Raw genomic sequence first — 57671 nt, 5'->3', positions numbered from 1 at the left:
AAAGTTCTACCGCGACAGACTTGCGTTGTGGGCGGGGCTTGGGTGTAGTATTGCTGGCACCTGGACATGGTCCAGGCGCGTTCAGCCCGACCCCCCGGGGCTGAACCCGACGGCCCCAGCCTCCTCCCCCCCCGGCTGGGGCCGTCCTCTATTTCGGGGACGGTTCGCGCCCCGGTTCACCGCACTCGGATACCGATTCGCAGCACTCAAAAGTTCTGCACACCCCCGAGTTATCCACAATCGGCACATCGCCCCTTCTGCCGTCGCACGATTTCGGCAACGCTCAGCCGCATGAATCTTGAAGTGGCGCCGGACAACAGCAGCCCGCCACCGGCACTCGTGCTCCTCGACGACCCCCGGCTGCGCGACGAAGTACGGCGCGTCGCCGCCGCGGCCGAACGCGGCCTCGACGAACGCGCACTGCCCATCGGCAGACACGCGTGGACCGGTACGCCATTGGTGATCCTGGACACAGCCACGGCGCGAGCAGCCGCCGAAGCCGGGTATCTGCGCCGGGTCGGCGTCGTTCTGGTCACCGAAGGCGAACCAGGATTGCTCGACTGGCAAGCCGCTGCGGCCATCGGCGCCGAGCGCGTTATCGCGCTGCCCGGCGCCGCCGAAGGACTTATCGAGATGTTTGCTGAGTACGGCGAACACCGCACAGGAGACGGGGTTGTCGTCGCGGTAGCCGGCGCGGCCGGGGGCGCGGGAGCGTCGACGCTCGCCGCCGCGCTCGCGCTGCGATCCGCCGCCGAAGGGTTCCGCCGCGACACCGTCCTTGTCGACGGCGCACCACTCGGCGGCGGTCTCGACCTGCTGCTCGGCATCGAAACAACCGCCGGACTGCGCTGGCCGGACCTGGTCGTCGAGGACGGCAGAGTCTCTGCGGCGGCACTGCATTCGGCGCTGCCGACCGCGGCGCCCGGCTTGGCGGTGCTTGCCTGCGGGCGCTGTGGTGCGGGCCGGTTGCCACGCGAAATCGGACCGGCCGCCGTTCGCGCCGTGATCGAAGCGGGCCGTGCCGCAGGCGATTTGGTGGTTTGCGACATCTCCGGTGAACGCGGCCCGCACGCCGATCAAATGCTCGACTCCGCCGACCTCGTCGTGCTGGTCGTCCCGGCCCGATTGCGCGCGGTCGCCGCCGCCGAGGTGGTCTCCGCGCACATCGGACGCCGAAATCCCAACCAGGGCTTGATAGTCCGTGGCCCAGCCCCCGGCGGCCTGCGCGGCCCCGAGGTCGCCGAGGTCCTCGACCTCCCGCTGCTCGCCGCCGTCCGCGCCCAATCCGGCCTGGCCGCCCGCCTCGAACGCGGCGGGCTGACCGTGCACCGTCGCGGACCACTGCGCGACGCGGCCGACGCGGTACTCGGCGTGCTGAGCGCACCCGCTGGACAGCGGCGATGAGTGCCGCATGGATGGGTCAGCACGGTGACCGGTGCGATAGTGCGACTGACCGCCGATCGGTAATGGTGCGGCGCGGTTGCCGAGTGTGGCTGGGGGACAGGGCTTCGCACCTTGTCAGCCGGACTCCGGCTGATCGGCGGCGGCGATGAGTGCGCTGGTCACGTCGGAGCTACTGGATCGGGTGCGGGAGCGGTTGTCCGGCGGGTCAGGGGATCCGGACCCGGCACAGGTTGCCGCCGCTATCCGGGCAGAGGCGGGCGGGGTGCTCGGGGATACGGATCTGCTGCGGGCGCTGCGGTTGCTACAGACCGAGATGACCGGGGCCGGGGTGCTCGAGCCGCTGTTGCACGATCCCCGGGTCGCCGATGTGCTGGTGACCGGACCGGACGCGGTGTGGATAGATCGTGGGCACGGTTTGGAGAAGACGTCGATCACCTTCCCGGACGAGGCGGCGGTGCGCAGGCTCGCGCAACGCCTCGCCCTCTCGGCCGGTCGGCGGCTCGACGACGCGCAGCCGTGGGTGGACGGCAGACTGTCCGGAACCGGAGCGGCGCTTGGTGATTCGTTCGGCGTGCGACTGCACGCCGTGCTCGCGCCGGTCGCGCACGGCGGCACCTGCCTATCCCTGCGCGTGCTGCGGCCCGCCACCCAGGGACTGGACGCATTGGCGGCCGCCGGTGCGGTACCCGCCGACGCGAAGCGGCTGCTGGAGCGGATCATTCAGGCGCGCCTGGCGTTCCTGGTGGTCGGCGGCACCGGCGCGGGCAAAACGACACTGCTCTCCGGTCTGCTCGCCAAGGTCGGGCCGAGCGAGCGGATCGTGTGCGTCGAGGACGCCGCCGAACTCGCGCCGCCACACCCGCATGTGGTGCGACTCGTCGCGCGGACCGCGAACGTCGAGGGTGTCGGTGCGGTGACCGTCCGTGACCTGGTGCGGCAGGCATTGCGGATGCGGCCGGACCGCATTGTTGTCGGCGAGGTCAGAGGAGCCGAGGTCGTCGACCTGCTGACCGCGCTGAACACCGGCCACGATGGCGGTGCCGGCACGGTCCACGCGAACTCCCCGCAGGAGGTACCCGCCCGCCTGGAAGCGCTTGCGGCCCTTGGCGGCATGGACCGCGCCGCCCTGCACAGCCAGCTCGCGGCCGCCGTCCAGGTCATCCTGCACGTCCACCGCCGAACGGACGGCACCCGAGGCCTGCGCGAAATCGGCCTCGTCCACCGAAACGACAACGGCCGCGTCCATATCGCACCCGCCTGGCACGCCTGCGCCCCGGCTCCCGCCGCCAGCGACCTGACCCGACTCCTCGACGAAAGGCTCGACCGATGATCGCCGCACGGACGGCCGTGGCGCCGACGTCGACACCGTTGGGCGATGTAGTCGAACCGCACGATTTCGGTCGGCTGGTCGCACCAGTGCGCCACGGGCCAGCGCGGATACCGGGGCGTCCGGCTTCGGAGAACTGTGCGCTGCCCGGCGGATGGGGCAGCCGATGAGCGTGGCGTTGGCGTGTCTCGCGCTCGCGTTGCTCGCGGCGCCGGTGTCCATTTCGCGTCGTCGATTCGAGGGACTGTTCGCCGATCCGGTGGTTGCTCGAAAGGTGCGGCACGACACGGTGATCCGGCTCGCTGCCGGTGGCGGGGTTGTTGCCGCGCTGGTGTTCGGGCTCGGTCCGTTTCTTGCGGCGGCGATGGTGGTCGCGACGGTGGGGTTTCGGGTTCGTCGAGCGGGACGGGATCGGCGCAGAAACGCCGAATGTGCCTATCTGCTCGACGCGTTGGAGGCGGTGATCGGGGAGTTGCGGGTCGGCGCGCATCCGAGTGCGGCGGCCGAGGTCGCGGCGGGTGAGGCGCGGGGCGAATCCGCCAAAGCCTTCGCGGTGAGTGCTGGGCGCAGCAGGCTGGGCGGTTCCGCGGCCGAGGGGCTGCGGCATCCGGATTCCATCGTGGCCGGGGAGCTGTCGCGCATCGCCGACGCGTGGCAGGTGGCGGAGCGGCACGGCCTAGCACTCGCCGAGCTGTTGGCCGCGGCACGCACGGACCTGGTGGGGCGCATCCGTTTTCACGGCCGCACCGCCGCCGCCCTTGCGGGTGCTCGCGCGTCCGCCGCCGTGCTGGCCGGGCTACCACTGCTCGGCATCGGCCTCGGCCAACTGATGGGTGCCGCCCCATTGCACGTTCTCTTCGCCTCGTCGGCGGGCACGGTCCTGCTTCCACTAGGCGCCGCCTTCGCCTGCTCGGGCCTGCTGTGGACCGACGCCATCACCCGAAAGGTGCTCGTATGAAACAACTTCGCCGCCTAACGTACGACGGTTTCATCGCGAGGCAAGCGGATTCGGTGCGCAACTCATACCCGGCCGACACGAACTGCCCTGTGCGCGCGGCCTATTCGTGCACCGAGATGTGTGAGGAGACTCAGCGTGGAACTGGCCGTGGGATATCCGGCATTGCCGACCGTGTTGCTGGCGGCCGCGCTGATCCTGTTGCCCGGCCGCGTCGCGGTGAACCGTCGGCTGCGGGCCCTTCGACAGCCGGAGCAGACGCACGCCGTCGTGCCCGCGTCGAAGCAGAAGCTCGACCCGTTGGCCTCGGCGTCGGTGTTCGACCTGTTGGCCGCGTGCCTGCGGGCCGGACTGCCGATGGCGGGCGCGGCGCGGGCCGTGGCGCCCGGTGCACCGGAACTGTTGGGAGAGGCACTGCGGCGGGCCGCGGATCTGCTCGCGCTCGGTGCCGATGCCGCGACAGCATGGGAGCGGGTGGTGGCGGACGGGGCAGGACGGGCGGGTGCCGAAGAAGTCGAGTCGTTGGCGCGGCTGGCCCGGCGATCCGCGCGGTCGGGCGCCTCGCTGGCGGTCGCGGTAGGGGAGCTGGCCGAACAACGCCGGGGTGCGGTCGAGGATGCCGCTGCGGCGCGGGCCGAGCGGGCCGGGGTGTTGATCGGCGGTCCACTCGGCCTCTGCTTCCTGCCCGCCTTCGTCTGCCTCGGCATCGTGCCGGTGGTGATCGGCCTGGCAGGCCGGGTGCTCGGCGGTGGACTGGTGTGAACACACGGACTACTCGGCCCATCGGAACATGCCTGCGCGGATCGGCCGCGCTGGATGAAGTGAGAGGGGAATCAGGTGCGAATCGAGCGAGTGACAAGCCACGCGATCCACGGGTTGGGGGCTGTATATATGGAGCTGCGTTCGCGAATCCTGCACGCGGCGGTCGCCGACGACGGGATGAGCACGGCGGAGTACGCGATCGGCACCATCGCCGCTGCGGCGTTCGGTGCGGTTCTGTACGGGGTGGTGACCGGCGACAGCATTGTGAACGCGCTGACGAAGATCATCGATCGGGCCCTCAACACCGCCGTGTAGCAGGCCGGTTTCGCCGGATAAACCGTTGTGGCACAGCAACTCTCGGTGATGATCGAGGTTCGGTGACGGTGGAGGCGGCGATCGCGCTCGGCACCCTCGTCGTCGCGGTCGTGCTGTGCATCGGAGCATTGCTCGCGGCGTCGGCGCAGGTGCGCTGTGTCGACGCCGCCCGCGAGGCGGCCCGCCTGTCCGCCCGCGGCGACGAAGCGAACGCGATCTCGGCGGCCCGCGGAGTAGCACCTCCTGCCGCGGACATCTCGGTGCACAACGAGGGCAACCGCGTGATCGCACGGGTCACCGCCCGAGCGCCACTCCTGCCCTTGCTGACCCTGCACGCGGATGCCCTCGCGTCTCGCGAGCCGGGGGCGGCACCGTGAGTGCGGTGAGCGGGTGGAACCGCCAGCCGCCCGCACGCGCGGACACGCTGAGGTCGCTGCCAAGGAGTGAACCGCATCGCCGGTGGCAGGGCATGCGCAGGGTGATCGACCTTCGAGCCGATGACGGAACGGCGACGGTGTTCGCGTGTCTCGCACTGGCCGGACTCATCGCGGCGACGCTGATGATCGGACAGGTTGGTGTGGTGGTCGTCACTCGGCATCGGGCGCAGGCGGCCGCGGATTTAGCGGCACTCGCGGCGGCCGGCGCATTGGCCGAAGGAGCCGATGCGGGATGTGCCGAAGCCGAGGAGGTTGCGCGACGGATGGGGACTCGGATGCAAGGGTGCGAAGTCGCGGAGTGGGACGCCATTGTGATTGTTAACAGGAATGTACCAATGGGTCTGTTAGGTGTCCGCATGGTGCGTGCGGTCGCACGGGCTGGACCCGTAGAAGACTGAGAGAAACCTAAGCGCGAACGCGCACTCTCTTGGTTGTCGCGAGTAGCGGAAATCGGTAAATGCCCTGGCCAAATAATTTCGGACGGCATAATTTCCGCAGGGGCGCGGATAAAGAATCGAATGAATGCGCATGTACGCAGGCGGCGATGTGGCAATAGCGCAGTTAACCTGAATACATTCCTCTTTATTCGGCCGCGTGCCCGGACCACGGTCCGCAAGGGCGGCACCGGGCTGTCACGACGATCGAGCAGGTCAGGTGGACATTCGATCACGCCCGAGGCTCGGCGCCGTTACGAACCGAGCTCGGCATCGTCACCGGACCGACAACTCGGCCAACACCGCGGTGAGTAGGCGTGCGGCGCAGGCCTTGTCGAGCGGATGGTTGCCGTTTCCGCACTTGGGCGACTGCACACAGGACGGGCAGCCCGCGGCGCAGGCACAGGACTCGATGACGGCGAGGGTCGCCGAGAGCCAGCGTCGCAGCTGGGCGAACCCGCGCTCGGCGAAGCCTGCCCCGCCCGGTTGACCGTCATAGACGAATACCGTCGGCAGCCCGGTATCCGGATGCTCGGCGGTGGAGACCCCGCCGATATCCCACCGGTCGCAGGTCGCCACCAGCGGCAACAGCCCGATCGCCGCGTGCTCGGCGGCATGCAGCGCACCGGGCACGTCCGCCGTGTCGATGCCTGCCAGCGCCAACAACTCCGGACTGACCGTGTACAGCACCGCCCTGGTGGGCAGCGTGTGTTCGGGCATGTCGAGTTCGACCATGTCGAGCACCTCGCCGGTGACCAGGGTGCGCAGATACCCGACCACCTGACTGGTCACCCTGACCTGCGCCAACGCCGCCATCACGTGGCCGTGCCGACGCTCGTCGGTCATCGCGTCGATGGCGATCGAGGTGACCGAACGGGCGCTGGTCGTCCACCCCGGTTCGGCGGCGTGCACGAACGCGACACCGTCCTCGAGATCCAGCTCGTCGACCACATAGGTATCGCCTTGATGCAGGTGAACGGCGCCCTGATGCAGCGTCGCTGGCGCCCGCCCGGCATCGGCCGTGCCGAGCAATCTGCCGGTCTCCCCGTCGACGATGGCCACCGGCGCGCCGATCCCGCCGCGCACATCGACGGCGTCGTGCGGCTGTGTCTCCGCGGTGACGTACCAGCGCCCGCGATCCTCGGCACCCGCGCGCCGCCTGATCAGCCCCTTCTCGGCCAGATCGGTGAGCACCTCGCTGGCACCGAACTCGTCCACCTCGGCATCGGTGAGCGGCAGTTCCAATGCGGCACAGAGCAACTGCGGACCAAGTACATAAGGGTTGCGCGGGTCGGTGATGGTGGCCTCGACCGGCTTGTCCAGCAGCGCTTCCGGATGGTGCACGAGATAGGTATCCAGCGGATCGTCCCTGGCCACGAGCAGTACCAACGACCCCTGGGTGCGTCGACCCGCCCGCCCGGCCTGCTGCCAGAACGACGCGACGGTCCCGGGAAAACCACAGATGACCACGGCATCGAGCCCCGCGATGTCGACCCCGAGTTCGAGCGCGTTGGTGGTCGCCACGCCGAGCAGCGAACCGTCCGACAATGCCGTCTCCAGGTCGCGCCGATCCTCCGCGAGATACCCGGCCCGATAGGCGGCGACGCGCTCGGCCAGGCTCGGATCGACCTCGCTCAGCAGCCGTCGCGTGTCCATCGCGGTGAGCTCGGCGGCTCGGCGCGAGCGCACGAAGGTCAGCGTCCGCGCGCCCTCGACGACCAGGTCGGCCATGATCCGCGCGGCCTCCGTGGTGGCCGCCCGGCGCACCGGTGCGCCGTTTTCCCCGGTCACCGCGGTAAGCAGGGGCGGCTCCCACAGCGCGACGGTGCGCGCCCCCTGCGGCGACCCGTCCTCGGTGACCGCGACGCACGGCGCCCCGATCAGTCGGGAGGCGGCGGCCGCTGGCTCGGCCGTGGTCGCCGAGCACAGCACGAATACCGGGTCGGCGCCGTAGCGCGCGGCGATCCGCCGCAGCCTGCGCAGCACCAACGCCACGTGCGAGCCGAAAACACCACGGTAGGCATGGCATTCGTCGACCACCACGTACCGCAGTCTGCGCAGCACCCTGGCCCAGCGCTGATGCGAGCGCAGGATGCCGAGATGCAGCATGTCGGGGTTGGTGAAAACCCAGCGTGCGTTCGCGCGCACCCACTGCCTGATCTCGGCCGGAGTATCGCCGTCATAGGTCGCCGGATGAATATCGCGCAGCGGCCCCTCATGGGTCAGCGCGCCGACGGCACGCAGCTGATCGGCGCCGAGTGCTTTGGTCGGTGCCAGATAAATAGCGGTGGCCCGTGCGTCTTCGCGCAACGCGGTCAATACCGGCAGCTGATATCCCATCGACTTGCCGGATGCCGTGCCGGTGCTGACCACCACGTTGGCGCCGCCGAAGGCGAGGTCCGCGGTACGGGTCTGATGGCTCCACGGCGCGGCGACCCCGGTGTCCTGTAATGCCGAGATCACTTCCGGCGATGTCCAATCAGGCCAGGTGGTGACCTCGGCGGCGCGTGCAGGTAGCTCGACGACATGGGTTAACCGAGGGTCGTCGGAGGGTGTTCTGGCCAGGACACGATTCAGCAACGATGTCCCGTAGCTGAGGTCGTCTTGGAGCGCCGCACGGGCGGTCGAGTTCGTCGGATTCATGCGGCGCGCGCCGCGACACGCTGAGAAAGTGTGAAACGTGCGCGGTTAGGAAGCCCTACCTGCCAATTCGATACCAAATAGCGACCTGGGTCACAGGCTGTTTGCCATACGCTCACTCGGTTATCGGGAGGCAAACGAACCTCAAGTCTGGATTCTGGCATTGTGTCCCTCACCTGCGCATTCGCAAGATCAACTTTTTTGCAAATTGTCGGTAACTCGACTGTTGAATTGCTCGAAGACATGGTTCACTGGTTCCTGGTCGCAAGCTTCTGTGTTCGAGGGTCGGATCCAAAGTCCAAACCGTCAGCAGGATCGATGTTGCGAACGGTGTGCTTGGTGCTTTCCTGCAGGGGGAACCAACAGTACAGCGGTCGGAACGGGCCCGGTGGACGAACCCAGTTGTCCGCCGTTCCGGTAAGAAAAGAGAAGGAACAGAATGGCACAGGGAACTGTGAAGTGGTTCAACGCGGAGAAGGGGTTCGGCTTCATCGCGCCCGAGGACGGCTCCGCTGACGTCTTCGTCCACTACTCCGAAATTCAGGGGTCGGGCTTCCGCACCCTCGAAGAGAACCAGAAGGTCGAGTTCGAGGTCGGCCAGGGCACCAAGGGCCCGCAGGCCACCGGAGTTCGCGCGCTCAGCTGAGCGACGCCATCCAACACTCGTCCCTCACCGCCGGTAACCCGGAGGTGGGGGACGAGCTATATCTAGGGCAAAGACACACCCATGCGACTCAGGTCAGGGCACTGTGAACACGCCGTGGCGCAGCCGGGGCCTGAACACAAGGCATACTGAGTCGCAGTGACGCGCGTACGCTCTGTGGTTCAAGTCGCAAGCACTCGACCACACGTAGCGTCAAGGTATAAACGTGTCTGGTGGCGACGCCCAGCCGTCGTCCCCGCTTGCCCCAGCCGCGCACAGCGCCGAAAAGCGCCAACGCGGGTCGACAGGAAAGGTGTATTCGCCGGTGGCAACACGAGACCGCGGTGCAGCCGACCAGGGCCGTCCCCTGCGTCGTCTCGTGATCGTCGAGTCCCCAACCAAGGCCCGAAAGATAGCGCCCTACCTAGGCCGTAACTACACGGTCGAGGCCTCGGTGGGACATATTCGGGACCTGCCACGTGGGGCGGCGGACGTTCCCGCCAAATACAAGGGTGAGTCCTGGGCGCGCCTCGGCGTCGACGTCGACCATGACTTCGAGGCCATCTATGTGGTGAGCCCCGATAAGAAGGCCAAGGTCGCCGAGCTCAAGAGCCTGCTCAAGGACGCCGACGAGCTCTATCTCGCCACCGACCCCGACCGCGAGGGCGAGGCGATCGCCTGGCACCTGCTGGAGACCCTCAAGCCCAAGATCCCGGTCCGGCGGATGGTGTTCCACGAGGTCACCGAGCCCGCCGTGCAGGCGGCCGCGGCCGACACGCGAGACCTGGACAACGACCTGGTCGACGCGCAGGAGACGCGCCGCATCCTGGACCGGCTGTACGGCTACGAAGTCAGTCCGGTGCTGTGGAAGAAGGTCATGCCTCGGCTGTCGGCCGGCCGGGTGCAGTCGGTCGCCACCAGGGTGATCGTCCAGCGCGAGCGCGAGCGGATGGCGTTCCGTTCCGCCGAGTACTGGGATATCGCCGCGAAACTCGACGCGGGCCCTGGTGAAGACGGCGACGCCACCAACCCGAGGACCTTCGGGGCGCGGCTGGTGAGTGTCGCCGGTGCGCGCGTCGCGTCCGGTCGCGACTTCAGCTCGGACGGTCAGCTCAAGACCGCCTCCGGCGTCGTCGTGCTCGACGAGGGTTACGCACGCCGCCTTGCCCAGGCGCTCGACAACGCCGACCTGGTGGTTTCCTCCGCGGAGGCCAAGCCCTACAGCCGCAAGCCGTATCCGCCGTTCATGACCTCGACGCTGCAGCAGGAGGCGGGGCGCAAGCTGCGCTTCAACTCCGAGCGCACGATGCGGGTCGCGCAGCGGCTGTACGAAAACGGCTACATCACCTATATGCGTACCGACTCGACCACGCTGTCGGAATCGGCCATCGCTGCGGCCCGGTCGCAGGCGACCCAGCTGTACGGCGCCGAGTACGTGCATCCGACGCCGCGCCAGTACACCCGCAAGGTGAAGAACGCGCAGGAGGCACACGAGGCGATCCGCCCCGCCGGTGACACCTTCGCCACGCCGGGCCAGTTGCATGCGCGGCTGGACAACGACGAGTTCCGGCTCTACGAGATGATCTGGCAGCGCACCGTCGCGTCGCAGATGGCCGACGCCAGGGGCACCACGCTGACGTTGCGCATCACCGGTGTCGCGACCACCGGCGAGGAATGTGTGTTCTCCGCCTCGGGTCGCACCATCACCTTCGCCGGCTTCCTCAAGGCCTACGTGGAGAGCGTGGACGAGGAGGCGGGCGGTCAATCCGACGACGCCGAGTCCAGGCTGCCCGCGCTCGATGAGGGCCAGGGCGTCACCGCGGTCGAGCTGAATCCCGATGGGCACAGCACGAATCCGCCGGCCAGATACACCGAAGCGTCGCTCATCAAGACGCTCGAAGAGCTCGGCATCGGCCGTCCTTCGACATACGCGTCGATCATCAAGACGATTCTCGACCGCGGCTATGTCTACAAGCGCGGCAGCGCGCTGGTGCCGTCCTGGGTGGCATTCGCCGTAATCGGCCTGCTGGAAGAGCATTTCGGCCGACTGGTCGACTTCGACTTCACCGCGGGGATGGAAGACGACCTCGACGCCATCGCGGGTGGCCGCGAGCAGCGCGGAAGTTGGTTGTCCAGCTTCTATTTCGGCGGCGAGACCGGCGCCGAGGGGTCGGTCGCGCGCTCGGGCGGGCTGAAGAAGATGGTCGGCGAGCGACTCGACGACATCGACGCGCGAGAAATCAACTCCATCAAGCTCTTTGCCGACGACGAGGGCCGCGACGTGGTCGTCCGGGTCGGCCGGTATGGGCCGTACCTGGAGCGAATGGTCATCAATCCTGATGACCCCGAAGGCAATTCGATCTCGCAGCGGGCCAACCTGCCCGACGATCTGCCGCCGGACGAGCTGACCATAGAGGTCGCCGAGAAGCTGTTCTCGACGCCGCAGGAAGGTCGCTCACTCGGTATTGATCCGACATCCGGACACGAAATCGTCGCCAAGGAAGGACGTTTCGGCCCGTACGTCACCGAGGTGCTGCCCGAACCGGCCGCCGAGGAGACCCCGGCGCCCGCCAAGAAGACGGCGAAGAAGGCGGCCGCGCCCAAGCCGCGCACCGGGTCGCTGTTCAAGTCGATGGAACTGGCGAGCGTCACGCTCGATGACGCACTCAAGCTGCTGTCGTTGCCGCGCGTGGTCGGCGCCGACCCGGCCTCCGGCGAGGAGATCACCGCGCAGAACGGCCGTTACGGCCCATATCTGAAGAAGGGCACCGATTCTCGCTCGCTCACCAGTGAGGATCAGATCTTCGACGTCACGCTCGACGAGGCGCTGAAGATCTACGCCGAGCCGAAGCGGCGCGGACGGCAGGCCTCGGCCACGGCGCCGTTGCGCGAGCTCGGCAACGACTCCGCCTCCGGTCAGCCGATGGTGATCAAGGACGGACGTTTCGGTCCGTACGTCACCGACGGCGAGACCAACGCCACGCTGCGCAAGGGCGACGAGATCGAGTCCATCACCCCGGAGCGGGCGATGGAGCTGCTCGCGGATCGACGGGCGCGCGGACCGGTGAAGAAGAAGGCGGCGGCCAAGAAGGCGCCCGCGAAGAAGACCGCGGCCAAGAAAACCGCCGCTAAGAAGGCGACGGCCAGTAAATCGACGACCACCAAGACGGTTGCCAAGAAGACCGCCGCGCAGAAGTCGGCCGTGAAGAAGACCGGCGTCGGGAAATCCTGAGCTCGCGGGTCGGGCGTAGGTATGCGCACGACCCGCGAACGGCGCTATGTGCCTAGCACCCTGAGGAATTCACGCATCCAGGCCGGATGGTCTGGCCAGGCGCGGCCGGTGACGATGTTCTCGTCGACGTAGGCCTCGCTGTCCACGAACTTGGCACCGGCCGCCTCGATATCCGGGGCAAGAGCGGGGTACGCGCTGCACGCGCGGCCGACCAAAACGCCTGCGGCAGCGAGGATCAGCGGTCCGTGGCACAGCGCGGCGATGGGCTTGCCCGCCTCCGCGAAGTGCCGCGCCAGGCGCAGGCAGTCCGGGTTGTTACGCAGGTACTCCGGCGCACGGCCGCCGGGCACGACCAACGCGTCGTAGGTGGCCGGATCGACGTCGGCGAACGCGACGTCGGCGGGCCAACTGTGCCCGAGCTTCTCGGTGTAGGTGTCGAAGCCGTCGACGAAGTCGTGCACCACGAACTGCAGCTTCTTGACGGCAGGGGCCGCGATATCCACCTCGTGGCCCTCTTCGAGCAGGCGCTGATACGGGTACATGACCTCGAGGTCTTCGGCCGCATCGCCGGTGATCAACAGAATCCGCACGGTGATTCCACCTCCCTCTCGAGGATCCGCCCGGCCGACGGCATGGTCAATACCGGTACGCGCGTCGCACGAAGCTGACCGGGCGATCCGTGTCGGTGCGGGCGGCTAGGGTGTACGGCGTGGCAGGTGTCTTCGATCGATTGGTCGGCCAGGATGCGGTCGAGTCCGCGCTCACGACTGCCTCGGTCGCGGCCCGTGCGGATGTCGTCCAAGGGGCGATGACGCACTCGTGGCTGTTCACCGGGCCGCCCGGATCGGGCAGATCCGTTGCGGCGCTGTGCTTCGCGGCCGCGCTGCAATGCACCGACCCCGGCACGCCAGGGTGCGGTCGTTGCCACGCTTGCACCACCACCATGGCGGGCACACATGGTGACGTGCGCCGGGTGATCCCGGAGGGGCTGAGCATCAGCACCAAGGAGATGCGCGAGATCGTGCAGATCGCCGCGCGCAGGCCGAGCACCGGACGGTGGCAGGTGGTCGTCATCGAGGACGCCGACCGGTTGACCGAGGCCGCGGGCAACGTGCTGCTGAAGGTGGTCGAGGAGCCGCCGGACCGGACGGTGTTCCTGCTGTGCGCGCCGTCGGTCGACCCCGAGGACATCTCGGTGACCCTGCGCTCCCGCTGCAGGCACGTGCACCTGGTGACGCCCTCGGTGCCCGCCATCGCGCGGGTGCTGCGGGAACGCGACAAGCTCGACGAGAAGACCGCGAACTGGGCCGCCTCGATCAGCGGCGGACACGTCGGCCGGGCCAGGCGCCTGGCCACCGACGAGGAGGCGCGCGCCCGCAGGCAACGGGCGCTGGCCCTGGTCGCCGCCGCCTCGAAACCCGGTGCCGCCTATGCCGCCGCCGACGAGCTGGTCAAGGCCGCCGACGACGAAGCCAAACAGATGAGCGCGGGCCGCGACGACCGCGAGCGCGAGGAACTGGCCACCGCGATGGGCGCTGGCGGCACCGGCAAGGGCGCCGCGGGCGCTACCCGTGGTTCCGCCGGTGTGCTGAAAGACCTTGAGCGACGGCAGAAGTCGCGCGCCACCCGCACCGGCCGCGACTCCCTCGACCGCGCCCTCATCGACGTGGCCGGTGTCTACCGCGACGCCCTCGCCGTGCGCTTCGGTGCCGCCCGCAACGGTTCCGGCGTCACCCTCACCCACCCCGACATGTCCGACCAGATCCACGACCTGGCCGACCGCGTCCGCCCCGAGGGCCTGCTCAAATCCATCGACGCTGTCCTCGCCTGCCGCGAAGCCCTCGACGTCAACGTCAAACCCCGCTTCGCCCTAGCCGCCCTAGCCGCCGCCCTGATAGCCGCCCAAACCACCTGACAGCCCCCCGATCCGCCCCGGTGACCACCCGTTTTCGCGATCCACCCCCCGAGACGATAGACTCGCCACGCCGAAAGGCACGCCGCCTTAGCTCAGTCGGTAGAGCGCTTCACTCGTAATGAAAAGGTCGCGAGTTCGATTCTCGCAGGCGGCTCCATACTCCCAGGCAAGGGTCGATTTCGGCCGCACCGGAGTTCAACCTGTCTGGCTGAACTCCCAACTAGGTCCCAACAAAGACGGTCGCCGCGCTTGTTGATGACTGAATCCGCTGCGCCTGTGCGCTCACCACTGGCTGCTTCCCTGATGGCAGATCGCCTACGTGGTAGGCGCTCGTCGGTGACGGTGTATTTCTTGGTGGGGGTGTGCGGGTGTTGCTCCTGGGCCGGGCGCCGTTGATCGGCCAAGGAGAACGGTTGGGAATCAGCCTGCGGCCGCGGTGCGGAGGTTGGCCTGCTGGGCGACCTGCTCGAGTTCCGCGTTGAAGCGGTCGGCGGCCTCGACATTGCCGAGGTGGCCGGTCGGCCAGCTGTGGTAGGCGGCGAGGTGGCCGGTGCGGGACAGGGTGTCGGCGATCCGGCGGGCCATCCGTTCCGGCAGCAGGCGGTCTTGGCTGCCGGAGATGACCGTGGTGGGGATGGTGAGATGGGCCGCGCCGTCGCTGACGTCGAGGTCGGCCAGGGCGGCGGCGTGCCTGCCTCGGGTCAGCGGTCGACAGGAGCGGACGATGCCGAGGGAGAAGTTCACCTCGTCGGCGGTGGGCCGCTTGCCCATCACGCGGTCCTTGAACACCGCGCCGACCAGCCAACCGCCGGGCAGCGGGACCGGGCTGGTCAGCACCGTCTCGGAGACGAAGGTCGGCAGGCGGACCGGGGCGCCGAGCAGCGTCACCGGCTTGTTCTGCACGGTGAGCTGTTTGTTCAGCAGCGGGAGCAGGTCGGTGTCGTAGCGGATATTGCCCGAGGTGGTGTTCAGCAGGATGGCCGCCGAGGCGCGGCGAGCGACCTGCTCGGGATAGCGAGCCGCCCACGCCTGCACGGTTATTCCGCCCATGCTGTGCCCGGCGAGCACGGCGCGCTGGCCGGGGCGCAGGGTGGCGTCGAGCACGGCGGACAGGTCGTCGGCGAGGGTATCCCGGCTCGGCATGACGGTGCCGAGCTCGCTGGCGCCGTGCCCGCGCTGGTCGTAGCAGACCACCCGATACCGGTCGGCGAAGGCATTGATCTGAGGGTTCCAGTACTCGATGCTGCAGCTCCAGCCGTGGATCAGCACGATGACGTCGCCGTCGGCGGGGCCGTAGGCGTGCACCCGCAGGCGGGCGCCGTCCACGGTGGTGACCGGGATGACCTCGAGGGGAGCGGTGGGAGCGTTCAACGACGCCGTCCGGTAGGTGCGTGATCGCAATCCGGCACGATAAGCGGCGGTCAGGGCGCCGTTACGCGCGTCCGCCAAAGTCTTCATCGACTTCACCAGCATCGGGCACTCCTTTGTGTCTGCCGCCACAGTACAGTGCAAGCTAAGTGCTTGCTAGTGCAAGCGCGCCGCAGCGGAACTTTCTGGCTCGTTGGGTTGGATACCCGGAATTCGGTGCAGTGACACTGTCTCTCTTCACAAAAAAACCGTGCCGAAAATGGCCTCTGCTGAGTTCATCGCACGACCAGGCAGGCGTCGTTAGCCCGCGAAAGTGGCGATCCAGTAACGGTTTTGCGCGACAGCCGGTCAGTCGGTGGCGTAGAGCGCGGTGATGTCGGGGAGCACAAGGCACACCTGGTCGTCCGGGTGGAAGTCGTCGGGCACGTCGCGGCGATTGGGCGCGTGCACGAAGACCACGACCGAGGAGCCGTCGCCCGGATCGACCTCGACCGCGACCATCCGGTCGCCGTTGTCGTCGTCGAGATCGCGATGCCTGGGTGCGGACCAGTGCCCCACATGCCCGAAGTCGAGCTTGCGAGTCGCGCTGACCGCGAAACCGTCGAGCCGGGTAAAACCAGCGGCATCCACAGTGGAAATCATACTCTACCTGCGGAAATAGCAAATACATTCGATCATGTCGTACCCCGGTGCGATGATCGTCGGCGTGGCTTCCGACGAGATCGGCTTCGCAGCACCCATCCCGATATTGCGCATGTTCGACGTGGCCAAGGCCTACGAGTTCTATTGCGACTACCTGGGTTTCACCGTCGACTGGGAACACCGATACGGCGACGACTTCCCGCTGTACGCGCAGCTCTCCCGGGCTTCGGCGAAACTCCACCTCAGCGAGCACCACGGTGACGGCACACCGGGCTCCGCCGTGTGGATCGCCGTGGACGATATCCAGGCGTGGTACACCGAGCTAGCGGGCAAGCAGTACCGCTACGCCAAGCCGGGGCCACCCGAGGACGGCGCGGGCGGTCCCGGACTCGAATTGACCGACCCGTCCGGCAACACCCTGCGCTTCGCCCAACCCGACTAGGACGCATCCTGTGGCGGTGACCGGCGGCCCACAGTTACCGTTGGTGCTGTGGACAGCACGCACGTGGCACCGGAACCGGCGGCGCAGCAGCAACCAGCGCACCCGACCAGGTCCGGTTGGCGGGGTGCGGCAGTGCCGCTGCTGGTCGCGGGCGCCGGCATCGGAGTCGGTGTGCTGTTGCACGTGCGCGACCCGCACGTCGACGGCTCCTACGGCATCTGCCCGGTCTACGCGCTGACCGGATGGTGGTGCCCGGGCTGCGGCGGCATGCGGGCGGTGCACAACCTGACCGATGGGCACGTCCTGGATTCGTTGCACAGCAACGTACTTGCGGTTCCGCTGGTCCTCGCGTTCGTGCTGTGGGTCGGTGACTGGAGCGTGCGCGCCTGGCGCGGCCAGCGCGTGCGCCTGCCCTCGATCAACCGCGCGACGACGTGGAGCTTCTTCGCGCTACTCGCGATCTACACCGTGCTGCGCAATACGCCGTGGGGAACCTGGTTCACCCCGGTCTAGCCCGATCCGGCGAGCCAGCGCGGTTCACCGACCGCCGACCGGGCAAGCTGCAACCATGAGTGATTCATTGAAGGACCGTGTCCGCGCGAAGCTCCTACGCCAGCTCGCCGAGGACGGCGCACCGGACACCGAACAGGATGATCCCCGCCAGCTCTCGGTCGAATCCGACCTCGAAGCACTCAACGGTGTCCCCGACAACGACCCCCTCGTCGAAGAACTCGCCTCGCGATACCTGGTGTTCTGACCGAACTACGCCGCCGAAGGCGGAAGCTGCGGCAGCGGCTTCTCGATCAACCAGCTGTCCCACAGCGGCCGCAGCGGAATCGGGCTGTAATGCCCGGCCAGATCGGTGAACTCCTCGGTACTCACCGAGGCGTGGCGATAACGAATCGTCCACTCCCGCAACAGATCGTAGAAGGCCAGATCGCCGAGCTCGAGGCGCAACGCGTGCAGCGTGAGCGCGCCGCGCTTGTAGACCCGATCGTCGAACATGTGCTGCGGCCCCGGGTCGCCGACGGCGATGTCCTGCGGCTGCCTGGCCAGATTGTGCCTGGCCGCACGCGCGAGCTGGTCCGCGGTCGGGCCGCCCGCCGCCTCGGACCAGATCCATTCGGCGTAACAGGCGAAGCCCTCGTGTAGCCAGATGTCGCGCCACTGCCGGATGGTCAGGCTGTTGCCGAACCACTGGTGCGCCAGCTCGTGCGCGACCAGCCGTTCCGCGCCGCGCCTGCCGTCGCAGTGGTTGGCGCCGAAGATGGAGATGCCCTGCGCCTCGATCGGGATCTCCAGCTCGTCATCGGTGACGACGACGGTGTACTGCTCGAACGGATAGGGCCCGAACCGTTCGGTGAAGATGTCCATCATCTGCGGCTGGCGGGCGAAGTCGTGGTCGAAGTTGGCGCGCAGCCTGGCCGGGGCGACGGCATGCATGGGCACCGCGTTGGCCGGTGCGACGATGCGGTGCTTCTGATACGGCCCGACCTGGATGGTCGCCAGATAGGTCGACATCGGTTCGGCCTGCTCGTAGACCCAGGTGGTCTGGCTCGCCTTGACCTGCTTGCGCAGCAGTGTGCCGTTGGCCAGCGCGTAGTACGGACTGTCGGTGGTGATCGAAATCCGGTAGCTGGCTTTGGAACTCGGATGATCGTCACACGGGAACCAGGACGCCGCGCCGTTCGGCTGGCTGGCAACCAGCGCGCCCTCGGTGAGCTCTTCCCAGCCGACCGCGCCCCACGGTCCGCGCACCGGCCGAGGCACACCGGCGTACTGGACGACCAGCGAGAGCACCCCGCCCGCCGGAATCCGCTGCTGCGGCGTGATCACCAATTTGCCGCGCTGGTGGGTGTATTTCGCGGCCTTGGCACCGTTGACGAACACCTTCGACACGGTGAGGGCCTGGGATAGATCGAGCGAGAAGCGCGGCTGCACAGCGGTACTCACCGCGGTGATCTCGGCGCGGCCGGCCAACCGGTTGCTCGACACCTTGTAGGTGAGGTCGAGCTCGTACCGCGATACCCGGTAGCCCCGATTTCCGTTCTGCGGCAGGTATTCGTCGATGGGCGCCTCGTAGAACTTGTCCGGCATCAGCGGGCCGCTCCCGGGTCGCCTCCGAACCAGGGCGCGATCGGGTTGCCCCACCAGCGAGTCGACGGGGGAACGGTGTCGCCGCGCATGACCAGCGAGGCGGGGCCGATGGTCGCGCCCTCGCCGATGGTCGAGGCGGGCAGCGCGACGCAGTGCGGGCCGAGCGTGGCACCCGCGCCGAGGGTCACCGTGTCCATGGACATGATGCGATCGTGGAAGAGGTGGGTCTGCACGACGCAGCCGCGTTCAACGGTCGCGCCGTCACCGAGTGTCACCAGGTCCGCCTCCGGTAGCCAATAGGACTCGCACCATACCCCGCGGCCGATCTTGGCACCGAGTCCGCGCAGCCACAGGTTCAGCACCGGTGTACCCGTCGCGGCGCGCGCGAACCACGGCGCGGCAACGGTTTCCACGAAGGTGTCGGAAACCTCGTTGCGCCACACGAACGAACTCCACAGCGGATGTTCCTCGGTGCGAATCCGGCCGACCAGCAACCACTTCGCGGCCACCGACACCGCACCGGCCAGCGCGCCCGCGCTCAGCAGCACCAGTCCGCTGAGCAGCGCGGTGGCCAAATGGCCGAGGTGCTGCGCGAGCCAGGCGAGGGTGAACAGCACGCCGAGCCCGATGGCGAAGGTGACCAGCACCGGCACCAGGCGGCAGGTTTCCACGATGCCGCGCGCGATCCGCAGCTTCGGCGGCGGATCGAAAGTGCGTGCGGTGTCCGAGCTTTCCGGTGCGCGGCGCAGCCGCACCGGCGGGCTGCCAAGCCAGGACGAGCCGGCCTTCGACTTGGACGGTGCGGCCGAAAGGACCGCGACCAGACCGTTTTTCGGCACCCGACGACCCGGTGCGGTCATGCCCGAGTTGCCGAGGAAGGCCCGCTTGCCGACCTTCGCCTCGCCGATGCGCAGCCAGCCGCCGCCGAGTTCGTAGCTGGCGATCATGGTGTCGTCGGCCAGGAACGCGCCGTCGGCGACGGTGGTGAACTTGGGCAGCAGTAGCACCGTGGACGCCTCGACGCCCTGGCCGATCTTCGCGCCGAGCAGGCGCAGCCAGATCGGCGTGAGCAGGCTCGCGTACAGCGGGAACAGGAAGGTGCGCGCGGAATCGAGCAGTCGTTCGGTGGACCACACCTGCCAGCCGGTCCGGCTGCGCACCGGGTGATAGCCCTCGCGCAACCGGAAGCTGAGCAGTCGTACCAGGATGATGGTGATCGCCGCGTACACCGCGAGGCTGAGCAGCGTCGCGACCGGCAGGATCGCGAAGGCGCGGCCCAAACCGCCCGCGAGGGTGCGGGTGTCGCGGATGAACCAGGCGATGAAGAGGCCACCGGCGCCGATGCCGAGGATGGGTACCGCGGCCAACGCCATCGAGGTGATGCCGAAGATCGCCACCCAGTGTGCCGCGCGATCGGGCGTGTGCCCCGGCCAGCGATGATGTGCTTTACCGATTTTCGCGGCAGGCGAGCCCGCCCACTCCTGCTCGGCCTTGACCTTGCCGGATACCGCGGAGCCCGGCGAGATCTCGGCGTTCTTACCGATTCTGGTGCCGGGCAGCAGGATCGATCTGGCGCCGACCACCGCACCCGGTCCGATGGCGATCGGGCCGAGGTGCACGACGTCGCCGTCGATCCAGTAGCCGGACAGATCGACCTCGGGTTCAACGCTGCAGCCGTCGCCCAGTTCGAGCATGCCGGTCACCGGCGGGAGGGTGTGCAGGTCGACGCCCTTGCCGATCTTGGCGCCGAGCGCACGCGCGAACGGCACCATCCACGGTGCGCCCGAGAGGTTTTCGGCACCGCTCGCCTCGGACAGGCGCACCGCGGCCCACAGCCGCAGGTGCACCGAGCCGCCGCGCGGGTATCGACCGGGTTCGACGCCGCGCAGCAGCAGTCGAGCGCCGACAACGCAGATCCCCATCCGGCCTGGGGGCGAGATGAAGAGCAGGAACGCCACCAGCGTCCACCACCAGGACAGCTGCGGCAGCCACGGCAGCGAGCCGGACCAGGCCGCGATATTGCCGACGATGGCAAGCCAGGTGAGCCACTGCAGGCCGGTGAGTGTGGTGAGTGGAATGGTGGCGAGCACCTGCGCCCACTGGGCGGGCCGCGGTGTCGGGCGCACCACGCGCTCCTCGACGGCGACGGCCGGTGTGCTCTGTTCCAGCAGTTCCACCAGTGCGCCGAGGCGGGGGTGGTCGTAGAGGTCGGCGACGGTGATCTGTGGATAACGCGCGCGCAGCGCGGTGACCATCTGGGCCGCCGCCAGCGAGCCGCCGCCAAGGTCGAAGAAGTCGGCGTCGAGGTCGGTGACCTCGCCGCCGAGCACCGAATCCCACAGTCCGGCAACCCATTGCGCGGTGCCGGTCAGATCGCTGTCGTCGTCATCGGTGTTGTTCGGCAGCGGCCAGGGCAGCGCGTTGCGGTCGACCTTGCCCGAGGTGCGGGTCGGCAGTTCGTCGACCACCGCGAGCCGGGGGACCAGCGGCGCCGGAAGTTGTTCGGCGAGTTGGGCTCTGGCCGCCTTGCTGTCGAAATCGGGGCCGGTTCCGGTGAGGTAGCCGACCAGGATCTTGTTGCCCGCCTTGGTCGTTCGGATCGCGGCGGCGGCGCCGGTGACGCCTGGCAGGTGTTGCAGCGCGTTGTCGATCTCGCCGAGTTCGATGCGGCGGCCGCCGAGCTTGATCTGGTCGTCGGCACGGCCGAGGAAGACCAGACCCGCGCTGTCGTTGCGGACCAGGTCGCCGCTGCGGTAGGCGCGCTCCCAGCCGACCGAGGGCAGCGGCGCGTACTTCTCGGCGTCCTTCGCGGGATCGAGGTAGCGGGCCAGGCCGACGCCGCCGATCACCAGCTCGCCGGATTCGCCCTCGCCGACCGGGTTTCCGGCCGCGTCGATGACGACGAGGTCCCAGCCGTCGAGCGGCAGCCCGATCCGGATGGGCCACGTGCCGTCGAGCAGCGCGGTGCAGGCGACCACTGTTGCCTCGGTGGGGCCGTAGGTATTCCAGACCTCGCGATCCGTATCGCCGTTGCCGGCAAGACGTTCCGCGAGTTCGGGCGGAACGGCCTCGCCGCCGAAGATCAACAGCCGGACCGCGTCCAGCGCCTCGGCGGGCCAGGTCGCGGCCAGTGTCGGCACGGTCGAGACGATGCTGATTTCCCGGCGAACCAGCCACGGGCCGAGATCGGCGCCGGTGCGGACCAGGTCGCGCGGGGCAGGCACGAGGCAGGCGCCGTTGCGCCAGGCCAGCCACATTTCCTCGCAGGAGGCGTCGAAGGCGACCGAGAGTCCGGCGAGCACACGGTCGCCTGGGCCGATCGGGGCGTCCGGCAGGAAGAGCCTGGCCTCGGCGTCAACGAACGCGGCGGCGTTGCGATGGGTCACCGCAACACCTTTCGGCGTTCCGGTGGAGCCGGAGGTGAAGATGATCCAGGCGTCGTCGGCGGGGGTCGGCAGGGTGCTGGTTCGCGCGTCGGCCGGATTGTCTTCGGCCGCACGGATTCCCGCCGCTGTGGTCGCGATGCCAGCCGCCGTCACGATCGCGGTGACCTGCGCCTCGCCGAAGACCAGCTGGGCCCGCTCGTCCGGGTCGTCGGCGTCGACCGGCACATAGGCGGCGCCGGAGTACAGGACGGCGAGGATGGTCAGGTAGAGCTGGCGAGAACCCGACGGCATCCGCACGCCGACCCGGTCGCCGGGTCGCACGCCCGCGGTGGCGAGCCTGGCCAAGGTCTTCTCGATCTCGACGACGAGCTCGAGGTAGCTGAGCACCACGTCGCCGTCGTCGATGGCGGGTGCGTCGGGATGGGTCAGCGCGGTCGCGGTCAGGATGTCGACGAGGGTCCGGGCCGGTGGCGTGTGCGCGGTCCGTAATAGGGGATCAACCGTCACATCAACCTGTGGCTGGAGCATGACGCCCTGCCCACCTCCCATTCGACCTGCCTCGCACTTCCCTGGTGTTGTTTGTGTCATAGCTGGGTTACCAGTGGGCAAACACCACGGTGACCAGTTGTCCACGGTACTCGGGGTTGTCGACGTTTGTTGTTCACCGGCGCTGTTCCAGGTTCCCTGGCCGCGGGCGGGGTTGTTGCAGGTCGTGGCGATTTCCGTCGGGCGCGCCGAAGCAATGCCTGGTGGGCGGGTTACCGGGCGAGTTCGCCAGAAGGTCGCTGTGCGCGCCGATGTGATTCCCCTCATCGGCCCGGTGATCTTGCAGCTCAGGGCGTTTCGGACCGGATCGATCAGGCCGCGGAGACGACAGCCGCGGTGAATGCCGAGCGAACGGACACGGCAGTCCGGACACGCGGCGCCGATGGCCTTGGAGATCAGAAACAGTTGACAGCTCGGGGGCGGATCTGCCAATCTCGGGTCAGGTCATGAGTACCAGCGTTCAGCCCCGGCTTGCTGGTCGGCAACCCTCCTCCGCGGTGGGGTGCTCCGGGTGACGACCAGGCCGACGCCCGACCGGGTGCGGCAAGCGCGGACTCGATGAATCTTCTGATGACGAGTCCCAGAGTCGACGGGATTTTCGTGATGACTGCTGTGGTTGCTCAGAACTGTGCCCCCCTCGCCCGGGTTTCCGGTGACGACCTCCAGGTGCCGCTCGTTCAGGGCGGGACGACCACCTACGCCAACTTCGACTATGCCGCGAGCGCACCGGCATTGGCCCAGGTCACCGACCGGGTGCAGCAGCTGCTGCCGTTCTACGCGAGCGTGCACCGCGGTGCCGGTTACGCCTCGCGGATCTCCACCGAGTGCTACGAGGCCGCCCGCGGTTCGGTGAGCCGGTTCCTCGACGCGGCCGACGATCAAGTGGTGGTGTTCACCCGCAACACCACCGACTCGCTGAACCTGCTCGCGTCCTGCGTGCCCGGCGACACCGTGGTGCTCGACATCGAGCATCACGCCAACTTCCTGCCGTGGACCAGGCACGGCCGTCGCGTTGTGCAGGCCGCGGCCACCGTCGAGGAGACCATCGGACGGCTGGTCGCCGAGCTGTGCAGCAAGCCGGCCGCGCTGCTCGCGGTGACCGGCGCCTCCAATGTCACCGGCGAGGTGCTGCCGCTCGAACGCCTTGCCACCATCGCTCACCAGTGCGGCGCCCGCATCATCGTCGATGCCGCACAGCTCGCGCCGCACCGGCGAATCAGCCTGCGCGACACCGGCATCGACTACCTCGCGTTCTCCGGCCACAAGCTGTACGCGCCGTTCGGCGCCGGCGTGCTCGTCGGCCGCCGCGACTGGCTCGACAACGCCGAGCCCTACCTCGCCGGTGGCGGCGCGGTCCGCGAGGTCACCACCACCGGCGCCGAATGGGCACCGGCCCCGCAGCGACACGAGGGCGGTTCGCCCAACGTGCTCGGCGCCGCCGCGCTCGCCGCCGCCTGTGATGCCCTCTGTGAGATCGACGCCGAAACCCTCGCGGCCAACGAACATCAGCTCGCCGACCGGCTGCGCGACGGCCTCGCCGCCATCCCCGGCGTCAACCTGCTGCGCATCTGGACCGACGCCCCCGACACCGTCGGCATCGTCGCCTTCACCCTGGACGGTTTCGTCCCCGGCCACGTCGCCGCCTACCTCTCCGCCGAGCACGGCATCGGCGTCCGCGACGGCCGCTTCTGCGCCCACCCGCTGCTCGCCCGCCTCGACCTCGACGGAGCCCTGCGCGCCAGCGTCGGCCTCGGCACCACCCCCGCCGACGTGGACCGTCTCATCCAAGCCATCGCCACCCTCGTGCACACCGGCCCATCCTGGAACTACGCCACCACCCAGGGCCTCTGGAACCCCGCCCCCGAAACCCGCCCCTTCACCTCGCAGGCCCCCACCGGCGCCGCCCCCTGCCTCGTCGGCTAGCGGCCGCGTACTTTCAGTCGCCGAGTTTGGTTGGACGGTGGTAGCGGCCGTTGTAGTAGAGGAGGGGGGCGGCGGAGGGGGATTCGTTGGTGTTGTCGTGGACTCGGGTTACCAGGCCGACGACGAGAGTGTGGTCGCCGAGGGGGATCAGTTGGTGGATGGTGGCGCGGAGCCAGATGGGGGTGCCGTGCAGGACCGGTTCGCCGGTGTCGAGGGTGGTCCACAGGGAGCGGTCGGTGAAGCGGTCCTCGGCGGTGCGGGCGAAGCGCTGGGCCAGTTCGTGCTGGTGTTCGCCGAGGAAATGGATGACGACGGAGTCGGCGTCGAGCAGCGCGGTGAGGCTGGACGAGGTGTGCGCGATATTGAAGGAGACGAGCGGCGGCGCCAGCGACAGGGACGCGAAGGAGGTCGCGGTGAAACCGATCGGACCCTTCGGTGAATTCAGCGTGACGACGGTGACGCCAGCGGGATAGTGGCGCATCGAGGCGCGGAACTGCTCGGCGGTGATCCCGCTCAGATCGTCGGGGATCTGGAAATCCGTGGCGGGCCGTTCTGCTTCGGTCACCCGTCCAAAACTACGCTCCCCCGCCTCTCCGGGTATTCAGGCCAGATCTAGGTGCGGGGAGGGTGGCGTTGGCGACCGGCGGGATTGGGGTGGGGGAGTTGGCCCGTGCCCGGTGAGTTACCCATGTGCTGGCGAGATCAGTGGGCAAAAGATCAGCTGGCACGGAACTGGCAGTCAGTCGATATCTATGGGGAGGCCTGCGGTGATGCGGACCAGTTCGTGAAAAGAGGTGCGGAACACGGTGTTCGGGTGGCCGCCTGCGGCCCATACCTCGCGGTGCTGGGACAGGGCGGTGTCTACCCAGGTGGGGAGGTTGGTGGGGTGGCCTACCGGTGCGACGCCGCCGATCGGTTGTCCGGTCACCTCGCGCACCATGTCGACCGGTGCCCGGGTGAGCGTTCCCTCCAGGCGCTTTCCGGTGGACTCTAGATCTACCTCGTGCGCGCCGGAAACCAGCAGCAGCACCGGATCCTCGTCCAACAGGAACACCAGCGCGCTGGTGATGGCGCCCACCTCGACGCCGAGCGTTCGCGCGGCATCGGCGACGGTGGGGGTTGGTGCCGGCTGGGTCACGATGACACCGTGATGGCCTCGGGCGATGAGGGTGTCCGCGACTCGGCAGGCGATCGGTGGCAATGTCGACCTGCGCATGCCACCAGAGTAGAGCGATTGCGGATGGTGCGCCGGGCTACTTCGTGAATGCGTCAGTATTCCGGATACCCCTCGCTCGGTCCGAGCATCAGCGCTATACGCGCACGCGTGATCCGCGCGAGCTCGGTCACGCTGCCGCCCGAGACATGTTCGTGCACAACTACTTCGAGCGCCGCATCGAGATCCCGCTGGGACAGCGCGAGCAACTCGACATCGGCCTTGGCCAGCAGGGCGTCCCGATCCGGATAGGGCCTGGCATCGGCGAGCTTGGCGGCCCAGGTGACATTGCAACAACAGGAGAAGAGCGCGTGTATCGCACGGGCCCGGGAGATTTCGTTGAACCGGTCGAGGCCGATTCCTTGATGCATCAGCATGATGGCCTCCAAATAGGTGATTGAGGTTTGCTGACTCGCCTCCATGATCCGCTCAACAGCGAGGTGGGACCTAGTGCGCCGCACCGATTTTGCGCAGGGTTTACATGTGTTGTTGGCCGCGTGGCCGCGGCGTGTTCGTGGCCCCGGGTGTCTCGCGTCCGAGCGGTCGAGACTCGCGCCTTCGGCGCATGCGCTTCGACCACTCGGACGCGAGACGGGCCACGAACGGCGCTCGCAAAACTCGCGCTGTGGTGGCTGAGTGTGCTTCGACGGCACCACCTGGTGTTTACCGCCGATTTCCGGATGCAGAGTTTCGGTCTGTCACTTGCTCGATACGCTGTAAGAATGACTGACTGGCAGGCTTTTACCGTAGAAACGAAGGATCACGTCGCGCAGGTGACGCTGACGGGTCCAGGCAAGGGCAACGCGATGGGCCCGGATTTCTGGCGTGAACTGCCGGAGATCTTCCAGGCGCTCGACGCCGATCCCGAGGTGCGCGCGATCGTGCTCACCGGTTCGGGCAAGCACTTCTCCTACGGCCTCGATCTGCCCGCGATGAGCGGCACGTTCGGCCCGCTGATGGCCGACAAGGCGCAGGCCGCGCCGCGCACCGAGTTCCTGATCGAGGTCCGCAAGATGCAGGCGGCGGTGACCGCGGTGGCGGACAGCCGCAAGCCGGTGGTCGCCGCGATCTCCGGCTGGTGCATCGGCGGCGGGCTCGACCTGATCGCCGCCGCCGACATCCGCTACGCGAGCGCGGACGCGAAGTTCAGCCTGCGCGAGGCGAAGGTCGCCATCGTCGCCGACATCGGCTCACTGCACCGGCTGCCCGCCATCATCGGCGAGGGTCACCTGCGCGAGCTCGCCTACACCGCCAAGGACATCGACGCGGCGCGGGCGGAAAAGATCGGCCTGGTCAACGATGTTTTCGCCGATCAGGACGCGGTACTGGACGCGGCACACGCCACCGCACGCGAAATCGCCACGAACCCGCCGCTGGTGGTGCAGGGTGTGAAGGACGTGCTGGATCAGCGGAACAAGGACGAGGTGGCCGCGGGGCTGCGCTACGTGTCCGCGTGGAACGCCGCGTTCCTGCCGTCGCAAGACCTCGCCGAGGCGCTCCAAGCGGTGTTCGAGAAGCGGGCACCGGAGTTCAAGGGCAAGTAAAGCTCTGTATATCGCTTGCCCCAGTGGCAAGCTCGTCCGCATACTTGCATCGCGCAACTAATTGATTGATGCAAGCAAAGGTATAGGGTTTGGACGAGCAAACGATCGACACGATCGCGATGCAGCTCACCCGATTGCAGCGGATCCGCGACCGCACTGCGGCCCAGATCAGCACGTGGACCAAGGACGGACTCGATCCCGCCGCATTCGGCGCGCTGATTCGGCTGTGCAATGACGGGCCGATGCGGTCGGGCGCACTGGCCGGCGCGTTGCACTCGGACGCGTCGACGGTCAGCCGTCAGGTGGCTCAGCTGGTCGGCAAGCAATTGGTCGAGCGGCAGGCCGACCCGGCGGACGGCCGGGCCACCGTGCTCGTCGTCACCGATCGTGGCCGTGCCGTCGCCGAAGAGATCCGCAGGCGTCGAAACGAGAACCTGACCCGGGTGATGGCCGATTGGGCGCCGCAATCCCGGGCCGACTTCGCCGAGCTGCTCCTGCGGTTCGTCGACGACTTCGAGCGCACCAGACCCGAGATGATCGCAGCGATGCGCCGCAATTGGGATCAGACCTTTAGTGGGACGGAGAACGATACGTGAGCGAGCTACGCGAGCGAACCAAACACACAGCCGCTGTCGGCACTACGGAACCGAGCGGCAGCGAGGCGCGGTCGTGACGACGGCGGAGAAGGTGCAGGCGCCACCGGCATTCACCCATCGCCAAATCCTGGTGATCTTGAGCGGCTTGATGCTCGGGATGCTGCTCGCGGCGTTGGATCAGACGATCGTGTCCACCGCGATCCGCACCATCGCCGACGACCTCAACGGCTACTCCTTGCAGGCGTGGGCGACCACCGCCTACCTGATCACCGCGACGCTGGCGACGCCGCTGTACGGCAAGTTGTCTGACATGTTCGGCCGCAAGCAGTTCTTCATGCTCGCGATCGCGATCTTCATCGTCGGCTCGCTGCTGTGCACGATCTCGCAGTCGATGTATGAGCTTGCGGCGTTCCGCGCCGTGCAGGGCATCGGCGCTGGCGGGCTGATGTCGCTGGCGCTGACCATCCTCGGCGATATCGTCGGGCCGCGCGAACGCGCCAAGTACCAGGGTTACTTCCTCGCGGTGTTCGGTACCTCGAGCGTGATCGGCCCCGTTCTCGGCGGCGTGCTCGCCGGGCAGGACACGATCCTCGGGGTCAGCGGCTGGCGCTGGGTGTTCCTGGTGAACGTGCCGATCGGCCTGATCGCGCTCGCGGTGGTGTACCGGGTGCTGAAGCTGCCGAAGCGGCCGCATTCCACCGACCGGGTTGACTGGTGGGGCGTGTTCGTCCTCGCGGTCGGCATGGTGCCGCTGCTCATCGTCGCCGAGCAGGGCCGCGAATGGGGTTGGGCCAGTGGCCGTTCCATCGCCTGCTACGTGATCGGTGTGCTCGGCATCATCGGCTTCGTGCTGGTTGAGAAGGCGCTGCGCGATGCCGCGCTGATCCCGCTGCGGATCTTCAAGAACAAGACCTTCGCGCTCGGCGTGGTGATCTCGTTCGTGGTCGGTGCCGGCATGTTCGGCGGCATCTCGCTGCTGCCGCAGTATTTGCAGGTGGTGCGCGGGGCCTCGCCGACGCTGGCGGGTCTGCAGATGCTGCCCATGGTGCTCGGCCTGATGACCGGTTCCATCGTGTCCGGCCAGCTGATCTCGCGGACCGGCCGCTACCGCAGCTTCACCATCATCGGCGCGACAATGCTGACGCTCGGCCTGTTCCTGCTGCACTTCCTGACCGCCGATACCCCCTTGTGGCTCGCGATGATCTTCATGGCGTGCACCGGATTCGGCCTCGGCAACCTGATGCAGCCGCTCACGCTGGCGCTGCAGAACGCGTTGCCGCCCAAGGACATGGGCGTGTCCACCGCGGCCGCGACCTTCTTTCGGCAGATCGGCGGCACGCTCGGTGTCGCGGTGTTCCTTTCCATCCTGTTCTCGCAGTTGACCCCGAACATCTCCGATGAGATGCGCAGTGCGGCAACCGATCCGCAGTTCCAGCACGCGGTGGTCGAGGGCGCGCAGAGTAGCAACCCGGCCGATGCCGCATTGGCGAAAGGCTTGCTCGCGCAGGACACTTCGGCCGCCGGTCAGGTGCTGAAGGACAGCTCGGTCATCCAGCAGCTGAGCCCGGATCTGGCCCGTCCGTTCAAGGTCGGCTTCGCGGAATCCATGTCGACGGTGTTCCTGTCGGCGACCGGTATCGCGTTGCTCGCGCTGATCCTCGTGCTGTTCTGGCGGGAGGTGCCGTTGCGAATGGTCGGCGGCATCCAGGCGGCTGCGGCGGCGGCCGCCGAGTCGGAGTCGGCGATCGACACCGAGGGACGCGTTGTCGATCAGGCCGGGCTGCTGCTCGGCGGCGGCGAGGCGGTGAGTCCACCGGTGAACGGCAGTGCCCGGGGTCATCGGGACGGCGTCGCCGGTAGATCGTCGGACGGTTCCGGCTCGGCGTGACCGAGACCGGTCCCACCGTGCTCGGGGCGATGAGGGCCTCGGGCACGGTGGCGACCGCGCGGCAGCCGCCGCGCCAAGCTCTGACAGCATGACCAGGGTGATGGTTGCCCTGCGCGCGACGCGTGACCGATTGTGGCGACTGCCAGGTGCGATCGGGTACCTGGTGGTCGGCGGTGTGACGTCGGTGCTCGCGATGTTCGCGGTGATCGGCCTGCTGATCGTCGCCGGATTCTGCCTGATCGGTGTCGGGATACCCGCCTTGCCGGATGCGGTCCGGGTGGTCCGGCCGCTGTTGTCGTTCGAACGACGCAGGGCCGCGAGGAAACTCGGCGAGCCGATCGTCGAGGTCTATCAGCCCATCACGGGTGGGCTTTGGCAGCGGCTTGCGACGGTGTTCACCGATCCGGCCAATCGCCGCGACTTCGCCTGGATGGTCGCGCAGACGGTGACCGGAATGTTTGTCGCGCTCTTCGCCGTCGCGTTGCCCATCAGCACGCTCGTTCAGCTGGCGACCCCGGCGATTTGGCAGCACGTTCCCCCTGGGGAGCTGACCAGTTACGGATTCGAGGTCGACTCGTGGCCGACGGCGGGGGTCGCCTTCCTCATCGCGTTCCCCGTCGGGCTCGTGGCGCTGCAGATTCCGGTCGTGGCGCGCTGGCAGGCGCTGCTTGCCAGCGCCCTACTCGGACCCGGCGAGGGCGTCGTGCTGGCGGACCGGGTCGCCGCGCTGACCGCGACCAGGGCCGCCGCGCTCGACGCGCACGGTGCCGAGCTGCGCCGGATCGAGCGCGACCTGCACGACGGCGCACAGGCCAGGATCGCGGCCGTGATCATGCAGCTCGGCCTGGCCGACCAGCTGCGCGAACAGGATCCAGAGGCGGCGCAGGGCCTGGTCCGTAAGGCGCAGGACACCGCGACGGCCGCGCTCGCCGAACTGCGTGACGTGGTGCGCAACGTGTATCCGCCGGTGCTCTCCGATCGTGGGCTGGCGAGCGCGATCTCGGCGATCGCCGCGCGTAGTCCGATCCCGTGTGTGCTCGACTCGAGCGAGGTGGGCAGGCGGCCGGCCGCGGTCGAGGCGGCGGCCTACTTCGTCATCACCGAGGCGCTCACCAATGCCACCAAACATTCTGGCGCCGAAGGTATTTCCCTGATGCTCGGCGGTCCGCCCGAGCTGCTGCGGATCGAGATCAGCGATGACGGCGTCGGCGGTGCCGTCGAGACCTACGGCGGCGGTCTGGCCGGCATCCGGCGCAGGGCCGAGGCGCTCGACGGCAGCATGGTGCTGACCAGTCCGCCCGGTGGCCCTACTGTGTTGCGGGTGGAGTTGCCGTGCGGGTCATGATCGCCGAGGACGACGCCCTCCTGCGGGAGGGTCTGGTGCTGTTGCTGAGCACCGCGGGCATCGAGGTGGTCGCCGCCGTGGACAACGCCGACGATTTCCTCGCCGCGGTGGCCGAGGATCGGCCGGACGCGGTGGTCGTCGATATCCGGTTGCCGCCGACGTTCACCGACGACGGCCTGCGCGCGGCGGTCAGCGCCCGCAAGCTGCATCCCGGCCTGCCGGTGCTGGTGCTGTCGTCCTGGGTGGAGGACAGCTATGCCGCCGAACTGCTCGGCGACGGCGCGGGCGGGGTCGGCTATCTGCTCAAGGAACGGGTCGGCAAGGTCGATCGCTTCCTCGATTCGTTGCGCCGGGTCGCCGCGGGTGGCACCGCCATGGACCCCGAGGTGATCTCGCAACTGCTGGTGCGGCGAAAGTCCGATGACCCCCTTGCCGCGCTGACCGCCCGCGAGCGCGAGGTGCTCGCGCTGATGGCAGAGGGGCACAACAACGGCACCATCGCCGAGCGCTTAGTCGTCACCGAAGGCGCTGTGCACAAACACATTCGGAGCATCTTCGCCAAACTCGGGCTGTCCACCGAGGAGGTCGGCCACCGCAGGGTGCTTGCCGTACTGGCCTACCTGAACGCGTAAAGCCCCGAACCGGTTGGGGTTCAGGGCGTTACGCGTTCAGGGTCAGTCCTTGTCGCAGGTGACGTCGGCGGCGGGCAGGGTGCCGTCGCGGAAGTAGGTGTTCACCGCCGAGTAGGTGCACGCGTTCTGGTAGCGCCCGAAGATCCAGTGGATCGGCACATCTCGCAGGGTGACCATGCGGGAGGCGCTCAGGTCGTTGTGCATCGCGACCGCACCCGCGTAGGCGGTCCTGGTGTCACCGGTGGACTGCACGATCAGGCTCGGCACCGAATTGCGCACTGCCGTAGCCGGTTCGGCGGGTGGAGCCCAGAACGCACACGGCGTGATGTTGTTGGTGAACGGGCCGAACACCGGTTGCGTCGGCCTGGCCGCCTCAATGTTGCGCAGATAGAATCCCGGATCCCGCGGCGCGGCGACGTCGCCGCACAGGATGGCCATTTGGGACGAATTGTCTTCCGGCCGTGCCCGCAACGCGAACCCGAGGGTGGTGTCCAGCTTCTCGTCGAGCTGGACGGGCTTGCCGTCGGCGGCATCGGCGATGGTGCGGATCTGACCGGCCAGCATCTCGTACTGGTCGGGGCTGTCCAGCCCGACGAACAACACCAGCGGCAGCCAGTGATCGTCGATCGTGTACTCGCCCAGCCGGATCGGCTTGTCCGCCGACCGCCGGATCAGCTCCTGCACGGCGCCGCGGACCTGGGCCCGGCTGGTGCCGAAGTGATACTCGCCGTCGCGCGCCGCGACCCAATCCGCCCACAGGTCGAGTGCGGCCTCGTTGGCCGGACCCATCGCCTGCATCATGCCGACCGTCCCGTAGTTGTCCGGATCGGCCGCGCTGTCCAGCACGATTCGGTCGCTGCGCTCGGGGAACATCTGGGTGAACACCGCGCCGAGGTAGGTGCCGTACGAGGTGCCGTAGTAGCTGATCCGGTCGACGCCGAAGATACCGCGGATCACGTCCATGTCCCGCGCGGTGTTGCGGGTGGTGATGTAGGGCAGTCGGGCCGCTTCCGTCGCCGCACAGCGCGCGGCCAGATCCGCTTGCGTCGCCACCGATTCCGCGAAGCTCGCCGCGTCGACCCCCGCCGACTGCAGCCCGATACCGATCGGCCAATGGCACCGCACCGGGGAAGACCGCCCGACGCCGCGCGGATCCATGCCGATCAGGTCGTAGCGAGCACGCACATCGGGGGTCATCGCCTTGCCGACGTCCACCATGAAGTCCAGGCCCGCGCCGCCGGGCCCGCCGGAGTTGGACAGCATGACGCCGTGCTTCTGCGCCGGATCGGTGGCCGCGATCCGCGAGATCGCCACCGTGAGGGTAGGGCCCTGCGGCTCAGCGTAATTGAGCGGCACGGTGACGTCGGCGCACTGCGCCTTCGCCTCGTCCAACCTGGTATCGCCGCAGGCCTTCCAGTCGAGCCGCTGGCTGTAAAAGCGGTCCGGCGCGGGGGTTTCCGGCTGTGCCTCGGCCTCGGGTCCGGCGCAGCCGATCAGACCGGCACAGGCAACCAGGCCGGTGACGGCGGCCAAGACGGCTGTCAGGCCCTTTGTGCGTTTCACTGATGCTCCTCGGAAGTCGTTCGGCCGCAACCGGTATCGGAGCGGCAGAGCTGAATGGTCTGGCCGATCACGAGGCACACAGGGCGGCATCGAGCACGCCTTCGACCGCGTTCGCGGTCTCCTCGGTGGTCGGCAGCTGGTTCACGGTGACGGTCACCGCGGTGCCGTCGGCCGTCACGCCGTTGCGCGTCTCGAAGCCGGGAATGCTGCCGCCGTGGCCCCACACCTGTTTGCCGCACGGCGTGGTCCGGTGGATGAGGGCGAGTCCGTACTCGGCGCCGGGCATGCGGTCGAACGGCACCGTGCGCTGCATCTCGGCCAATTGTGCTTGCGGCAACAGCTTTCCGGCGAGCAGCGCGATGAAGAACCGGTTGAGGTCGGTCGCGGTGGCGACCATATCGCCCGCAGTGCCGCCCCAGGACGGGTCGAGGTCGGTGAAATCGACTTGCTTGCCGCCCACTACGTGATAGCCCTCGGCGTGCGAGCCACGGATGGTCGTCTCTCGGGCGGCGGGCACGTAGGTGTCGCGCAGGCCGAGCGGTTCGATGATCCGCCGGGTGATCTCGTCGGCGGCCGGATGGCCGGTCACCCGCTCGATCAGCAGACCAGCCACCAGGTAGTTGGTGTTGGTGTAGACCGCTTTCGCGCCGGGTTCGAAGTTCGGCGGCGCCGTCATCGCGATGCGGACCAGCTCGGCCATCTCGAAGTGCTGCCACCGGAGGGCCTCGTCGTCCGGGTTCAGCTGTTCGGAACGGTCTCGCTTGATGCCCTCGCTCGAGCCGTGGCCGAGGTAGTCCGGAATGCCGCTGGTGTGCTGCAGGATCTGGCGCACCGTGATCCGGTTGCCGTCGTTGCCATTGCCCTGCACCACGCCGGGCAGGTAGCGCTCGATCGGCGCGTCCAGCTCGACCTTGCCCTCCGCGACCAGCTGCAGAACCACCGTCGAGACGAATGTCTTTGTGTTGCTGCCGATTCGGACGCGCGCGTCATCCGGGAACGGTGCGCGGGTGTTCAGGTCGCCGACGCCAGCGGTGAAGGTGTGATGCCCGCCGGGTCCGTCGATCACCACCTGCACGCCCGGAAATCCGCTGCGCACCACGGTATCCATCGCGGCGGCGACGGCGGGTGGCGTCTTCGCCGAATCGTCCTGCTTACCCACCGACGTCGCACCGCTACACGCCGACGCGGCGAGCGCCGCGCCGACCACAACGGCCGAAAGTACGGCCTTACCGGAGTTGCGCCGAAATGGGTTCATGAGCAGTGATTTCCTCCTGTTGGAGCCGGAAGGCATTGGTGCGTCCCCGACGTTTTCGAGCCTAGGAATCAGCGGGCCGCGCGCCCATGCCACGCGCACCCGAATGCCGGGTATCGCCAGCTGGGGTCGCCTGGTCGTGCTAGCACCACCATCCGGCGGCACTTCGCCGAGATCCGGTGGCTACCACGGGGAGTGCGTGCGAATGTGAGGTGGCCGGAATCTGTACATCCGCTACCGATCCGACCTGCCGAAACGCGATCCGGGGCGCATATCAGCCCCGGATCAGTTGTTCGTCAGGAAAAACTCATGAAAGCATTGGTTGGATGTCTGAACGATGACGCCAGATCCACAGTGGCTCATCGGTGACTTCACTACCGCACGGTTGCCGAAGACGTCGGACGATTGTCTACGTTCAAAGGTGAACGTTCGACGGTCAGAGAGAGGACCGAATGCTGAAGTTCGCTGTACTCGGCGAGGTGCGTGCGTGGCGCGATGAGCTGGAGCTCGATCTTGGCTCCAAACAGCGCCGAGCCTTGCTGGCGGCGTTGTTGCTGCGCAGCGGACGTTCGGCGACGGTGCCGGAACTCATCGACGGCGTCTGGGGCGAGCATCCGACGCCGAGCGCGATCGGCGCGCTGCGCAACCACATCCTGCACCTGCGCCGGGCACTGGAGCCGGAGCGCGCGCCAGGCACGCCCGCCACGGTGCTCGTCGGCTTCGGCGGCGGTTACGCGCTGCGGCTTGCCCCCGGTGCGGTCGACGTGGAGATGGTCGAGGACATGTTGCTCGAGGTCCATCCGGACCGGGTCGGCACCGAGCCGTCGCACGCGGTCGAGCTGGTCCGCGAACGGCTCGACGCCGCGCTGCGGCTGTGGTCGGGCACGCCGCTGGCCGGGCTGCCCGGTCCCTTCGCGGATCGGCAGCGCACCCAGCTGATCGAACGGCGGGTCGCGCTGCTGGAACAGCGCATCGAGCTCGATCTGCGCCTCGGGCGCTATCCGGAGGTGATCGCCGAGCTGACGCCGCTGTGCGGCGAGCACCCGATGCGCGAGCAGATCCGCGGCCTGCTGATGACCGCGCTGTACCACGCAGGCAGGCAGGCCGAGGCGCTCGCGGTGTACGCCGACACCCGCAAGGTGCTCATCGAACGGCTCGGCATCGAACCTGGCCAGCAGCTCGCCGAACTGCACCAGCGCATCCTGCGGGCGGATCTGCGTGCGCCACAACGCGATACCGATAACGCGGCGGTCATCGTGCGACCGCCGCGCCGCATGGTAGGCCGGGTCGCCCAGCTGCCCGCCGATGTCGTCGACTTCACCGGCCGCACCGACACGATCCGCAAGATCAGCGAATGGCTCACCCGCGCAGACGGTTTCGCGGTGCCGGTGTGCGTGATCGGCGGCATGGGCGGGATCGGCAAGAGCGCGCTCGCGGTGCACGTCGGCCATCGCGTGCGCGACCAATTCCCCGACGGTCAGCTGCATGTCGATCTGCACGGCTTCGCGCAGGCCCGCGGCCCGGCCGGGCGGTCGGGCACCCCGGCCGCGGACACACTCGGCGATTTCCTGCGCGCGCTCGGCATTCCGGAGGGGGAGATCGCGCCGACGCTCGCCGAGCGCTCGGCCCAGTTCCGCAGCTTCCTCGACGGCAAGCGGGTGCTCATCGTGCTGGACAACGCGCGCGATATCGACCAGGTCGCCGCGCTGATCCCCGGCACGCCCGGCTCGGCGGTGTTGATCACCAGCCGCTCATCGATGCCCGAATTGCCGTGCGTTGTCGGCGTTCTCGGGGTGCGGCTCGATGTGCTCGCCCGCGGCGAGGCGCGCACGCTGCTCGCCGGGATCGCGGGTTTGCGGCGGGTCGCCGCCGAGCCCGCCGCGGTGGACAGCGTGCTCGCCGCGTGCGGCGGGCTACCGCTGGCCGTCCGGATCGTCGGTGCGCGATTGGCGGCCAGGCCGAGCTGGACCATCAGCAGCCTCGCCGAGCGGCTGGCGGACGAGAAACAGCGGCTCGGCACCCTGCGCAGCGGCGACCTCGCGGTCGAGGCGGCGTTCCGGCTCAGCTACGACCAGCTCGATTGCGCTCAGGCCAGGGCCTTTCGGACGTTGGCCATACCGGAGGTCGCGGAGATCTCGCTGGACGGCGCGGCCGCGATCCTCGGCTCGGATCGGATGCTCGTCGAGGAACTCTGTGAGTCCCTTGTCGATCTGAACCTGATGGAGACCAGCGCGTCCGGGCGCTACACCTATCACGACCTACCGCGCTTGTTCGCGCGCGAACTGCACCTCGGCCCCGATGTCACCGAACCGGTGTCCGGTGCGCTGGTCCGCCTGCTCGACTTCTCGCTGGCCACCATGAAAAGCCTGATGGTGGTGTGCAATCCGGGCTCGCGACTACCCGAACATCTGGCGCCGACCTCGGCCGCCGGACTGTCCTTCCCGGACAGCATCGCCGCGCAGTACTGGTTGGATATCGAGCGACCGAACCTGATCTCACTCTATGAGCAGGTCGCGCGGGTCGGTGGTCCCTCGCTCGCGCTCGCCGCCGATATCGCTTGGGCCACCGCGGAATTGATCGACGGCGGCCCGCACTGTCAGGAGCTGTCGCGGTCGCTGAACAAACTGCTCGACGCGGCGTTGCGGGCAGGCGACCGACGCGTCGAATGCCGGATCAGGGTGACGCTTGGCACCATCTACAGCTACTCGCTCGGCACACTGCGCGAAGGCCGCGATCACGTGCGCATCGCGCTGTCCCTGCCACCGACCTCGGCCAGTGATGTGCGGCTCACCGCGTTCGCCGGGCAGCTGCTCGCCTCCTCGACCAGGATGGGCACCGAGACGGCCGCCTCGATCGCGCACGCCGAACGCGCGATCCGGCTGGCGCGCCGCGTCGAGGATCCCGCGGTCGAATGCGCCAGCCTGGTGCACATGGCCAAAACCCTGTCCGACGCGGGGCGATACGCCGACGCCCAGGAGCGGGCGACCGAGGCGAAGACCCTGGCCGCCAAGGTCGGCAATGCCGCGCTTGAGGCGATGGCGACCCACGAGCTCGGCGCGAGTCGCGGTTATCAGGGCGACCACGCGCACGCGGTCGAGCTGTGCCGCGAGTCGGTCCAGCTGGCTCGGCTCAGCGGGGTGGAACTGCGGGAAGGCTGGGCGCTGGCCCGGCTGGCGCACGTGCACATGATGGCAGGGGATCTGGTGGCGGCCGAGCCGATCGCCGATGCGGCCATCCGGATGCTCAACCGCGCGATCGGGCCGCTGTCGCGGGCCCGCGTGCTGGTGATGCACGGGCTCATCCTGCAGGCGGTCGGCCGGACCCATCAGGCGTATTGCGTATACCGTTCGGCGGCAGAGGCTTTCGCGCTGATGGAGGACGCGCACTTCGCCCACGAACGGCTCAACAGCGAGGTGGAGGCGCCGATCCTCGCGCTGCTGCGTGAGCACCTCGACCAGGTGATCGCCGAACGCAAGCAGCGGCGTGACCGCGACAACGGCCCGGAGTAGACACGAAAAGCGGGAAGCCCGAAGGACTTCCCGCTTTTCGCCCGCGGCCGGTTCAGTGGCCGCCGTTGTCCTTCAGCCGCTGGATCGAGGCCTCGACCTCGGCCTCGGCGTCGGCGCGGCCGACCCACTCCGAGCCCTTGACGAACTTGCCAGGCTCGAGATCCTTGTAGCGCTCGAAGAAGTGCTTGATCGCGGCCAGCTCGAACTCGGGGACATCCTTCAGGTCCTGGATGTGCTCCCAGCGCGGGTCGCCCGCTGGCACGCACAGCACCTTGTCGTCGCCGCCCGCCTCGTCGACCATCTTGTACATCGCCACCGGGCGCACCTCGATGAGGCAGCCGGGGAACACCGACTCGGGCAGCAGGACCAGCGCGTCGAGCGGGTCACCGTCCTCGCCGAGGGTGTTCTCGATGTAGCCGTAGTCGGCGGGGTAGACCATGGACGTGTAGAGGTGCCGATCGAGCCGGACCCGTCCGGTCTCGTGATCGACCTCGTACTTGTTCCGAGAGCCCTTGGGGATCTCGATGGTGACGTCGAACTCCACGCCATCTCCTTCGGTGCATCTATGAGCATGAGCAGTCACGACTGCCGACTCGCCAGGTTGTTCGGGGGAACGGTTGCGCAACGAGGATAGTGTGGTCGGCGGGGACATGGGTGCGGCAGGCGGCTGCTGCGGAAATCAGTCGAGGAGAGCTGCGGGCTGTGGTTGGTAAGAACATCGGTGGCTTGGCTGCCCGGCGGCGCCGCAATATCTGGATCGGACTCGGTGTCACGCTCGCCGTGGTGCTCGCGGCCGGCGGTGGCGTGCTGCTCACGATCAAGCCGTGGACCGACGAATTCCGGCACGGCGGGCTGAGTACGGCCGCGCCGCCCGCGCCGGTCCGTCCGTACCCACAGGTCGTTCCGGCGCCGTCGAACGCGCCGGCGCCGAGCCCGGCCGGTGTTGCCGCCGCGCTCGCTCCGGTCATCGGCAATCCCGACCTCGGGGCGTTCGCGGGGGTGGTCACCGACGCCGACAGCGCGACGGTGCTGTGGAGCGGTGATCCGACCAGGCCGATGATTCCGTCGTCGACCGCGAAGATCCTGACCACGGCCGCCGCGCTGCTCACGCTGCCGGACGACCACCGGCTGATCACCAAGGTGGTCGCTGGCGCGGCGCCGAACGAGCTGGTGCTGGTCGGCGGCGGCGATCCGACGCTCACCGCCGAACCGGAGGGCAAGGGGTACTACCCGGACTCCGCGCGGGTGTCCGATCTGGTCACCCAGATCAAGAACTCGGGCCGGGCCGTCGACACGATCGTGGTCGACACCTCGGCCTACACCGGGGCGAGCATGGCCAAGGGCTGGGACCCGGTCGACATCCATGACGGCTCGATCGCGCCGATGGAATCGGTGATGATCGACGGCGGCAGGCTGCAACCGCAGGTCGAGTACTCACCGCGCACCCCGACCCCGGCGCTCGACGCCGGACGCAGGCTGGCCACCGAGCTCGGCCTCGACCCGGCCCGCGTGCGCGGCGGCGTCGCGACGCCAGGTGCCGCCGAGGTGGCGAGCGTGCAGTCGGCGCCGCTGCGCGACCGGCTGCGCGACATGATGGTCTACTCCGACAACATCCTCGCCGAGGCGGTCGGGCGCGAGATCTCCGTCTCGATGGGCGGCGAGGCCTCGTTCAGCGGCGCGGTCACCGCGGTGCGCGCCGCACTCGGCAAGGCGGGCTTCGACCTGGCCGGGCTGGACATGCAGGACAACAGCGGGTTGTCGGTGGACGACCGCGTTCCGGCCAAGCTGCTCGATCGGGTCATCGCGACCGCGGCCAAGCCGAACGCGGCGACGGCGGTGCAACCGGCCGACACCATGGCGCGGCCCGAAAACGACCGGCTCGCATCGACATTGGCGCCGCTGCTGGACGACCTGCCGATCGCGGGCGCGACCGGCTCGTTGACCAGCCGCTATGTCGAGCACAACCGGCAGGGCGCCGGCTTCGTCCGGGCCAAGACCGGAACTCTGTCGGTGTCCAGCGCGTTGGTCGGGTATGTGCTCGACGCCGATGGGCGGGTGCTGACCTTCGCGTTGATGTCGAACGATCGACCGCCGGAGGTGAGCAGGCCCGCCTTGGACGCGATCGCGGGCACGCTACGCAACTGTGGATGCTCGTGACGGGTGGTTGACAATGCACGGAGAAAGTTCCGACCCAGCTGATTCCGGCACGGCCGGTGCGGTCGAGCCCGCCGCCGAGGGTGCGGTCGAGAAGTCCAAGGGCCGCTCGGGGTTCTCCGGTGCCGTCGACTGGAAGCTGGCCGCGAAGACCGGCGCCGCCCTGGTGCCGTCCGGCCCGCGAACCTCGCGCTTCTCGGCCGAACAGGTCGTCGCCGAACTGGCCGCCGCGTCCGAGCGCGCCGAAGGACCGGTCCGGGAAGTGAGCGGGCTGCTCGACGACCAGCCGGTGCCCGCCGCCCGGATCGTCGACCGGCCCGGCTGGATCGAGGCAGCCGCCGATTCGATGGGTCAGCTCACCGGCACCGGCGGGGACACCGGCGAGCGCGGGCTGCTGCAAGGCAAACCGGCTGGGGTGCAGGCGGGCGCGATGCTCGCCTTCCTGTCCACCGCGATCCTCGGCCAGTACGACCCGTTCACCGGGCCGGACGGCACGCTGCTGCTTGTCGCGCCGAACATCGTCGCGGTGGAACGCGCACTCGGCGTCTCACCGAGCGACTTCCGGCTCTGGGTCTGCCTGCACGAGGTGACCCACCGCGTGCAGTTCTCCTCCGCACCCTGGCTGGCCGACTACATGCGCGCCAATGTCGAGGTGCTCGGCGATGTCGGCGACGAACCGCTCAACGAGATGCTGTCCCGACTGGTCGAGGAGGTACGCGACCGCCGCCGCGGCACCGCCCCCGACGACCCGGCCGCCCGCGGCGTGGTCGGACTGCTGCGCGCGACCCAGGCGCCGCCGCAACGCGAGGCGCTCGACCGGTTGCTCATGCTCGGCACGCTGCTCGAAGGTCATGCCGATCACGTGATGGATGCCGTCGGTCCCGCCGTTGTGCCCTCGGTCGAACAGATCAGGTCCGCGTTCGACCAGCGTCGCAAGCGCCCGGCCAATCCGCTGCAACGGATCATGCGCGCGTTGCTTGGTGTGGACGCGAAGGTCGCGCAGTACGTGCGCGGCAAGGCATTCGTGGACGACGTTGTCGGCCGAGTTGGCATGGAACGGTTCAACACCATCTGGACCAACGCCGAAACCCTGCCCCGCACAGACGAAATCGAGCACCCGGAGCGCTGGGTCGCCCGCGTCCTCGGCTAGTCGCAGGTCCGCACCCCGCTGGACGTCCGGTGCGGATCCCGAGTATGCGTGCGGATTCGGTAGCTCGCCTGGGTAAGAGGCCAGTACGTGACTGTGGGAGTTCTGCCGAGCGGGGCGTCGGAGTGGGGTCGGTACGCTCCGGATATGGGTTCGCGTGGGCCGGTGGCTGAGCCGCGCCGGTTGCCGGAGACGGCAGCGGTGCTGGCGGTGCGGCGTGCCGTCCGGGACTGGGTTGGGGCGTATGCACCGGGCGGGGATGTCGCGGTCGCGCTCTCCGGCGGGGCGGATTCGCTTGCCCTTACTGCCGCGGCCGTGGTCGAAGTTGGCGCGGTCGACGCGCTAGTGGTCGACCATCAATTACAGCCGGGCTCCGACGTGGTCGCGGCCGATGCCGCGGCGGCGGCGCTCACGCTTGGGTGCCGGTCGGCCCGGGTCGTCGCGGTGGACGTCGGGGGCGACGGGGGAATGGAGGCGGCCGCGCGGCGGGCTCGGTACGCGGCGTTGGACGAGGCACGCGGTGGGTTGCCGGTATTGCTCGGGCACACCCTCGACGATCAGGCGGAAACCGTATTGCTCGGGTTGGCGCGCGGGTCCGGCGGGCGCTCGATCCAGGGGATGGCCGAGTGGGCCGAGCCGTGGGGTCGACCACTGCTCGGGGTGCGGCGGGCGGTGACGCGGCAGTTGTGTGCGGATGTGGCACTGACGCCGCACGAGGATCCGCACAACGTGGCACCGGAGTTCACCAGGGTTCGATTGCGTACCGAGGTGTTGCCGTTACTGGAAGAAGTGCTCGGCGGTGGCGCCGCCGCGGCGCTCGCGCGCACGGCCGAACAGTTGCGCGAGGACGGCGCGGTGCTCGACGCGCTCGCGGGTGAGCTGCTGCACACCGCGAGTGATGGGGAGACGTTGTCGATCGAGACGCTCGCCACTGCGCCCGCCGCGCTGCGCCGCAGGGCGATCCGGGCCTGGCTGCTCGCCGGCGGGGCGAAAGCGCTGACCGGCAAGCATTTACACGCGGTGGACGAACTGGTCACCGACTGGCGCGGGCAGGGCGGGGTCGCGGTCGGCGGCGGGCGCGCGGGGAGCAGGTTGGTCGCGGCGCGCGAACATGGCAGGCTGACACTGCGTCTGCGCAGCGGCCGATGACACATAATGGGTCGGCCGTCCGGGAGCGAAAACCAGAAGGGAACAGCTGACGTGTACGGGGACGACATCGCGTCTGTTCTGATCACCCAGGAAGAGATCGCCGCCAAGACCAATGAGCTGGCCGAACTCATCGCCAAGCGCTATCCCGCCGACGCCCCCGAGGGCGACCTGCTGCTGGTAGGCGTGCTCAAGGGCGCGATCTTCTTCATGACCGACCTGGCCAAGGCGTTGCCGATCCCGACCCAGATGGAGTTCATGGCCGTCTCGTCGTACGGGTCGTCCACCTCGTCCTCCGGCGTGGTCCGCATCATGAAAGACCTGGACAAGGACATCGCGGGCCGCAATGTGCTGATCGTCGAGGACATCATCGACTCGGGCCTGACGCTGTCCTGGCTCAAGCGCAACCTATCCACGCGCAACCCGGCCTCGCTCGAGGTGGTCACCTTGCTGCGCAAGCCGGACGCGCTACGCACCCACGTCGACGTCGCACACGTCGGCTTCGACATCCCGAACGAATTCGTCGTCGGCTACGGCCTCGACTACGCGGAGCGCTACCGCGACCTGCCCTACATCGGCACCCTGCACCCCAAGGTCTACTCCTAGCCACCGTTCGTCAGCGGTCGGGCAGGATGCCGAAAATCGTTGCCGGCGAACCGGAGCCGCGTCGGTAGAGGGGACTGCCGACCAGGATCCAGGCGCCGGTGGCGGGGATGGCGGCCAGATTGGCCAGACACTCCAGGCTGATCCGGTGCTCGCCGTAGAGCAGCTTGGATACCGCGTAGGTGTGGTCGGTGCCGAGATCGGGGCCGAAGGTATCGATGCCGAGGGCGCCGCGATGGCCGAGCCGTCCGGTGCGCAACAGCCACTCGATCGTCTCGACCGCGAAACCCGGTTGGTGGTCGGCGAATTCGGCGGTGCCGATGAATTCCGGGTTGCCCCACTTGGTGTCCCAGCCCGTCCAGGCGATCACCGCGGCGCCGTTCGGGATGCGCCCGTGCCGTCCCTCCCACTGCTTCAGATCGGCGACGGTGATCGCGTAATCGCGGTCGCGCTCGCACCGCTCGCGGACATCGATCTTCACCGCTGGCAGCAGCAGATCGTCCAGGTCGAGCTGGTCGGCGCCGAGACCGTCGGCGTGGAAGTGAATCGGTGCGCCCCAATGGGTTCCGGTGTGCTCGCCCTGCTGGATGTAGCGCAGGTAGTAGCCGTCGTTGGCGACCGTCGCGACGATGTCGGTGCGGAACTCAGGATCGTCCGGATACAGCGGCGTGGTGGCCGGGTCGTGCACATGCGACAGGCTCACCAGCCGCCCGACCGGGCGCGGCGAGGTCATCGCTTCCGCTGTGGGATGGCCCGCGCGAGCGCGAGCAGATCTGCCTCTAGCCAGCGGAACAACCGGTAGGTAACCACGAAAGCCAGGATGCCACCCACGCTGAGCAAGCGGACCGGAACGATCACCAACTCCAGATCCCCGGCGTCGACGAAGGTCGCGCCCGCCACCCCGAGCAGCGGCACCGACGCCGCGACACCGAGGTAGAAGTTGCCGCGCCGAGCCAGATTTCGCAGCTGGCGCTCGTCGCCGGGGCCGATTCCGCCGCGCACCAACAACTGTGGATACACCGAGCGAACCGCGTAGACCATGATCGGAAAGAACGGATAGGCCAGCGCGATGGCAGCGCAAACCACCTGTGCCGCAAAGAAATGCAGGAACGTCTTCGGTGGTAGATCGACACCGGTGAAGGCCAGGCCGAGCGGCCAGATCACACCGGCGGCGAGCCAGAAGCCGAACGGAACCAACACCGCCCAGTCGCCCATCAGCAAGGTGTCGCGGCGCGCCTTCGCCAGCGTGCGCGCGGAATACTCGCGGCCGCGGGCCAAGCGGAATCCGATGGTCAGCGGCCTGCGGGTGAGGAAGATCAGCAGCAGCGCCGCGACCGGGAAGGCGATCAGATTGTTGATCAGGCCGACGGTGGCGAACTTGTGCTGGTCGGTCTCCGACATTCGATCGATGATCAGCGACTGGTTCAGCTGGATGTTGTACCAACTCGCGAGCACGTTCGGCACACCGACGCACAGTGCGGCGAACGGGATCAGCCAGCCGCGAGCGCGATAGGCCAGGCTGGTCGGCGGCGGGTCGGCCAGGTTGCGCGCGCGGGCGTCGAGGCACAGGTCGAGCTGACCGGCCAGCTCGGAGCCGTTGCGCCAGCGCCGTTTCGGGTCGGCGTGCAGGCAGTCCAGTAGCACTCGGCGCAGGGCCGCCGGTGTGTCCGCGGGCAGTGCCGCCAGTGCGGCAGCGGACACGCCGTCGCGGCGCACGGCAAGCATCCGCGCGTAGGTCTCGGCCGGCGAATCACTTGCCTGCGGTGCGTCATCGAATGGGCTTGCGCCCGTGAGTAGTTCCCACAGCAATACACCGAGGGAGTAGAGGTCACTGCGGGTGCCAGGCGCGGGTGCGGCCGGGTCGAGGAAGCGGGCCAGCTGCTCCGGTGACCGGTACGGCAGCGAATCCTCCACGTACTGAGCCGGATTCATCGCGGCCGGGCGCGGGCCCGACTCACTCAGCGCGAAGTCGGCCAGCTTTGGAATGCCCTCCGCGGTGAACAGCACGTTCGCGGGTTTGATGTCGTGGTGCAGCACACCGTGGTGCTCCGCGTAATCCAGCGCATCGGCCAGCCGCCTGCCCACCCAGGCCACCGTCTCCGGCCAGCTCAGTCCCGCTATCTCGGCCCGAACACTCGAATCCGTCGGCCGTATCTCGCCTTTCGCCTCCATCGCCGCGTCGATGGCGCGCAGCAGCAGCGCGCCACCGCCGGACGCTTGGCCGGTGCGTCGCTGGTCGAGTACGCCGACCGCGGTGCCACCGGGGAGGTACTGCATGTAGACGAGGCGGGGCGCGGCCGCGCCGAGCAGGGGGCGGCCGGTGTCCACTGGTGCGCCGCTGTTCCGTGCGATGTGTGCGCCGGGAAACGTGGCGTCGGTTCGCGTAGGTCGCGGGAAATCAGTGCTGCGGCCGCGCGGGGAGGCGACCGTCGCGTTGTCGGCGTGGGCAAGCGGATTACCGCTGATCGCGGTGGGATCGGTGTCGGGTTGGCTGACGTCGGGGATGGTGGTGTCGTCCGCGCCCCGGCGTTGTGCGCTGTGGAATTCGGGCCGTTTCGGGCGGGTGGACGGGTCGCCGGTGGCGCGGGCGGAATCTTCTGTCTCCCAGCCGAAAGGGTCGTCGAAGCCGAGGTCCTCGGCGGGCCCGGTGCTCAGCAGCCGCTGGTCGAAGACTCGGACGATGTGGGCGTGGTCGAGTTGCGCCATGGTGTGCGGTGCGCTGGCCCGGCCCGCCGAAAGGCGCACGGCGACAAGGCGTTGCATGGATCGTTGCCTGGCCAGGAAGACCCGGCCGAGGAGGCCGGTGCCGAGGTCGGTGATCAGGTCGAAGTCGTCGATGTGCCGACCGGGGGCCAGATCGGCCAGTGCGGCAATGGCTTCGGTCGATTCGGCCGTGCCGAAGTCGGCGGTGCTGTCATCGATGTCGAAGGCGGCGAGGCGTTCTCGCACCTCGTCGGCGAGCTCCGGGTACTCGGTGAGGAATTCGTTGATGGTGAGCGGCGCATGGCGGCGCCGCGCGAGGAATTCCTCGCACAGCAGGTCCGCCAACTCGGGGCTGTGCTCGACCTCCGGAAATTCCTTGCGGTACTCGGCAATCCGCTTGCCGAGATCGGCGGCTCTCGCCCAGCGTTCGCGCAGGTCGATGCGCAGCAGATCGGCAAGCACCGCAAGCCGCACCTGGGTGCCGTCGGGCACGTAGTCCGCGATCCGCGGTGGCGCGAACGGGTCGGCGCGCAGGCTGCGTTGCCACTGCGCGGCGAACCGGGCGACGGCGTCGGCGCGCGCGGAGCTCACGTGCGCGTCTCCAGCGGTCCGCTCTCATCGATGTCAGCCACTGCCACAACGGTATTCGACCCGGTCGATTTGGGCGCGACGACCCGCTCCAGCGCGCGCAGATCGGCTTCCAGCGCGCGGAACAGCAGGTAGGAGCCGATGAACGCGAGGATGCCGCCAGCGCACAGCACCCGGACCGCGAAGATCACCAGCGGAATATCGGACGGCGGCAGGAAGGTCACCCCGGCCACCGCGAGCAACGGCACCGACGCCGCGACCGCCAGATAGCCATTGCAGCGCCGGTCGAGCCCGCGCAACCAGATCGCGTCCTCGGGACTGATATCGCCGTGCCGGAGGAACAGCGGATAGATGCAGCGCACCATGTAGAAGGTCAGCAGGAAGAACGGATACGCCACCGCGATGGCGCCGCACACCACCAATGACGCGAGGAAGTGCACGATCGCCTGCGCCGGCAGGTCGCCGGTCACCAGTTGCAGCGTCAGCGGGAAGGTGATGCCGGACAGCACCCACAGCGAAAACGCCACGGCCACTGCGCGATCGCCGAGCAGCAGTGCGTCGCGTCTGGCATGGCGCAGCGTCTCCGGGTCGTAGCGCCGTCCCTTGCGTAGCCCGCGCGGCACCGTCAGCAGCGACCGGGACATGTACACCACGATCGCGATGCCGGTGGGGAAGAACACCCCGTTCACCACGCCGGTGATGATCACGAAGCTGTGCTGGGCTTCCTCGGTCAGCCTGCTGATGATCAGGTGCTGGTTGTGCTGGATGTTGTACAGCGAGGCAAGCACATTCGGCAGCCCGACCGACAGCAGCGTGACAAGCACCAGCCATGGCCGCAGCCGCAGCCGCCAGCTGTTCGGCGCCGGATCGACGAGCTCGCGTGCCCGCGCGTCCAAGCACAGCTCCAACTGCCTGGCCAGCACCGACCCGTTCGCCCACCGCATCGTGCGCTCCGGCGAAAGGCAACTCAGCAGCACCCGGCGCAGCGCCGCCGGGCAATCGGCCGGAACCTGTTGCAACGCAGCCGCGTCCACTCCGGCGCTGCGCCGCTCCAGCATGGCCTCCAGCGTCGTGTCGTCGCCGGGGTTATCGGCGCCCGCGGTGCTGTCGTCGAACGGTTTCGCCCCGGTGAGCAGTTCCCACAGCACCACCCCGAGCGAGTAGATGTCCGCGCGGGTATCCAGATCCGAGGCGCTGCGGCCGAATCCGGGATGACAGGCCTCGAGCTGCTCCGGCGACATGTACGCCAGCGAGCCGCCGAAGTAGGCCACCGGACTGGTGCCCTCCACATTGCGGCTGAAGCTGATGTTGAAGTCGGCGAGCTTGGGCACCGCCTCGGCGGTCAGCAGCACATTGGCCGGCTTCACGTCGCGGTGCAGCACGCCGTGCGCGGAGGCGTAGTCGAGCGCCTCGGCCAGCCTGCGGCCGAGCCAGGCCACCGTCTCCGGCCAGCTGAGCGCGGCGATCTCGGCGCGCACACTCGAATCCGTCGGCCGGATCTCGCCCTTCTCCTCCATCGCCGCGTCGACCGCGTCGAGCAGCAGTTGACCGCTGCGTTCGGCGGGTGGGGTTGCCCGCACCCAGCGCAGCACGCCGAGCAGTGTGCCGCCGGGCAGGAACTGCATGTAGAGCAGCCGCAGTCGGCGCGCGGGACCGGCGTCGTCGAGCACCCGCTGGTCGAAGACCCGCACGATGTAGTCGTGGTCGAGCTGGGCAAGCGTCTGCGGCTCGGTGCCGTGATCGGTGGAGATCTTCACCGCGACCAGCCGCTGCAGCGAGCGCTGCCTGGCCAGGAAGACGCGCGCGAACGCGCCGCTGCCAAGGCCGGTGAGCAGGTCGAAATCATCGATCCGCTGGCCGATCTCGATGCGGTCGAGCGCGTCGAGGCGGCCAGGCCCGGTGCCGATCGTGGTGGGAATGGCTGTCGCCGTTCCCGTCAGATCAGTTGTGCTCGCTCGGGTCACTTCTGAACCACGAGTCTGCTCGGTGGTTCGGTTCAATTCGTTATCGACGAAGGCGGCTCTGGTTCGGGTGAGCGCGGTCCGTGTTGAATCCTCCAGCGCCGCCCGCCTGGTGCTCTGATCGACATCGTCGGCGTTCAGCAGCGCGCGCAGTTCGGTCGCCTGGTGTGGATATTCGCGCAGACATTCGCGCGGATCCACCCGTTCGCCGCTGTGCCTGCGGATGACGAACTCCTCGTACACCAGACCGGCCGGGATACTTCGTGGTTCGAGTTCGGGAAATTCGGTGCAGTATTCGGCGAGACGTTTTCGGGTCCTCGGCTCCGGCGTGCTGGTCATGGTCCTGCGCACCCAGCGATGCCGCAGGTCGACGCGGATCAGCTCGAGCAGCGCCTCGGTGCGCAGGGTGAGCGCGTCGGGCAGATACTCGGCAATCTCGGGTGGGCGTTCGGCGGATTCGACGGCAGCGTCTTCCCATGCCGCGGCGAAGGCTTCGACGGCGCTCAATTCGGTACGTAGCCGCTGGCCATAACCCGCGTCCGCGTCGAAACCCGCGGCGGAATCGGAACTTCTATCGGAGTTGGCACTCATTCTCGGACCTAGTGGCTCGGCGGACACCGGAGAATCCGCACTGGTCGGTCGGTGGATGTAGCGGAGAAATTCCCGCCACACCCGACGCCATCATCCCCCGAGCAGTATTCGGAATGATAACTTGCGGCTGAAGAGCGATCACCCGAATTCGACAACGATGCGACGGGGGACGACCAGCACATGCAGATCAAGGCCACAGCGGTGGCGGACGCTTCGGCGAAAGCCGAAACCTCCGGCACGGAAACAGCCGCGCAGAAACCGACCAAGCAGTCGGCGGTCGCGCAGGCTACCCACAAACAACAGGCGGTCATCGCGCCTACCCGAGCTGGAGCCGAGGCGAGTGCGCCCGCTCAAGATAGTCCGCTAGGCGCGAACGACCAAATCCTCGCCGACAAGGACATCGCGCGCGGCCCGGCCGCCGTCATCGCGGCCGGTGTCCGCGACGGTTCGCTGACCGCGTCCGAGGTGGTCGAAACCACCCTGGCCCGGATTGTCGCCGAACACCGGAACACCAATGCCTTCAGCGTTATTCGCACCGAGAAGGCCAGGTCCGAGGCGGCCTCGCTCGACCAGCGCGCCGACCTCGACGTGCTGCCGCTGGCCGGGGTGCCGATCGCGATCAAACACAACATCGCGGTGGCGGGCGAGACGATGCGGGTCGGCTCGGCGGCCACCGACGCAAGGCCGGTCGCCGACGATCATTCGGTGGTGCGCAGGCTGCGCGCCGCGGGCGCGGTGATCGTCGGACTCACCACGGTGCCGGAGCTCGGGCTGTGGGGCACCACCGACACCCCGGACCGGATCACCAGCAATCCATGGAATGTCGCGCGCAGCGCGGGCGGCTCGTCCGGCGGTGCGGCCGCGGCGGTCGCCGCCGGGCTTGTCCCGATCGCGCACGGCAACGACGGGCTCGGTTCGATCCGCATTCCCGCGGCCTGCTGCGGTGTGTTCGGCATCAAGCCCGGCCGCTACACGGTGCCGGCCGAGGTCGGCGTCGACGCGTGGTCGGGCATGGTCGAAAACGGTGTGCTCGCAACGACAGTCGGCGACGCGGCGCTCGCGCTGTCGGTGCTTGCCGCCCGACCGGACCTAGCCGAGGTGGAGCCGCCCGGCCGACTACGCATCGGTCTAGCCGTGGCTCCGCCGTATCGCTGCTTTCCCGCCGACCGGCACTGGACCAATGCCGCGCGCACCGCGGCCTCGGTCGCCGCGGCGGCCGGACATCTCGTCGAGCCGACCACGTTGCCCTACGGCGACGCGATGTTGTCGATCTTCTTGCGCTGGTTGGCCGTTGGCTCCAGGGACGCCGCCGCGCTACCCCATCCCGAGCGCCTGCAACCGCGCACCCGCCGCCACCTTGCGCTCGGCCGCCTTGTCCAGCGACTACGCCTGGTTCGCCCGGCCCAGGTCGACCGGGTCGAGGCGCGACTGCTCGAATACTTCGAACGCTACGACGTGGTGATCACTCCCACGCTCGCCTGCCCGCCGCCAAAGGCGCGGGCCTGGCACAGCCGGGGCTGGCTGGCCAATGTGCTTGCCAGCTCGCGGTTTTCCCCCTTCACCCCGCTGTGGAACCTGGTCGGCTGGCCCGCCGCGTCCATCCCGATGGGCATGCACCCCGATGTCGGGACGCCGGTGGCCGCTCAGCTGGCCGGCCCGCCGGGGAGCGAGTCAACCCTGCTGCGGTTGTCCGCGCAACTGGAATCGCTGCACCCCTGGCGGCGCACCATCAACTGATCAGGCGCTGACGGCGGGTTGTGGCTGCTGCACCGAGAACCCGCCGTCCACCGCGCGTCCGGCGAATTCGAGGATCGTCGGTCGCGTGTCGTCGGCCCGCCATGCGACGGCGAGCTCGCACGGCGCGAGACCGGCCACCGGTCGCGCGGTGAGGCCGGGCCAGCGGTACATCGGCACGTTGTTCTCGGCGAGCAGGCAGACGCCGAGGCCGAGGCTCACGGCCTCCAGCTTGTCCTCTGGTGTCGCCGCCTCGGCGCCGATCTTCGGCTGACGGCCGTTGCGCGCGTCGTTGCCGAGCCAGAAGTCGCGCACCGCACCGGCTTCGGTGGGCAGCGCGATGAACGGCTCATCGAGCAGGTCGGTGAAATCGATGCTCTCCCGATCGGCCAGCGGGTGGTTCTCCGGGAGCAGCACCCAGCGCGGCTCGGTGCGCAGTACCTGCCAGCGGTAGCGGTTCGAGTCCGGCAGCGGCAGCCACACCAGCGACAGGTCGGCCTGCCGACCGGACAGACCGCTGGACGGGTCGGTCCACGAGGCCGCGTGCAGGGCGAGCCGGTGCCCGCTGGCGCTTTCCAGGTCGTTGAGCAGTCCGCGGCCGAGCGCGGACTGGATGCCGACGCGCAGCACCTCACCCGCCTCCTGCAGCGAGACGTTGGTGACTTCCCACAGCTCCAGGATCTTGCGAGCGCCCTCGAGGAGCTCTTTGCCTGCCACGGTCAGGGCGACGCTGCGCTGGTTGCGGTCGAACAGGACCACGTCGAGCTGACGTTCCAGCTGCCGGATCTGACGCGACAGGGTGGGTTGAGCGATGTGCAGCCGCTGAGCGGCGTTGGTGAAGTGCAGTTCCTCAGCGACGGCGACGAAATACCGCAGGTCGCGCAAATGCGGGTCCATAGCCCCTTGCTATCAGAATCAGTCCTGAATTTCCAGCCTTATCAGGCCAGAAAGTTCGGATACGGGTACCAAAACATTCGACAGGTTTGTTAGGGACAGCATATTGCTTGTGATGGTGGGGCGCACCATCGCCTCCGCGAATTCTCGGCATGCGGCCGCCGTTTCCGGTGATAGATCACAGTTGGGCGGTTGACCAGCAATGATGATCCCGCGATGACGGCGGGCGGGGTTGGAACTGGCGGTCTGCGCGATTGCTGTTCGTCCGCTAGACACCCCCTTCTGGCCGACCTGCGGTCATTTGCCCCCTCTATAGTGATTTTCGTCACAATTTGGTTTGTATTGCTGTTTGGCCCGCCTCGCGGCACCGCCCCGAAGACGCGAAAAGGCGCCGCGGCCGGGAGGTTTCCCCGACCGCAGCGCCGCTGCGAGGCAATGATTCAGACGCTGCGCGCCCGGTCCTCGTACGCCTTGCGCTTGTCCGCGTCGACGTCGTCGAGGAACGCGTGACCCGAGCCGAGCACCCGGCCGAGGCCGTCGCCGATCGCCTCCGGCAGCAATCCGACCAACTGCGAGACGATGCCGGCCACCGCGGTCACCCGCACCTTCGACTTCGGCGCGACGATCAGCCCCACGATGGCGGCGGCGATCTCCTCCGGCTCGGCCGGACGCAACAGCTTCGGCGCGGTAACGCCCGCGCCGAGTTCGGTGTTGGTCAGCGTCGGCAGCACCGAGGAGAAGCGAACGCCTGAATCCCGGTACTCCTCGCGCAGCGTGTCGGTGAAGCCGAGCACTGCGTGCTTGCTCGCGTTGTAGGTGGCCAGGCCGGGGATGTGCGTCTCGCCGGCGAGCGAGGCGATATTGATGACGTGGCCGCTCTTGCGCGGCAGCATCCTGGCCAGGCCGAGCTTGGAGCCGAGAATTACACCGTAGACATTGATGTCGAGGATTCGCCGGGTGATCTGATCCGGCTCGTCGACCAGTTTGCCGGTCGGCATGATGCCCGCGTTGTTGACGAGCACATCGATCGGGCCGACGGTGCGCTCGACCTCGTCGAGGAAGCTCTCGAAGGAGGCCGGATCGGTGACGTCGAGCCTGCCGTAGAGCTCGAAGCCGCGGGCGGTGCCTGACTCCTTGACGGTGGCCTCGTCGATATCGCCGATCGCGATCTTGGCGCCGAGCGCCTGCAGCGCGGTGGCGGTAGCCAGTCCGATGCCGCGGGCGCCGCCGGTGATAACGACGACTTTGCCGCGAATCTTCGACGTGTCTGTCACTTGTTGTCTCCCTTGAGCTTCAGAACGGCGGGCAGGTCGATGCGGCGCAGGCCGCGGGCACCGGCCGCGCGCATGGCGCCGAGTGCGAAGAGCAGCTTCGGCATCGAGTACGGGTACCAGAACAGTTCCTTGTCCTGGGTCGGCAGCATCGGCGCGGTGATCGCCTGCTGACGGCAGTACTTGCGGACGCCGTTGGCGCCGCCCCAGCGCGCGCCGACGCCGGACTGGCCCCAGCCGCCCATCGGCAGCGCGAAGTTGAACAGGTTGCTGAAGACGTCGTTGATGTTCACTGCGCCCGCGTTGAGCTGCCTGGCGACCCGCTCGCCCCGGTCCTTGTCGCCGGTCCACACCGACGCGGACAGCCCGTAGATCGAATCATTGGCCAGCCGAACGGCTTCCGCCTCGTCGGCAACCTTCATCACCGGCAGGGTCGGCCCGAAGGTCTCCTCGGTGACGCAGGACATGGTGTGGTCGACGTCGACGAGCACGGTCGGCTCGAACGCGGTGCCGAACCCGGCCCGCTTGCCGCCGGTGAGCACCCTCGCCCCGGCCGCGACGGCCTCATCGACGTGGCGCTGCACGATGTTCGTCTGGTTCTCGTTGGCCAGCGCGCCGACGTCGTGCTTGGACTCGCGACCGTCGATGCCCTGGCGCAGCGCCTGCACGTTCGCGGTCAGCTTGGCCACGAACTCGTCGTAGACCGGCGCCTCGACGTACACCCGCTCCACCGAGATACACACCTGCCCGGAGTTGAACATGCCGCCGAACGCGATGCCGTGCGCGGCACGATCCAGGTCGGCGTCGGCAAGCACGATCGCCGGATCCTTGCCGCCGAGTTCCAGGCTGTACGGGACCATCCGCTCGGCGCAGGCGACGGCAATCTTGCGGCCGGTCGCGGTCGAGCCGGTGAATTGGATGTAGTCGGCGTTCCCGACGACCGCGCCGCCGGTCGCGCCGGCGCCGGTGACCACCGCGAAGACCGGCGGTGCGCCGATTTCGGCCCAGCCCCTTGCCATTTCGAGCGCGGAAAGCGGCGTCACCTCGGACGGCTTGAGAATGACCGCGGCACCGGCGGCCAGCGCGGGGAACACGTCGAGCGCTGGCATGGCGACAGGGAAGTTCCACGGGGTGATCACGCCGACGACCGGATAGGGCTTGTAGGCGGTGGTCAGCTTCTTCACCCTGGCCAGCGGGCTGTGCGGCGACGGGTGGTCGTCGGCGAGGAACTTGGCGGCGCGGCGTGCGTAGTAGCCGATCAGGTCGGTCGCGAACGCGGGATCGATGAGCGAGTCGACGCGCGGCTTGCCCGTCTCGGACTGCACCACGTCGGCGACGGTGTCGGTGTTGTCGATCAGCCAGTCCTGGAACTTCAGCAGCCATTCCTTGCGGCCGTTCGGGCCGATGGCCTCCCACTCCGGCTGGTACAGCCGCAGCTCGCGGACCTTGGCCGCGACCTCGTCGGCGCTGGCCACCGGCACCGTTCCGACGATCGCGCCGGTGCCTGGATTGCGCACCTCGATGACGGCGGGACCTTCGGCCACCGGCTCCGGGCGCACCGGCGCCGCTGCCTTTTTCGCGGCCGTCTTCCGCGGCGGTGTCTTCTTGGTCGCGCCGGGCGCTGGGTCGGTATTGGTCACGCTGTTCTCCCACTGACGTTGTGCTGTGAACCGCATGGGCTGACGGATGTGAATCAGGCCACTGAACTATGATCGTGACACAATGTGAGGGGAGTTTCTTGGCCCAGTTTGTCAATCGGGCTGAGCAAATTTGTGCTCAAAGAACAAATCGGAGGAGTTGTGACCGCCGCATCACCCGAACGTGTCGGACCCAACAGCGAAGTGGTCCGCGACTGGCTGGCCGAGTACGTCTACGAGACGATGCGGACCGAGACGCTCGAGCAGATCGTTGACCGGCTCGACAGCGCGATCATCGCCAGCGTCCCTGAACTCGCCGACCGTGACGTTCGCCGCGATCTCGCCGCGAGCACGCGCGCGCACGCCAGGGTCATGTTGAGCGGAATCACCAGCGACACTTTCGATTTCGCGCTGCCGGAAGAGGCGCATACCTTCGCTCGCACGATCGCGCGGCGCGGATTCGAACTGCGCATGCTGCTGCGGACATATCACGTCGGCATGGAAGCGGTGCTCGACTACATGACCGAGGCCATCGATCAGCGGCAAGCCCCGCAGGAGATCGAGCGGGCGGTGCTGCTGCGGATGTTCGAGCGGGCGACGAAGTGGGTCAGCATGTCGGTCGAATTGCTCACCGACACCTACATGGCCGAGCGCGAGCGAGTCCTGCGGGCGGCGCTCAACCGGCGCACCGAGACCATCCGCGCGCTGCTGGCCGGTGACGAACTCGACCTCGACCAGGCCTCGGCCCGGCTCGGCTACCGGCTCACGCAGCGGCACATCGCCTTCGTGTTGTGGACCGACGAGAGCGAATCGGGCAGCGGGGACGGTGAAGTCGGCGGACTGCTCGAGCGAGTCGCCACCCGGGTGGCAACCGAGATCGGCAACGGCCGAGTGCTCACCGCGGCGTCCGGGTCGAGCGGCATGTGGGCATGGGCCGGACTCGATGACCTACCCGGCGCCGATCCTGCCCGCATCGAGCAGGAGCCCGGCGCGTTGGAGCGGGTCGCCGCCGGGTTGGTCGAATCGCCGGTCCGGATCGCCTTCGGCGTGCCGGCGGGGCAGGTCGCCGGATTCCGGCAGAGCCATCGCGAGGCGGTGGCCGCCAGGCAGGTCGCCGAGCGCGGCCCGGCGGGATCGGCACGTGTCATCGGCTATCGCGAGGTGGAGATCGCCTATCTGGCCGGTGCCGACGACACGGCGATGCGCGGCCTGATCGGCCGGGAATTGCGCACACTGTCCGGATCGGATCCGAACGCGGCGCGGCTGCGCGAGACGCTGCACGCTTATCTGAAAAGCCATCGCAGCCCCGAGGCCACGGCGAAACTGCTTGGGGTGCACAAGAATACGGTTCGCTACCGGATCCAGCGCATCGAGGAACTACTCGGTCACCCGATCGAGCAGCGCAGCTTGGCATTGGAGGTAGCGCTTGCCTGCGTCGCCGCCTACGGGGTAGCCGCGCTGCCCTGAATTCAGGCAGTGATCAGTCGGTCGTCGTCTCGCCAGCGGCGACGCGGCGCAACGGCGGTTCCGTCGGCGCGGCGACCGGGCGATCGGGTAGGTCCGCGAGCAGCTGCGTGGTGGCCGCGGCGATGGCCGTGACGGCCTTGTCGACGGCGACCTTGGTGGTGGAACTCAGGCCGGACACACCACCGACCGTGCGCACGTACTGCAGTGCGGCAGCATAGATTTCCTGCTCGGTAGGGGCAGGTTCCAGGCCGCGAAGGAGGGTGATGTTACTGCTCATGCGAGCACAGTAGCTCTCGCGCACGGTATGCGGCAGGGCAAGAAAGCTCCCGGTATGAAATTCGCTTCGCGCCGACAGCGCGCGCGACGGTCCCGGCATTCGCGAATAGGGGACGAGCAAATCCGGCGCGCCAGCGGGGACACGCAGAATTCGCCTCATTACACAGGCTCTTCCAAGATCTATGGGGAACACTGGTGGCATGCCTGCCCGCGGTGTACCCACGTTGACGACCTTCCCGTACGAGGAGCTGGATCAGCGCGAAGAGGACCACTGGTCCGGCGCCGCGGTCGCCGATGACGAATTACGGGCGCTCGCTCTCGGCGCCTTCTACTCCGCGCGCTGGGACGCCTTTCACGATGCGCTGCTGCTCGGCCCGGAGCGCGAGCATCCGCTCGGCGACCGCCGCGAGCTCGCCATCGACACGCTCACCGGTGCGTGGGGCATCACCGACGCGACCGAGGCGCAGGCCTCGATGGAGCAGTTGCTGGACGGCATGCACGCGCCGCTGTACGCACTGGTCCACCCGTTGGTGATGGCCTCGATCAATGCCAGCGAGCGGGACCGGTTCGGCGAGCGCGCCGATCGGCACCGGGCGTTCCTGCGGCAGGTCGGCTCGTTCCGCGGCATGGACAACCCGGAGGCGCTGGTCCGCGACTACGACATCTGGTCCCAGGCCATCAAGATCGGCTTCACCGATCACCTCGCCCGCCCGCTGCCCAGCGATATCCACGCGTGGGACCTGGCCCGCGTTGTCGCCGTCGCGCGGATGGCGTTCACCGCCGGATATCTGGACGCCGACCTGGCCTGGGACTATCTGGCCAGGGCACTGCCCATCGCACAGGCCAAGTACCGCAACTGGCGTCAGTTCGGCGACGCCTACCTGACCGGCTGGACCTACTGGCAGGCGTGCGAAGACCTCGCCGAACTGAAGAACGGCGGCGTCGACCGCCGGATGGAACTGCTGCGCCTGTGGACGCGCCCGACCAGCCCGTGGCGGCGGATCAGCCTGACCGTGCCGCCGGTGGTGCAGGCCTGATCGGCTAGCCGCCGTCGGGCAGGGAGCGCAGGATGCCGCGGCCGTAGCGCTGGAACTGGGCGTCGTCGACCATGCCGAGCGAGTGCCGCTCGACCAGCAGCTCCCACTCCGAATACAGCTGGGCCACACCGGGATCGGCCGGACCGGCACCGCCGTCGGCGGAATCGCGGCGCACGGCGAAATTCACCGCGAGGGTGACGCGCTCGGTGTCGGCTCGATCGCTGCCGGTGAAATGCAGCGTGATGTTGCCGTCGTGCACATCCATCCCGGTCTCGCCGCGGGTCGCGCCGATCTCACCGGCCACCACCGGCGTGCCGTCGGTATTGCGGGCCCACAGCACGGCGGGGATGGGAAATTCGTGCGCGTAGCGGTCGCCGGTGCCGATCGAGATGAACAGCAGCCGCCCGGTGGTCGCGGCGAGCAGGCCGGGGCCGCTACCCGCTGGCTTGTGC

47 protein-coding genes, 1 tRNA gene and 1 riboswitch (1 of these 49 running past the window's edge) are annotated in these 57671 nt (G+C 68.4%); of the genes, 28 read left to right on the top strand and 20 right to left on the bottom strand.

Going from position 1 to position 57671, the window contains the following annotated elements:
- Window positions 1–291: 291 nt before the first annotated feature.
- The 7 genes from ssd to OG203_RS23050 all read left to right on the top strand — a co-directional run bounded on the left by ssd (window position 292) and on the right by OG203_RS23050 (window position 5598).
- On the top strand, window positions 292–1404 hold the full coding sequence (gene ssd / locus OG203_RS23080) for a septum site-determining protein Ssd (RefSeq protein WP_405167671.1): 1113 nt from the start codon (window positions 292–294) through the stop codon (window positions 1402–1404).
- Between the two features lie 145 nt (window positions 1405–1549).
- Window positions 1550–2734 carry a TadA family conjugal transfer-associated ATPase gene (locus tag OG203_RS23075; RefSeq protein ID WP_405167670.1) on the top strand — a complete coding sequence of 395 codons (1185 nt, stop codon included), beginning with the start codon at window positions 1550–1552 and terminating at the stop codon, window positions 2732–2734.
- A 163-nt stretch (window positions 2735–2897) separates the two neighbouring features.
- The gene (locus tag OG203_RS23070) at window positions 2898–3689 is read left to right on the top strand and encodes a hypothetical protein (protein WP_405167669.1); all 792 of its coding nucleotides are present in this window, start codon (window positions 2898–2900) and stop codon (window positions 3687–3689) included.
- 135 nt (window positions 3690–3824) lie between these two features.
- A complete protein-coding gene (locus tag OG203_RS23065; RefSeq protein WP_405167668.1) occupies window positions 3825–4448 on the top strand; it encodes a type II secretion system F family protein in 624 nt (207 codons plus the stop codon).
- A gap of 129 nt (window positions 4449–4577) precedes the next feature.
- Window positions 4578–4763 carry a DUF4244 domain-containing protein gene (locus tag OG203_RS23060; protein WP_405167967.1) on the top strand — a complete coding sequence of 62 codons (186 nt, stop codon included), beginning with the start codon at window positions 4578–4580 and terminating at the stop codon, window positions 4761–4763.
- A gap of 62 nt (window positions 4764–4825) precedes the next feature.
- Window positions 4826–5140, top strand: coding sequence for a TadE family type IV pilus minor pilin (locus OG203_RS23055; RefSeq protein ID WP_405167667.1), 315 nt, complete (start codon window positions 4826–4828; stop codon window positions 5138–5140).
- Between the two features lie 92 nt (window positions 5141–5232).
- The gene (locus OG203_RS23050; protein WP_405167966.1) at window positions 5233–5598 is read left to right on the top strand and encodes an Rv3654c family TadE-like protein; all 366 of its coding nucleotides are present in this window, start codon (window positions 5233–5235) and stop codon (window positions 5596–5598) included.
- A 312-nt stretch (window positions 5599–5910) separates the two neighbouring features.
- Here the strand turns inward: OG203_RS23050 and OG203_RS23045 are convergent, their stop codons facing one another.
- The gene (locus tag OG203_RS23045) at window positions 5911–8277 is read right to left on the bottom strand and encodes a DEAD/DEAH box helicase (protein ID WP_405167666.1); all 2367 of its coding nucleotides are present in this window, start codon (window positions 8275–8277) and stop codon (window positions 5911–5913) included.
- Window positions 8278–8713: 436 nt separating this feature from the next.
- Here OG203_RS23045 and OG203_RS23040 point away from each other — a divergent pair, with 436 nt between their 5' ends.
- Together OG203_RS23040 and topA are read left to right on the top strand one after the other, a co-directional pair.
- The gene (locus OG203_RS23040) at window positions 8714–8920 is read left to right on the top strand and encodes a cold-shock protein (protein ID WP_011206895.1); all 207 of its coding nucleotides are present in this window, start codon (window positions 8714–8716) and stop codon (window positions 8918–8920) included.
- Between the two features lie 322 nt (window positions 8921–9242).
- A complete protein-coding gene (gene topA / locus OG203_RS23035) occupies window positions 9243–12149 on the top strand; it encodes a type I DNA topoisomerase (RefSeq protein ID WP_405167665.1) in 2907 nt (968 codons plus the stop codon).
- A 44-nt stretch (window positions 12150–12193) separates the two neighbouring features.
- Here the strand turns inward: topA and OG203_RS23030 are convergent, their stop codons facing one another.
- Complete coding sequence (locus tag OG203_RS23030) at window positions 12194–12739, bottom strand: DJ-1/PfpI family protein (protein WP_405167664.1); 546 nt, start codon at window positions 12737–12739, stop codon at window positions 12194–12196.
- Between the two features lie 119 nt (window positions 12740–12858).
- On the opposite strand from OG203_RS23030, the gene OG203_RS23025 reads away from it, so the two are divergent.
- Window positions 12859–14064 carry a DNA polymerase III subunit delta' gene (locus OG203_RS23025; protein ID WP_405167663.1) on the top strand — a complete coding sequence of 402 codons (1206 nt, stop codon included), beginning with the start codon at window positions 12859–12861 and terminating at the stop codon, window positions 14062–14064.
- Window positions 14065–14145: 81 nt separating this feature from the next.
- Window positions 14146–14221: transfer RNA gene (locus OG203_RS23020), tRNA-Thr, on the top strand.
- A 263-nt stretch (window positions 14222–14484) separates the two neighbouring features.
- Here OG203_RS23020 and OG203_RS23015 read toward each other — a convergent pair.
- Complete coding sequence (locus tag OG203_RS23015) at window positions 14485–15537, bottom strand: alpha/beta fold hydrolase (protein ID WP_405167662.1); 1053 nt, start codon at window positions 15535–15537, stop codon at window positions 14485–14487.
- Between the two features lie 243 nt (window positions 15538–15780).
- Entirely contained in the window at window positions 15781–16062 is a 282-nt protein-coding gene (locus OG203_RS23010; RefSeq protein WP_405167661.1) for a hypothetical protein, read from the bottom strand.
- A gap of 46 nt (window positions 16063–16108) precedes the next feature.
- On the opposite strand from OG203_RS23010, the gene OG203_RS23005 reads away from it, so the two are divergent.
- Genes OG203_RS23005 through OG203_RS22995 form a run of 3 tightly spaced genes read left to right on the top strand, consistent with a single transcriptional unit; the run spans window position 16109 to window position 17273 of the window.
- Entirely contained in the window at window positions 16109–16516 is a 408-nt protein-coding gene (locus OG203_RS23005) for a glyoxalase superfamily protein (RefSeq protein ID WP_405167660.1), read from the top strand.
- A 48-nt stretch (window positions 16517–16564) separates the two neighbouring features.
- Window positions 16565–17029 (top strand): DUF2752 domain-containing protein, encoded by a 465-nt coding sequence (locus OG203_RS23000; protein WP_405167659.1) that lies wholly within the window; start codon window positions 16565–16567, stop codon window positions 17027–17029.
- A 55-nt stretch (window positions 17030–17084) separates the two neighbouring features.
- On the top strand, window positions 17085–17273 hold the full coding sequence (locus OG203_RS22995; RefSeq protein WP_405167658.1) for a hypothetical protein: 189 nt from the start codon (window positions 17085–17087) through the stop codon (window positions 17271–17273).
- Between the two features lie 5 nt (window positions 17274–17278).
- On the opposite strand, the gene OG203_RS22990 is transcribed toward OG203_RS22995, so the two are convergent.
- Window positions 17279–18613, bottom strand: a complete 1335-nt coding sequence (locus OG203_RS22990; protein ID WP_405167657.1) for a M1 family metallopeptidase — start codon at window positions 18611–18613, stop codon at window positions 17279–17281.
- Window positions 18613–22527 (bottom strand): Pls/PosA family non-ribosomal peptide synthetase, encoded by a 3915-nt coding sequence (locus OG203_RS22985; RefSeq protein ID WP_405167656.1) that lies wholly within the window; start codon window positions 22525–22527, stop codon window positions 18613–18615. The genes OG203_RS22990 and OG203_RS22985 overlap by 1 nt, the downstream gene beginning before the upstream one ends.
- A gap of 460 nt (window positions 22528–22987) precedes the next feature.
- Window positions 22988–23101: riboswitch (SAM riboswitch) on the top strand.
- Window positions 23102–23148: 47 nt separating this feature from the next.
- On the opposite strand from OG203_RS22985, the gene OG203_RS22980 reads away from it, so the two are divergent.
- The gene (locus tag OG203_RS22980; protein WP_405167965.1) at window positions 23149–24468 is read left to right on the top strand and encodes an aminotransferase class V-fold PLP-dependent enzyme; all 1320 of its coding nucleotides are present in this window, start codon (window positions 23149–23151) and stop codon (window positions 24466–24468) included.
- A 13-nt stretch (window positions 24469–24481) separates the two neighbouring features.
- On the opposite strand, the gene OG203_RS22975 is transcribed toward OG203_RS22980, so the two are convergent.
- From OG203_RS22975 to OG203_RS22965, 3 genes are all read right to left on the bottom strand, one after another.
- A complete protein-coding gene (locus OG203_RS22975; protein ID WP_405167655.1) occupies window positions 24482–25033 on the bottom strand; it encodes a flavin reductase family protein in 552 nt (183 codons plus the stop codon).
- A gap of 174 nt (window positions 25034–25207) precedes the next feature.
- A complete protein-coding gene (locus tag OG203_RS22970) occupies window positions 25208–25684 on the bottom strand; it encodes a YbaK/EbsC family protein (RefSeq protein WP_405167654.1) in 477 nt (158 codons plus the stop codon).
- A 53-nt stretch (window positions 25685–25737) separates the two neighbouring features.
- The gene (locus OG203_RS22965; RefSeq protein ID WP_405167653.1) at window positions 25738–26058 is read right to left on the bottom strand and encodes a 2-oxo-4-hydroxy-4-carboxy-5-ureidoimidazoline decarboxylase; all 321 of its coding nucleotides are present in this window, start codon (window positions 26056–26058) and stop codon (window positions 25738–25740) included.
- A gap of 345 nt (window positions 26059–26403) precedes the next feature.
- Between OG203_RS22965 and OG203_RS22960 the strand changes: the two genes are divergently transcribed.
- The 5 genes from OG203_RS22960 to OG203_RS22940 all read left to right on the top strand — a co-directional run bounded on the left by OG203_RS22960 (window position 26404) and on the right by OG203_RS22940 (window position 31686).
- Window positions 26404–27225 (top strand): crotonase/enoyl-CoA hydratase family protein, encoded by an 822-nt coding sequence (locus tag OG203_RS22960; protein ID WP_405167652.1) that lies wholly within the window; start codon window positions 26404–26406, stop codon window positions 27223–27225.
- 89 nt (window positions 27226–27314) lie between these two features.
- A complete protein-coding gene (locus OG203_RS22955; protein ID WP_405167651.1) occupies window positions 27315–27821 on the top strand; it encodes a MarR family winged helix-turn-helix transcriptional regulator in 507 nt (168 codons plus the stop codon).
- Window positions 27822–27894: 73 nt separating this feature from the next.
- Complete coding sequence (locus tag OG203_RS22950; RefSeq protein WP_405167650.1) at window positions 27895–29709, top strand: MDR family MFS transporter; 1815 nt, start codon at window positions 27895–27897, stop codon at window positions 29707–29709.
- 88 nt (window positions 29710–29797) lie between these two features.
- Entirely contained in the window at window positions 29798–31054 is a 1257-nt protein-coding gene (locus OG203_RS22945) for a sensor histidine kinase (protein ID WP_405167649.1), read from the top strand.
- The gene (locus OG203_RS22940; RefSeq protein ID WP_405167648.1) at window positions 31042–31686 is read left to right on the top strand and encodes a response regulator; all 645 of its coding nucleotides are present in this window, start codon (window positions 31042–31044) and stop codon (window positions 31684–31686) included. The genes OG203_RS22945 and OG203_RS22940 overlap by 13 nt, the downstream gene beginning before the upstream one ends.
- Window positions 31687–31728: 42 nt before the next feature.
- Here OG203_RS22940 and OG203_RS22935 read toward each other — a convergent pair whose 3' ends face one another.
- Window positions 31729–33249: an alpha/beta fold hydrolase gene (locus tag OG203_RS22935; protein WP_405167647.1), complete on the bottom strand. Its 1521-nt coding sequence runs from the start codon at window positions 33247–33249 to the stop codon at window positions 31729–31731.
- 67 nt (window positions 33250–33316) lie between these two features.
- Entirely contained in the window at window positions 33317–34504 is a 1188-nt protein-coding gene (locus OG203_RS22930) for a serine hydrolase domain-containing protein (protein ID WP_405167646.1), read from the bottom strand.
- Between the two features lie 449 nt (window positions 34505–34953).
- On the opposite strand from OG203_RS22930, the gene OG203_RS22925 reads away from it, so the two are divergent.
- Complete coding sequence (locus OG203_RS22925) at window positions 34954–38010, top strand: AfsR/SARP family transcriptional regulator (protein WP_405167645.1); 3057 nt, start codon at window positions 34954–34956, stop codon at window positions 38008–38010.
- Window positions 38011–38062: 52 nt separating this feature from the next.
- Here OG203_RS22925 and OG203_RS22920 read toward each other — a convergent pair whose 3' ends face one another.
- On the bottom strand, window positions 38063–38554 hold the full coding sequence (locus OG203_RS22920; protein ID WP_405167644.1) for an inorganic diphosphatase: 492 nt from the start codon (window positions 38552–38554) through the stop codon (window positions 38063–38065).
- Window positions 38555–38727: 173 nt separating this feature from the next.
- Between OG203_RS22920 and dacB the strand changes: the two genes are divergently transcribed.
- The 4 genes from dacB (at window position 38728) to hpt (ending at window position 43063) form a co-directional block, all read left to right on the top strand.
- Window positions 38728–40167, top strand: a complete 1440-nt coding sequence (gene dacB / locus OG203_RS22915; RefSeq protein ID WP_405167964.1) for a D-alanyl-D-alanine carboxypeptidase/D-alanyl-D-alanine-endopeptidase — start codon at window positions 38728–38730, stop codon at window positions 40165–40167.
- Window positions 40168–40180: 13 nt separating this feature from the next.
- Window positions 40181–41314 carry a zinc-dependent metalloprotease gene (locus OG203_RS22910; RefSeq protein WP_405167643.1) on the top strand — a complete coding sequence of 378 codons (1134 nt, stop codon included), beginning with the start codon at window positions 40181–40183 and terminating at the stop codon, window positions 41312–41314.
- 144 nt (window positions 41315–41458) lie between these two features.
- Window positions 41459–42460 carry a tRNA lysidine(34) synthetase TilS gene (gene tilS / locus OG203_RS22905; RefSeq protein WP_405167642.1) on the top strand — a complete coding sequence of 334 codons (1002 nt, stop codon included), beginning with the start codon at window positions 41459–41461 and terminating at the stop codon, window positions 42458–42460.
- Between the two features lie 51 nt (window positions 42461–42511).
- A complete protein-coding gene (gene hpt, locus OG203_RS22900) occupies window positions 42512–43063 on the top strand; it encodes a hypoxanthine phosphoribosyltransferase (protein ID WP_405167641.1) in 552 nt (183 codons plus the stop codon).
- A gap of 10 nt (window positions 43064–43073) precedes the next feature.
- Here hpt and OG203_RS22895 read toward each other — a convergent pair whose 3' ends face one another.
- From OG203_RS22895 to OG203_RS22885, 3 genes are read right to left on the bottom strand one after another with little or no spacing between them, the layout of a single operon-like run.
- Window positions 43074–43793 (bottom strand): cyclase family protein, encoded by a 720-nt coding sequence (locus OG203_RS22895; RefSeq protein WP_405167640.1) that lies wholly within the window; start codon window positions 43791–43793, stop codon window positions 43074–43076.
- Window positions 43790–46354: a serine/threonine-protein kinase gene (locus OG203_RS22890; RefSeq protein ID WP_405167639.1), complete on the bottom strand. Its 2565-nt coding sequence runs from the start codon at window positions 46352–46354 to the stop codon at window positions 43790–43792. The genes OG203_RS22895 and OG203_RS22890 overlap by 4 nt, the downstream gene beginning before the upstream one ends.
- On the bottom strand, window positions 46351–48903 hold the full coding sequence (locus tag OG203_RS22885; RefSeq protein WP_405167638.1) for a serine/threonine-protein kinase: 2553 nt from the start codon (window positions 48901–48903) through the stop codon (window positions 46351–46353). Before OG203_RS22885 ends, OG203_RS22890 begins: the two co-directional genes overlap by 4 nt.
- Before the next feature lie 180 nt (window positions 48904–49083).
- Here OG203_RS22885 and OG203_RS22880 point away from each other — a divergent pair, with 180 nt between their 5' ends.
- Complete coding sequence (locus tag OG203_RS22880) at window positions 49084–50640, top strand: amidase family protein (protein ID WP_405167637.1); 1557 nt, start codon at window positions 49084–49086, stop codon at window positions 50638–50640.
- On the opposite strand, the gene OG203_RS22875 is transcribed toward OG203_RS22880, so the two are convergent.
- The 3 genes from OG203_RS22875 to OG203_RS22865 all read right to left on the bottom strand — a co-directional run bounded on the left by OG203_RS22875 (window position 50641) and on the right by OG203_RS22865 (window position 54442).
- Window positions 50641–51534 (bottom strand): LysR family transcriptional regulator, encoded by an 894-nt coding sequence (locus OG203_RS22875; RefSeq protein WP_405167636.1) that lies wholly within the window; start codon window positions 51532–51534, stop codon window positions 50641–50643.
- A gap of 437 nt (window positions 51535–51971) precedes the next feature.
- A complete protein-coding gene (locus OG203_RS22870) occupies window positions 51972–52805 on the bottom strand; it encodes an SDR family oxidoreductase (protein ID WP_405167635.1) in 834 nt (277 codons plus the stop codon).
- Window positions 52802–54442 carry an aldehyde dehydrogenase family protein gene (locus OG203_RS22865; RefSeq protein WP_405167634.1) on the bottom strand — a complete coding sequence of 547 codons (1641 nt, stop codon included), beginning with the start codon at window positions 54440–54442 and terminating at the stop codon, window positions 52802–52804. The genes OG203_RS22870 and OG203_RS22865 overlap by 4 nt, the downstream gene beginning before the upstream one ends.
- A gap of 159 nt (window positions 54443–54601) precedes the next feature.
- Between OG203_RS22865 and OG203_RS22860 the strand changes: the two genes are divergently transcribed.
- Window positions 54602–55906 (top strand): PucR family transcriptional regulator, encoded by a 1305-nt coding sequence (locus OG203_RS22860; RefSeq protein WP_405167633.1) that lies wholly within the window; start codon window positions 54602–54604, stop codon window positions 55904–55906.
- Between the two features lie 13 nt (window positions 55907–55919).
- On the opposite strand, the gene OG203_RS22855 is transcribed toward OG203_RS22860, so the two are convergent.
- Window positions 55920–56183, bottom strand: coding sequence for a DUF2277 family protein (locus OG203_RS22855; protein WP_405167632.1), 264 nt, complete (start codon window positions 56181–56183; stop codon window positions 55920–55922).
- Between the two features lie 199 nt (window positions 56184–56382).
- Between OG203_RS22855 and OG203_RS22850 the strand changes: the two genes are divergently transcribed.
- Window positions 56383–57219 carry a DUF1266 domain-containing protein gene (locus OG203_RS22850; RefSeq protein ID WP_405167631.1) on the top strand — a complete coding sequence of 279 codons (837 nt, stop codon included), beginning with the start codon at window positions 56383–56385 and terminating at the stop codon, window positions 57217–57219.
- Window positions 57220–57223: 4 nt separating this feature from the next.
- On the opposite strand, the gene OG203_RS22845 is transcribed toward OG203_RS22850, so the two are convergent.
- On the bottom strand, window positions 57224–57671 hold the 3' portion of the coding sequence (locus tag OG203_RS22845; protein ID WP_405167630.1) for a hypothetical protein. Its footprint extends 407 nt past the window's final position; the window shows 448 of its 855 coding nt (coding positions 408–855); its start codon lies beyond the right edge, outside the window — the gene reads right to left on this strand; its stop codon occupies window positions 57224–57226.

This window comes from Nocardia sp. NBC_01499 (assembly GCF_045040275.1).
In the GTDB taxonomy this organism is placed as follows: Bacteria; Actinomycetota; Actinomycetes; order Mycobacteriales; family Mycobacteriaceae; genus Nocardia.
Note: the sequence above shows the minus strand (reverse complement) of the source record. Positions and strands in the feature narration are given on the sequence as shown.

Excerpts from the sequence above, each read along its gene's own strand:
- OG203_RS23050 (WP_405167966.1), top strand. The coding sequence starts at position 5,233 with ATGCGCAGGGTGATCGACCTTCGAGCCGATGACGGAACGGCGACGGTG.
- OG203_RS22930 (WP_405167646.1), bottom strand. The coding sequence starts at position 34,504 with ATGAACCCATTTCGGCGCAACTCCGGTAAGGCCGTACTTTCGGCCGTT.
- OG203_RS23040 (WP_011206895.1), top strand. The coding sequence starts at position 8,714 with ATGGCACAGGGAACTGTGAAGTGGTTCAACGCGGAGAAGGGGTTCGGC.
- OG203_RS23075 (WP_405167670.1), top strand. The coding sequence starts at position 1,550 with ATGAGTGCGCTGGTCACGTCGGAGCTACTGGATCGGGTGCGGGAGCGG.
- OG203_RS22925 (WP_405167645.1), top strand. The coding sequence starts at position 34,954 with ATGCTGAAGTTCGCTGTACTCGGCGAGGTGCGTGCGTGGCGCGATGAG.
- OG203_RS23015 (WP_405167662.1), bottom strand. The coding sequence starts at position 15,537 with ATGCTGGTGAAGTCGATGAAGACTTTGGCGGACGCGCGTAACGGCGCC.
- OG203_RS23045 (WP_405167666.1), bottom strand. The coding sequence starts at position 8,277 with ATGAATCCGACGAACTCGACCGCCCGTGCGGCGCTCCAAGACGACCTC.
- OG203_RS22850 (WP_405167631.1), top strand. The coding sequence starts at position 56,383 with ATGCCTGCCCGCGGTGTACCCACGTTGACGACCTTCCCGTACGAGGAG.
- OG203_RS22995 (WP_405167658.1), top strand. The coding sequence starts at position 17,085 with ATGAGTGATTCATTGAAGGACCGTGTCCGCGCGAAGCTCCTACGCCAG.
- OG203_RS22965 (WP_405167653.1), bottom strand. The coding sequence starts at position 26,058 with ATGCTGATGCATCAAGGAATCGGCCTCGACCGGTTCAACGAAATCTCC.
- OG203_RS22990 (WP_405167657.1), bottom strand. The coding sequence starts at position 18,613 with ATGCCGGACAAGTTCTACGAGGCGCCCATCGACGAATACCTGCCGCAG.
- ssd (WP_405167671.1), top strand. The coding sequence starts at position 292 with ATGAATCTTGAAGTGGCGCCGGACAACAGCAGCCCGCCACCGGCACTC.
- OG203_RS22875 (WP_405167636.1), bottom strand. The coding sequence starts at position 51,534 with ATGGACCCGCATTTGCGCGACCTGCGGTATTTCGTCGCCGTCGCTGAG.
- OG203_RS22880 (WP_405167637.1), top strand. The coding sequence starts at position 49,084 with ATGCAGATCAAGGCCACAGCGGTGGCGGACGCTTCGGCGAAAGCCGAA.
- OG203_RS22985 (WP_405167656.1), bottom strand. The coding sequence starts at position 22,527 with ATGCTCCAGCCACAGGTTGATGTGACGGTTGATCCCCTATTACGGACC.
- OG203_RS23070 (WP_405167669.1), top strand. The coding sequence starts at position 2,898 with ATGAGCGTGGCGTTGGCGTGTCTCGCGCTCGCGTTGCTCGCGGCGCCG.
- tilS (WP_405167642.1), top strand. The coding sequence starts at position 41,459 with ATGGGTTCGCGTGGGCCGGTGGCTGAGCCGCGCCGGTTGCCGGAGACG.
- OG203_RS23005 (WP_405167660.1), top strand. The coding sequence starts at position 16,109 with ATGTCGTACCCCGGTGCGATGATCGTCGGCGTGGCTTCCGACGAGATC.
- OG203_RS22885 (WP_405167638.1), bottom strand. The coding sequence starts at position 48,903 with ATGAGTGCCAACTCCGATAGAAGTTCCGATTCCGCCGCGGGTTTCGAC.
- OG203_RS22960 (WP_405167652.1), top strand. The coding sequence starts at position 26,404 with ATGACTGACTGGCAGGCTTTTACCGTAGAAACGAAGGATCACGTCGCG.
- OG203_RS22910 (WP_405167643.1), top strand. The coding sequence starts at position 40,181 with ATGCACGGAGAAAGTTCCGACCCAGCTGATTCCGGCACGGCCGGTGCG.
- OG203_RS22895 (WP_405167640.1), bottom strand. The coding sequence starts at position 43,793 with ATGACCTCGCCGCGCCCGGTCGGGCGGCTGGTGAGCCTGTCGCATGTG.
- OG203_RS23060 (WP_405167967.1), top strand. The coding sequence starts at position 4,578 with ATGGAGCTGCGTTCGCGAATCCTGCACGCGGCGGTCGCCGACGACGGG.
- OG203_RS22855 (WP_405167632.1), bottom strand. The coding sequence starts at position 56,183 with ATGAGCAGTAACATCACCCTCCTTCGCGGCCTGGAACCTGCCCCTACC.
- OG203_RS22945 (WP_405167649.1), top strand. The coding sequence starts at position 29,798 with ATGACCAGGGTGATGGTTGCCCTGCGCGCGACGCGTGACCGATTGTGG.
- OG203_RS22970 (WP_405167654.1), bottom strand. The coding sequence starts at position 25,684 with ATGCGCAGGTCGACATTGCCACCGATCGCCTGCCGAGTCGCGGACACC.
- OG203_RS22980 (WP_405167965.1), top strand. The coding sequence starts at position 23,149 with ATGACTGCTGTGGTTGCTCAGAACTGTGCCCCCCTCGCCCGGGTTTCC.